The 56734-nt window shown below is 61.9% G+C and carries 56 protein-coding genes and 3 tRNA genes (2 of these 59 cut by a window edge); 45 read left to right on the top strand and 14 right to left on the bottom strand.

Translation table 11 applies throughout. The features are described 5' to 3' along the window. Together U5822_RS16610 and U5822_RS16605 are read right to left on the bottom strand one after the other, a co-directional pair. Positions 1-113 carry the beginning of an ABC transporter permease gene (locus tag U5822_RS16610; protein ID WP_322856722.1) on the bottom strand. It extends 1576 nt beyond the left edge of the window, so 113 of the gene's 1689 nt are visible here — the first part of the coding sequence; its start codon is at positions 111-113; the stop codon falls past the left edge of the window. Between the two features lie 156 nt (positions 114-269). Continuing rightward, entirely contained in the window at positions 270-1286 is a 1017-nt protein-coding gene (locus U5822_RS16605) for a Fe(3+) ABC transporter substrate-binding protein (RefSeq protein WP_322856721.1), read from the bottom strand. A 189-nt stretch (positions 1287-1475) separates the two neighbouring features. Here U5822_RS16605 and U5822_RS16600 point away from each other — a divergent pair, with 189 nt between their 5' ends. The 3 genes from U5822_RS16600 (at position 1476) to U5822_RS16590 (ending at position 3813) form a co-directional block, all read left to right on the top strand. Further along, positions 1476-1754: a PilZ domain-containing protein gene (locus U5822_RS16600; protein ID WP_322856720.1), complete on the top strand. Its 279-nt coding sequence runs from the start codon at positions 1476-1478 to the stop codon at positions 1752-1754. Positions 1755-1756: 2 nt separating this feature from the next. Beyond that, positions 1757-2329, top strand: coding sequence for a hypothetical protein (locus tag U5822_RS16595; protein WP_322856719.1), 573 nt, complete (start codon positions 1757-1759; stop codon positions 2327-2329). Between the two features lie 176 nt (positions 2330-2505). Continuing rightward, entirely contained in the window at positions 2506-3813 is a 1308-nt protein-coding gene (locus U5822_RS16590) for an HD-GYP domain-containing protein (RefSeq protein WP_322856718.1), read from the top strand. Here the strand turns inward: U5822_RS16590 and U5822_RS16585 are convergent. Next, entirely contained in the window at positions 3803-4921 is a 1119-nt protein-coding gene (locus U5822_RS16585; protein ID WP_322856717.1) for an organic solvent ABC transporter permease, read from the bottom strand. The genes U5822_RS16590 and U5822_RS16585 overlap by 11 nt on opposite strands. Positions 4922-5183: 262 nt before the next feature. Here U5822_RS16585 and U5822_RS16580 point away from each other — a divergent pair, with 262 nt between their 5' ends. The 3 genes from U5822_RS16580 to queF are packed head-to-tail and all read left to right on the top strand — an operon-like array spanning position 5184 to position 7738. Beyond that, a complete protein-coding gene (locus U5822_RS16580; protein WP_322856716.1) occupies positions 5184-6134 on the top strand; it encodes an ABC transporter ATP-binding protein in 951 nt (316 codons plus the stop codon). Then, positions 6131-6904 (top strand): ABC transporter permease, encoded by a 774-nt coding sequence (locus U5822_RS16575; protein ID WP_322856715.1) that lies wholly within the window; start codon positions 6131-6133, stop codon positions 6902-6904. Before U5822_RS16580 ends, U5822_RS16575 begins: the two co-directional genes overlap by 4 nt. A gap of 15 nt (positions 6905-6919) precedes the next feature. Then, positions 6920-7738, top strand: a complete 819-nt coding sequence (queF, locus tag U5822_RS16570; protein ID WP_322856714.1) for an NADPH-dependent 7-cyano-7-deazaguanine reductase QueF — start codon at positions 6920-6922, stop codon at positions 7736-7738. 38 nt (positions 7739-7776) lie between these two features. Here queF and U5822_RS16565 read toward each other — a convergent pair whose 3' ends face one another. Together U5822_RS16565 and U5822_RS16560 are read right to left on the bottom strand one after the other, a co-directional pair. Continuing rightward, a complete protein-coding gene (locus tag U5822_RS16565; protein ID WP_322856713.1) occupies positions 7777-9216 on the bottom strand; it encodes an adenylate/guanylate cyclase domain-containing protein in 1440 nt (479 codons plus the stop codon). A 1-nt stretch (position 9217) separates the two neighbouring features. After that, positions 9218-9529: an Mpo1-like protein gene (locus tag U5822_RS16560; RefSeq protein ID WP_322856712.1), complete on the bottom strand. Its 312-nt coding sequence runs from the start codon at positions 9527-9529 to the stop codon at positions 9218-9220. Between the two features lie 142 nt (positions 9530-9671). Between U5822_RS16560 and U5822_RS16555 the strand changes: the two genes are divergently transcribed. From U5822_RS16555 to secF, 18 genes are all read left to right on the top strand, one after another. Next, complete coding sequence (locus U5822_RS16555; RefSeq protein ID WP_322856711.1) at positions 9672-10226, top strand: nitroreductase family protein; 555 nt, start codon at positions 9672-9674, stop codon at positions 10224-10226. A 230-nt stretch (positions 10227-10456) separates the two neighbouring features. Continuing rightward, positions 10457-10855, top strand: coding sequence for a flagellar basal body rod protein FlgB (flgB, locus tag U5822_RS16550; RefSeq protein WP_322856710.1), 399 nt, complete (start codon positions 10457-10459; stop codon positions 10853-10855). Positions 10856-10879: 24 nt separating this feature from the next. Continuing rightward, a complete protein-coding gene (flgC, locus tag U5822_RS16545; RefSeq protein WP_322856709.1) occupies positions 10880-11329 on the top strand; it encodes a flagellar basal body rod protein FlgC in 450 nt (149 codons plus the stop codon). Positions 11330-11347: 18 nt separating this feature from the next. Beyond that, positions 11348-12022 (top strand): flagellar hook assembly protein FlgD, encoded by a 675-nt coding sequence (locus tag U5822_RS16540; RefSeq protein WP_322856708.1) that lies wholly within the window; start codon positions 11348-11350, stop codon positions 12020-12022. A 27-nt stretch (positions 12023-12049) separates the two neighbouring features. After that, entirely contained in the window at positions 12050-13975 is a 1926-nt protein-coding gene (locus U5822_RS16535) for a flagellar hook protein FlgE (RefSeq protein ID WP_322856707.1), read from the top strand. A gap of 75 nt (positions 13976-14050) precedes the next feature. After that, positions 14051-14803 carry a flagellar basal body rod protein FlgF gene (locus U5822_RS16530; RefSeq protein ID WP_322856706.1) on the top strand — a complete coding sequence of 251 codons (753 nt, stop codon included), beginning with the start codon at positions 14051-14053 and terminating at the stop codon, positions 14801-14803. Positions 14804-14882: 79 nt separating this feature from the next. Beyond that, positions 14883-15671: a flagellar basal-body rod protein FlgG gene (gene flgG / locus U5822_RS16525; RefSeq protein ID WP_322856705.1), complete on the top strand. Its 789-nt coding sequence runs from the start codon at positions 14883-14885 to the stop codon at positions 15669-15671. 3 nt (positions 15672-15674) lie between these two features. Continuing rightward, entirely contained in the window at positions 15675-16376 is a 702-nt protein-coding gene (flgH, locus tag U5822_RS16520; protein WP_322856704.1) for a flagellar basal body L-ring protein FlgH, read from the top strand. Then, the gene (locus tag U5822_RS16515; RefSeq protein WP_322856703.1) at positions 16373-17470 is read left to right on the top strand and encodes a flagellar basal body P-ring protein FlgI; all 1098 of its coding nucleotides are present in this window, start codon (positions 16373-16375) and stop codon (positions 17468-17470) included. The genes flgH and U5822_RS16515 overlap by 4 nt, the downstream gene beginning before the upstream one ends. Positions 17471-17478: 8 nt before the next feature. Further along, the gene (gene flgJ / locus U5822_RS16510; RefSeq protein ID WP_322856702.1) at positions 17479-18471 is read left to right on the top strand and encodes a flagellar assembly peptidoglycan hydrolase FlgJ; all 993 of its coding nucleotides are present in this window, start codon (positions 17479-17481) and stop codon (positions 18469-18471) included. A gap of 5 nt (positions 18472-18476) precedes the next feature. Beyond that, positions 18477-20525, top strand: coding sequence for a flagellar hook-associated protein FlgK (gene flgK, locus U5822_RS16505; RefSeq protein ID WP_322856701.1), 2049 nt, complete (start codon positions 18477-18479; stop codon positions 20523-20525). A gap of 43 nt (positions 20526-20568) precedes the next feature. Continuing rightward, positions 20569-21801, top strand: coding sequence for a flagellar hook-associated protein FlgL (gene flgL / locus U5822_RS16500; RefSeq protein ID WP_322856700.1), 1233 nt, complete (start codon positions 20569-20571; stop codon positions 21799-21801). 81 nt (positions 21802-21882) lie between these two features. Beyond that, positions 21883-21969 (top strand) — tRNA-Leu (locus U5822_RS16495). Positions 21970-22103: 134 nt separating this feature from the next. Next, positions 22104-23189, top strand: a complete 1086-nt coding sequence (gene queA, locus U5822_RS16490; RefSeq protein ID WP_322856699.1) for a tRNA preQ1(34) S-adenosylmethionine ribosyltransferase-isomerase QueA — start codon at positions 22104-22106, stop codon at positions 23187-23189. 20 nt (positions 23190-23209) lie between these two features. Continuing rightward, complete coding sequence (gene tgt, locus U5822_RS16485; RefSeq protein WP_322856951.1) at positions 23210-24331, top strand: tRNA guanosine(34) transglycosylase Tgt; 1122 nt, start codon at positions 23210-23212, stop codon at positions 24329-24331. 31 nt (positions 24332-24362) lie between these two features. Then, a complete protein-coding gene (gene yajC, locus U5822_RS16480; RefSeq protein WP_322856698.1) occupies positions 24363-24725 on the top strand; it encodes a preprotein translocase subunit YajC in 363 nt (120 codons plus the stop codon). A gap of 82 nt (positions 24726-24807) precedes the next feature. Then, complete coding sequence (gene secD / locus U5822_RS16475) at positions 24808-26682, top strand: protein translocase subunit SecD (protein WP_322856697.1); 1875 nt, start codon at positions 24808-24810, stop codon at positions 26680-26682. Continuing rightward, positions 26675-27628: a protein translocase subunit SecF gene (gene secF, locus U5822_RS16470; protein ID WP_322856696.1), complete on the top strand. Its 954-nt coding sequence runs from the start codon at positions 26675-26677 to the stop codon at positions 27626-27628. The genes secD and secF overlap by 8 nt, the downstream gene beginning before the upstream one ends. Before the next feature lie 73 nt (positions 27629-27701). Here secF and U5822_RS16465 read toward each other — a convergent pair whose 3' ends face one another. After that, positions 27702-28502, bottom strand: coding sequence for an inositol monophosphatase family protein (locus U5822_RS16465; RefSeq protein ID WP_322856695.1), 801 nt, complete (start codon positions 28500-28502; stop codon positions 27702-27704). A 184-nt stretch (positions 28503-28686) separates the two neighbouring features. Between U5822_RS16465 and trmJ the strand changes: the two genes are divergently transcribed. The 13 genes from trmJ (at position 28687) to der (ending at position 41415) form a co-directional block, all read left to right on the top strand. Next, positions 28687-29550: a tRNA (cytosine(32)/uridine(32)-2'-O)-methyltransferase TrmJ gene (gene trmJ, locus U5822_RS16460; protein WP_322856694.1), complete on the top strand. Its 864-nt coding sequence runs from the start codon at positions 28687-28689 to the stop codon at positions 29548-29550. Continuing rightward, positions 29543-30319 (top strand): serine O-acetyltransferase, encoded by a 777-nt coding sequence (gene cysE, locus U5822_RS16455; RefSeq protein ID WP_322856693.1) that lies wholly within the window; start codon positions 29543-29545, stop codon positions 30317-30319. The genes trmJ and cysE overlap by 8 nt, the downstream gene beginning before the upstream one ends. 77 nt (positions 30320-30396) lie before the next feature. After that, positions 30397-30894, top strand: a complete 498-nt coding sequence (gene iscR / locus U5822_RS16450) for a Fe-S cluster assembly transcriptional regulator IscR (protein ID WP_322856692.1) — start codon at positions 30397-30399, stop codon at positions 30892-30894. Positions 30895-30912: 18 nt separating this feature from the next. Beyond that, positions 30913-32061, top strand: coding sequence for an IscS subfamily cysteine desulfurase (locus U5822_RS16445; protein ID WP_322856691.1), 1149 nt, complete (start codon positions 30913-30915; stop codon positions 32059-32061). Between the two features lie 70 nt (positions 32062-32131). Then, positions 32132-32560: a nucleoside-diphosphate kinase gene (gene ndk, locus U5822_RS16440; protein ID WP_036129335.1), complete on the top strand. Its 429-nt coding sequence runs from the start codon at positions 32132-32134 to the stop codon at positions 32558-32560. A gap of 60 nt (positions 32561-32620) precedes the next feature. Beyond that, the gene (rlmN, locus tag U5822_RS16435; RefSeq protein ID WP_322856690.1) at positions 32621-33733 is read left to right on the top strand and encodes a dual-specificity RNA methyltransferase RlmN; all 1113 of its coding nucleotides are present in this window, start codon (positions 32621-32623) and stop codon (positions 33731-33733) included. A 39-nt stretch (positions 33734-33772) separates the two neighbouring features. Next, the gene (gene pilW / locus U5822_RS16430; protein WP_322856689.1) at positions 33773-34579 is read left to right on the top strand and encodes a type IV pilus biogenesis/stability protein PilW; all 807 of its coding nucleotides are present in this window, start codon (positions 33773-33775) and stop codon (positions 34577-34579) included. Next, entirely contained in the window at positions 34569-35579 is a 1011-nt protein-coding gene (locus tag U5822_RS16425; protein WP_322856688.1) for a RodZ domain-containing protein, read from the top strand. Before pilW ends, U5822_RS16425 begins: the two co-directional genes overlap by 11 nt. A 35-nt stretch (positions 35580-35614) precedes the next feature. Further along, positions 35615-36733: a flavodoxin-dependent (E)-4-hydroxy-3-methylbut-2-enyl-diphosphate synthase gene (ispG, locus tag U5822_RS16420; protein WP_322856687.1), complete on the top strand. Its 1119-nt coding sequence runs from the start codon at positions 35615-35617 to the stop codon at positions 36731-36733. Positions 36734-36784: 51 nt separating this feature from the next. Continuing rightward, positions 36785-38065 carry a histidine--tRNA ligase gene (gene hisS, locus U5822_RS16415; protein ID WP_322856686.1) on the top strand — a complete coding sequence of 427 codons (1281 nt, stop codon included), beginning with the start codon at positions 36785-36787 and terminating at the stop codon, positions 38063-38065. Positions 38066-38109: 44 nt separating this feature from the next. Beyond that, entirely contained in the window at positions 38110-38763 is a 654-nt protein-coding gene (locus tag U5822_RS16410; RefSeq protein ID WP_322856685.1) for a YfgM family protein, read from the top strand. A 23-nt stretch (positions 38764-38786) separates the two neighbouring features. Next, complete coding sequence (bamB, locus tag U5822_RS16405) at positions 38787-39935, top strand: outer membrane protein assembly factor BamB (protein WP_322856950.1); 1149 nt, start codon at positions 38787-38789, stop codon at positions 39933-39935. Between the two features lie 58 nt (positions 39936-39993). Further along, entirely contained in the window at positions 39994-41415 is a 1422-nt protein-coding gene (der, locus tag U5822_RS16400) for a ribosome biogenesis GTPase Der (RefSeq protein WP_322856684.1), read from the top strand. Between the two features lie 27 nt (positions 41416-41442). Here the strand turns inward: der and pta are convergent, their stop codons facing one another. From pta to U5822_RS16385, 3 genes are read right to left on the bottom strand one after another with little or no spacing between them, the layout of a single operon-like run. After that, positions 41443-43596 carry a phosphate acetyltransferase gene (gene pta / locus U5822_RS16395; RefSeq protein ID WP_322856683.1) on the bottom strand — a complete coding sequence of 718 codons (2154 nt, stop codon included), beginning with the start codon at positions 43594-43596 and terminating at the stop codon, positions 41443-41445. 15 nt (positions 43597-43611) lie between these two features. Then, positions 43612-44817 carry an acetate/propionate family kinase gene (locus tag U5822_RS16390; RefSeq protein ID WP_322856682.1) on the bottom strand — a complete coding sequence of 402 codons (1206 nt, stop codon included), beginning with the start codon at positions 44815-44817 and terminating at the stop codon, positions 43612-43614. Between the two features lie 21 nt (positions 44818-44838). Further along, a complete protein-coding gene (locus U5822_RS16385) occupies positions 44839-47256 on the bottom strand; it encodes a bifunctional diguanylate cyclase/phosphodiesterase (RefSeq protein WP_322856681.1) in 2418 nt (805 codons plus the stop codon). Positions 47257-47517: 261 nt separating this feature from the next. Here U5822_RS16385 and ccoM point away from each other — a divergent pair, with 261 nt between their 5' ends. After that, complete coding sequence (gene ccoM, locus U5822_RS16380) at positions 47518-47676, top strand: cytochrome c oxidase subunit CcoM (protein ID WP_322856680.1); 159 nt, start codon at positions 47518-47520, stop codon at positions 47674-47676. A 26-nt stretch (positions 47677-47702) separates the two neighbouring features. Here ccoM and U5822_RS16375 read toward each other — a convergent pair. From U5822_RS16375 to U5822_RS16365, 3 genes are all read right to left on the bottom strand, one after another. Beyond that, positions 47703-47778, bottom strand: a tRNA-Glu gene (locus U5822_RS16375). Positions 47779-47910: 132 nt separating this feature from the next. Next, the gene (locus U5822_RS16370; RefSeq protein ID WP_322856679.1) at positions 47911-48813 is read right to left on the bottom strand and encodes a TIGR01777 family oxidoreductase; all 903 of its coding nucleotides are present in this window, start codon (positions 48811-48813) and stop codon (positions 47911-47913) included. A gap of 79 nt (positions 48814-48892) precedes the next feature. Next, a complete protein-coding gene (locus U5822_RS16365; protein WP_322856678.1) occupies positions 48893-49261 on the bottom strand; it encodes a sirohydrochlorin chelatase in 369 nt (122 codons plus the stop codon). Positions 49262-49365: 104 nt separating this feature from the next. Between U5822_RS16365 and U5822_RS16360 the strand changes: the two genes are divergently transcribed. From U5822_RS16360 to U5822_RS16335, 6 genes are all read left to right on the top strand, one after another. Beyond that, positions 49366-49968 (top strand): DUF924 family protein, encoded by a 603-nt coding sequence (locus tag U5822_RS16360; protein ID WP_322856677.1) that lies wholly within the window; start codon positions 49366-49368, stop codon positions 49966-49968. A gap of 150 nt (positions 49969-50118) precedes the next feature. After that, the gene (locus U5822_RS16355; RefSeq protein WP_322856676.1) at positions 50119-50838 is read left to right on the top strand and encodes a murein L,D-transpeptidase catalytic domain family protein; all 720 of its coding nucleotides are present in this window, start codon (positions 50119-50121) and stop codon (positions 50836-50838) included. 72 nt (positions 50839-50910) lie between these two features. Then, positions 50911-50986 (top strand) — tRNA-Gly (locus tag U5822_RS16350). 134 nt (positions 50987-51120) lie between these two features. After that, the gene (locus U5822_RS16345; RefSeq protein ID WP_322856675.1) at positions 51121-51915 is read left to right on the top strand and encodes an MOSC domain-containing protein; all 795 of its coding nucleotides are present in this window, start codon (positions 51121-51123) and stop codon (positions 51913-51915) included. 8 nt (positions 51916-51923) lie between these two features. Beyond that, a complete protein-coding gene (locus U5822_RS16340) occupies positions 51924-53861 on the top strand; it encodes an ATP-binding cassette domain-containing protein (RefSeq protein WP_322856674.1) in 1938 nt (645 codons plus the stop codon). Continuing rightward, entirely contained in the window at positions 53858-54523 is a 666-nt protein-coding gene (locus tag U5822_RS16335) for a DUF6901 family protein (protein ID WP_322856673.1), read from the top strand. The genes U5822_RS16340 and U5822_RS16335 overlap by 4 nt, the downstream gene beginning before the upstream one ends. A 55-nt stretch (positions 54524-54578) precedes the next feature. Here U5822_RS16335 and U5822_RS16330 read toward each other — a convergent pair whose 3' ends face one another. Together U5822_RS16330 and U5822_RS16325 are read right to left on the bottom strand one after the other, a co-directional pair. Then, complete coding sequence (locus tag U5822_RS16330; RefSeq protein ID WP_322856672.1) at positions 54579-55010, bottom strand: universal stress protein; 432 nt, start codon at positions 55008-55010, stop codon at positions 54579-54581. 145 nt (positions 55011-55155) lie between these two features. Continuing rightward, positions 55156-55974, bottom strand: a complete 819-nt coding sequence (locus tag U5822_RS16325; protein ID WP_322856671.1) for a hypothetical protein — start codon at positions 55972-55974, stop codon at positions 55156-55158. Positions 55975-56416: 442 nt separating this feature from the next. Between U5822_RS16325 and fadB the strand changes: the two genes are divergently transcribed. After that, positions 56417-56734: the 5' portion of a fatty acid oxidation complex subunit alpha FadB gene (gene fadB / locus U5822_RS16320; protein ID WP_322856670.1), read on the top strand. It continues 1830 nt past the right edge of the window; the window shows 318 of its 2148 coding nt (coding positions 1-318); the start codon lies at positions 56417-56419; its stop codon lies beyond the right edge, outside the window.

Genomic DNA, 56734 nt, shown 5'->3' with positions numbered 1-56734 from the left:
AAGGCCACGATGGCGGTGGTCAGCACGGCGGAGATCAGCCAGCGGCGTGAGGTGCGTTTCGCCATCAGGGGCTGGGACAGCCCTGGTTCAACCCTGGTGACGGCCTCGGTCATAGTGTTCCTGTTGTTGAATCGAAATGAGAAAGGGTGTCGATTGTAGACAGCTGATGTGCTGCCTGCAACGCCGCTTTGTCGACAACAGGCAAGGGGCAGGTAGGAGAAAAAAGGAAGGGACCGGAAACCGCGGCGGCGGTTTCCGGTCGTCTGGCATCACTCGCCGTCGTAGTCGACGCGGTCAACCAGTTTCACCGCGGCGTTGCGGTTTTCGGCGATTTCCTGCAGCGACAGCTGGTCCGGGTTGATCGCACCCCACTCGGCGACCAGGCCGGACGGCGTGACGTCCGGATTCGCCGGGTATTCGGTGTTGGCCTCGGCGTAGATCCGCTGTGCCTCGGCGGAGGACAGGAATTCCATCAACCGGATGGCGTTCTCGCGATTCGGCGCACTCTTGGTCAGCGAAATGCCACTGATGTTCACGTGCGTGCCCCGGCCTTCCGCGTTCGGGAACACCAGGCGTACCTGCTCGGCGATGGCACGTTGGTTGTCGTCCCGCAGCATGTTGCCGTAGTAGTAGCTGTTGCCGATGGAAATGTCGCACACGCCCTCGGCGATGGCCTTGATCTGATCGCGGTCGCCGCCCTGGGGTTTGCGAGCCAGGTTGTCCTTGACGCCTTCAAGCCAGGCCTGGGTGTCGGCCTCACCGTGATGGGCAATCATGGAAGAGAACAGGGCGATGTTGTACGGGTGTTTGCCGCTGCGGGTACAGATGCGGTCATTCCACTTGTCGTCCGCCAACTGCTCGTAGGTGGTGATCTCGCCTTCTTCGACGCGCTCGCGTGAGGTGAAGATCAGGCGCCCGCGGGTGGTCAGGGCGAACCATTTACCCTCGGGGTGCCGGAGGTTCTCCGGGATGTTCTGGTTGAGTGTCTGGTTCTCGACGCCCTGGACCAGGTCGCGTTCGACCAGTTCGTTGATCCGGGAAATGTCCACGGTCATGACCACGTCGGCCGGGCTGTTCCGACCTTCCCGCTCAAGGCGCTCAGCCAGCCCTTTCTTGGCGAAGACCACGTTGGTGTCGATGCCGGTTTCCTTTTCGAAGGCATTCAGCAGCGGCTCCAGCAGATAGGCCTGGCGGTAGGAATAGATGTTGACCTCGCCGTCGGCGGAGGCGCTGAGCGGAAGCGCGGACAGCGCCATGGCTGCGGTTGCTGCCAGTTTCATACGCATGGATGTACCCTCTAAATTGCAATCTGAAATGGTGTTTTCCTGGGATGATAGCCGCAGGCATTTAAAAACGCCAACCATTCTTATTTGCGTTCATCAAAGAGTCAACAATGTCAGTGGCATATTTCAACAAAAATGATGGTATGCTTCGGAAGACTATAAAAACTATGTAAAAAGTAGTGGTAAAAGCGCATGACAGGGATAGATCGACGAGAGCACATCCGTACCGCCATGAGCGCCAAGGTCAAGGTGGTGCACCCGGAGTTGGGGGAGTTCCTGTTTTCAACCCGGGACATTTCGGACGGTGGTGTGTTCATCATTGTTGACGGGCAGGCGTTCGAACCGAACATTGGCGACAAAGTCACGGTTCAGGTCCAGGGCCTGCCGGTGCCGGCGCCCGTGCTCGATATGCTGATCGTCCGCAAGACCAACGACGGCCTAGGGCTGCAGTTCGAACTCCGGGGCGCGTGATCGTGAAGCGTTTCCTGCTGGTGTTGCTGGCCGCGTCCTCGGCTGGTTGCGCCTCCTATTCCTCCCATTACGCGGTCTTCCCCGCGGAGAATTCGGCCGGTGAGCCGCGCCAGGTCCGCGTGTCCTGGCAGACCGCCGATTACCCCAACTGGTGGTTTGCCGCCGACAAGGCCACCCCGGTCAAGGTTGAGACCCAGTGCAGTGACCGGGTCTGGCGTATTCGTGACGACGCCGATCCCGACGCGGGAAGCTGCGCGCCGGGCGTCCGAGCCTGCGGTGATTCGCGGCTCGATGTTTATGCCCCCGCTGGTCGGGCCGCCGGTGCCGACGACCCCTGTCTGGTGATCAACCCGTCCGAACCCGGCGCCCGCATTCCCCAGCTGGGGGACAAACTTGAACTTCTGGTGTCCTGCCGTCCGTCCGTCACCCGGGTCGGCCAGGGTGACGAAATGCGTAACCTGGATTACCTGCGCGCGTCGTCGGTGCCTTACACGGTGTATGTCCGAAACGCGCCCCGCGGCTCACTTCGAGCCAAGATGCCGGAGCTGGACGATTCGGTATGTGACGCTGAGTGACACATATTGCCCTTGTGGTGTGAACGGCATCACATTGCTACATTTTGTTGCCTCCTGATCCCAAGCGTTACCTTTTGTCGCCCGCACGTTACCTTGCGCTACCAAACTGTTATGGACTCTGTTGGCCGTCGGCTCAAAATGGTGGCATCGAAAAGTTTCCATCCCAGAGGTGACCTGTGGGCGTCCAACAGAAGAAAATTGCCGTGCACGACCTGGAAGTGGGCATGTTTGTGTCTGACTTGGACCGGCCGTGGCACCAGACTCCGTTTCCAATCCAGGGCTTTCATATCCGATCCCAGGACGACGTGCGGGCTCTCGCCTCCCATTGCAAATGGGTGATGGTCGACGTCGCCGAAGTTCGGGCGACGGAGGAGTCCACCGTCAAGAGCCAGCTGGTCTTCGGCCGCAACGGCAAGCGTCGTGGCCAGGGCCGGGAAGTACTGCAGTTGCCACCGCTGAGCATCCGTGAGCCGGTTCACTACGAGAACGAAACCCCGTTCAAGAAGGAAGTTAAAACGTCCAGGCGTTTGCTTGCGGATGCGGAAATTGCGCTGCATCGGCTGTTCGAAACCGTGCAGCGGGGTGAGGCGGTGGAACTCAAGCCCATTGCGGAGCTGACCAGCAAGATGGTCAGCAGCGTGGTGCGCCAGCCGGACGCCTTGCTCTGGCTGAGCCGTACCCGGCAACACGACGACTACCTGTACCGGCACGCACTCAATGCCTCGGTCTGGGCGCTGGTGTGCGGTCGCCACCTGGGTTTGAACGAGGGGCTGCTGAATCACCTGGGGCTCGGTTGCCTGCTGTCCCAGGTTGGTAAGAGTGCACTGCCTCGGGATCTGCTGCGCCGGGAAGGCCAGCTGAACGCCGAAGAGTTCGCCCAGTACCGGGAATACGTGGCCAAGGGCTCGGCCATGCTCGCCGACAGTGGCCTGTCCCGTGCGGTCTTAAGCGTCGTTCAGGGGCACCGGGAGCGGCACAACGGGTCCGGCTTTCCCGAGGGTATTCGTGGTGACCGGATTCCACTGCTGGCCAAGGTGGCTGGTATCGCCGAATTTTTCGAGTCCCTGATTGGCCCCAGGGAGTCGGCGTTGCCGATGACGCCGGACAAAGCGGTGTCCTTGCTGTATGAGATGCGCAACATAGAGTTTCAGGAAGATCTGGTGGAGAGCTTCATCCAGGCCATCGGAATCTATCCCACCGGCAGCCTGGTCGAGCTCACCGATGGCCAGCGCGGCGTGGTGGTCTCCCATTCGCCGGAACGGCGGCTGTGGCCGCGGGTGATGGTCATGACGGACAGCAACCAGCTGCCGATGAAGACCGCCAAAATCGTCGATCTGGCGAAGTTCAACGAAAGCCGGGACGCCTCGGAGTCGGTGGCGATCCGCGAATGCCTTCCCCACGGCGCCGAAGGCCTGGATCCGTCCCAATACGATGTGACCGGCGCGGAATCCCGCTGGTCCCTGGGCCGGCTGGTCAGCGGATGAGCACCCGGAGCTGCTTGCGCACCCAGCGATAGGTGTCATCCGGCCGGAAGCTGACCACCAGTTCCGACTCCCCGCCGGCGTCTCCGGCCACGAAGTACTCCACGTCGGCCTCCTGCCAACTGGTGGCATTGACCACAACCTCGACCGGTCGGGTGCTGATCGCCTCGACTTCGGCCAGGTTGGCGGCCCCCCCGATGCGCCGAATGGACACCGACTTGAGGTCGGTATCCTCGGCCGGGTGACTGATGACATCCTCGTTCAGGTAATAGCGATTGGCAATGACGGTGGAGATGGCCTTTAGCTCCCGCGTGAGGTAGGTCCGGGCATCCTCTGCATCAATGTCCTCCAGGCTGCGTTTGGCGTCGAGTATGCGCTCCCGTTTCGCTTCCAGGTCCTCCCGGTAGTCGATCTCCGGATCCCGATCCTCGTCGTTCTCAGGGCGGGGCGGCGCCGCGTCAATGTCGGCCAGGGTCGGTGGCAGGGTGCAGCGCTCGTCGTCCGCCGGATAGAAGCAAATTTCAGCCAATAGCTGGTTCGCCGGTGATGGGTTCTCTTCCTGCGCCGCGAAGGCCTGCTCACTGACGGTAAAATCGATGGGCCCACTCAGGCCGGGCAGCGCGGCGTTCAGCTGTTGGATCACCCGCTCCCGGATTTCGATGCCCTCGCCCTCGCGCACGTTTTCGGTCCAGTTCAGGGCCATCAGGAAGCGGGTGAGGTTTCTGAGCGTCGGGTCGCTCAGCAGCTGTTGCTCGGTCAGGGTGTGGGTGCTCAAGCCCTCGTCGTCGAACGCGGGATTGGCCAGCGCGGCGCGCACATCGGCGTAGAACTCCAGGGGCGTGACGAACTCCTGGGCCGGCACGCCGTCGACAAGGGCCAGGTCGCCCACCCGAAAGCTCAGGGTTTCGCCCGGGTAGTAGCGAAATTCACCTTCGATATTGGTGGTGCCGCTCTGGCTGGCGGTCTGGTAACTCAGGCCTTCGAAGCCGTTATAATTCAGGCGGCCGACGCTGGCGTCATCGCTTCCGGAGCTGCCGTCATCGAGGCAGCCGGACAGGGCCGCCGCCGCAACGAGGGTGAGTAACAGTCGGGTCAGGTGAACGGATCTCATGGTGTATCGTACATTCCCGTCGCGTCAGCCGGTCCGCAGCGAGGGCGCGGCTGATCGTTTGTAAATTGTTGTAACCGCATTATAGGGATGGCGCCTGACCGGTATCGGGAAACCCGTCGCACTTTCAGCCTTTCAGCGGGGCCGGGAACCGGTGCTCCCGCCCTTGAAATACCGACAGTTGCCACAATCACTAGCAATCTACATATCAGCCCTGTCCAGTCTTGGATTGGGGTGGCCATCCGTCAGAACCGCAGGATCGACTATGACCCACGCGCTGGACATTGAAGGTTTGACCAAAACCTACGGTGATGGATTTGAAGCCCTCAAGGGCATCGATCTCCATGTCGCCGAGGGTGACTTTTTCGCATTGCTGGGCCCGAACGGAGCCGGCAAGTCGACCACTCTGGGCATTGTCTCCTCGCTGGTGAACAAGTCCGCGGGCAAGGTCCGGGTGTTTGGCAACGACATCGACACCCACTTGTCGGACGCCAAGCTCAACCTCGGCGTGGTACCGCAGGAGTTCAATTTCAATCAGTTTGAAAAGGTGTTCGACATCGTGACCACCCAGGCCGGCTACTACGGTATCCCGCTGAAGCGGGCGTCGGTGTCGGCGGAAAAATACCTGAAGAAGCTGGGGCTGTGGGAGAAGCGGGATACGCCGGCGCGGATGCTCTCGGGCGGGATGAAACGCCGCTTGATGATCGCCCGGGCGCTGGTGCACGAACCCCGTCTGCTGATTCTCGATGAGCCGACCGCCGGGGTGGACATCGAACTGCGCCGGTCCATGTGGACGTTTCTGGAGGAAATGAACCGCCAGGGCACCACCATCATCCTGACCACGCATTACCTGGAGGAAGCCGAGGCGCTGTGCCGCAACATCGCCATCATCGACCACGGCAAGATCCTGAAAAACACCAGCAAGCGGGACCTGCTGCAGGAACTGAGCGTGGAAACCTTCGTGCTCGATACCGCATCCCTGCTGGAGGCCGCGCCCGCTCTGGACGGATTTGTCACCCGCCTGGACGGCGAGGGCGCCCTGGAAGTGGACGTCGAGAAGGGGCAGGGCCTGAACGAGGTCTTTGTCCAGCTCGACCGCCTGGGGATCAAGGTGGTGAGCATGAGGACCAAGGCCAACCGCCTGGAGGAGCTGTTTATCCGGATGGTTCAGGAAAACGCCGCGGAGTCGCGTAAGGGCCTGGAGGGCGTGGCATGAAGATTCAGGCGCTGATGACGGCTTTCAACACTATTGTGGTTCGGGAGATCCGCCGGTTCACGCGCATCTGGGCCCAGACCCTGTTGCCGCCGGCGGTCACCATGACCCTGTACTTCATCATCTTCGGCAACCTGATCGGCTCCCGCATCGGCCAGATGGGCGGTTTCGACTACATGGCCTTCATCGTGCCCGGCCTGATCATGATGGCGGTGATCACCAATTCCTACGCGAACGTGGTGTCGTCCTTCTTTTCCATGAAGTTCCAGCGCAGCATCGAAGAGCTGCTGGTGTCACCGGTGCCAAACTGGGTGATCCTGGCCGGCTACGTGTGTGGTGGCATGGCCCGCGGTCTGGGCATTGGCCTGATCGTGACCCTGCTGTCCCTGGCGTTCACCAACCTGACCATCCACAGTCTGCCAATGATGGTGGCGACGGTGTTCCTGACCTCGGCGCTGTTTGCCCTGGGTGGCTTCATCAATGCCATGCTGGCGACCAAGTTCGACGACATTTCCATTGTGCCCACCTTCGTGCTCACGCCGCTGACTTACCTGGGCGGGGTGTTCTACAGCATCGATCTGCTGCCGGAGTTCTGGCAGGGCGTGTCCATGGCCAACCCGATTCTGTACATGGTGAACGGGTTCCGCTACGGCATTCTTGGGGTCTCGGACGTTAATCCGTTCGTCTCTCTTGGTATGATTCTGGTCTTTATCGTTGTGCTTGCGGCCATCTCGCTTCGGATGCTGGCTCGCGGCAAGGGCATTCGTCACTGATTTCTGGAAAGCTTTATGGCGCTCAATGATGCACCGCTGGGAAAGGCCAGCGATTACCCGGATCGCTACGATCCATCCCTGCTGTTCCCCGTGGCCCGGGAGGAAAACCGTCGGCGCCTGGGTCTGGAGGATGGCCGTTGGCCCTGGTTCGGTGAGGATATGTGGCAAGCCTGGGAAGTGTCCTGGCTGAAACCCTCCGGCGTACCGGCGGTGGCCTGGGCCGAGATCCGCTTTCCCGCGGCATCACCGGCAATTGTAGAATCCAAGTCGCTCAAGCTGTACCTGAACTCGTTCAACCAGACCCGCTTCTCGTCGCCGGAGCAGGTGGCGGACACCCTGGTCAGCGATCTGTCCAGCGCCTGTGGTGCCGCGGTCCAGGTATCGATGAAAAGCGTCGACGAGGCAGGCGCGGCGCCGGGCCGCCCGACCGGCTTCGAGTTGATCGACGACGAAACGGTGAGTGATCCGGTGTACGAATACGCGCCCGACTCCCTGACCGCTGGCACCGAGGTGGTGACCGAGCAACTCTGTTCGCACCTGCTCAAGAGCAACTGTCCGGTCACCGGTCAGCCCGACTGGGCCACTCTGATGATCAGCTACACCGGGCCGAAACTGGATCGGGCCGGGCTGCTCCGCTACGTGGTCAGTTTTCGTCAGAAGCAGGACTTTCACGAGCATTGCGTGGAAACGGTGTTTACCGATCTGATGGCGCGGTGCCGGCCGGAGCGGCTGATGGTTTGTGCCCGTTACACCCGGCGCGGCGGGCTCGACATCAACCCCTGGCGGGCGACGGAACCCGGCCACGAGCCCGGCGATCGGCTGGTTCGCCAGTAACGGAGTGCCGGCTGGTCGGTCGGGCAGGGATGGGGGCGTCAGGACGCGTCCTCTTCCTGACGCAATCGGTCGGCGGCGTCTTCCAGGGCGGCAAGAATGGACTCGCGCTCCTTCTCGGTGATCTTGTCGGAGTCCAGGTACATGGCGAAACCGCTGTGCTCGTGTTCGAGGAAGCTCCGGTTCGGCCCCATGTCGCGGCGGAAATCCACCACCTCGTAGATCGGCACCGGTTTGCCGAAGCCCTTCACGGTGATCTCGCCCTTGTCCCGGCACATGATCTTGTCCTTGATGAGCGAGAAGGTCTCGTAGGAAATCAGGATTTCGCCGGGCTCGGCCAGCGACTCCAGCCGGCTGGCCAGATTCACTTCCTTGCCGATGATGGTGTAGTCCATGCGGTTTTCGGCACCGAAATTCCCGACCGTGGTGTAGCCGGTGCTGATGCCCATGCGGATTTCCAGGGGGGTCTTGATCCCCTGGCTGCGCCATTTCTGGCGCATGATCTTCATGTGCTTGCGCATTTCGATCGCCATGGAGACACAGGCAAAGGCGTCTTCGCGCTGGCCCCGGCTGGTGGGGTCGCCGAAAAATACCATGATGGAGTCACCGACAAACTTGTCGATGGTGCCACCGTACTTCAGTGCCAGCTCGGACATCTCGTTGAAGTAGTGGTTCAGCAGTTCGGTCAGCGCTTCCGGCTCCATTTCCTCCGACAGCTCGGTAAACCCCTTGATGTCGGAAAAGAAGACCGCCAGTTTCTTGCGCTGGGTTTCCAGGCGAACGTCCCGCTCGCCGGTAAAAATGGACTGCCAGACCTGGGGTGACAGGTATTTCGACAGTTTGTGGGACAGCGCGATGGACTGCTCGCGCTGGTTCTGGATCTGGGTCTTGGCGAGCATCAGGGCGCGAGCCTGCTGGTGAGAATAGTACGCGGTGACGCAGATGTACAGCCCGGTGGCGAAGATGGCCAGGATGCTGGTCAGCAGCGGCGCCTGAAGGTTGTCCGCGGGACCGATGAGGGCCACCGCGGCGGCCGCGGCGGCCGCAAGAAAGCCGCTGCCGAGCAGCCACTGGCGAATGCCGCCGACGATCAGGCAGCTGAACATCAGCATCAGTACCACAGACACCGAGGGTATGGCGACCAGGCCGATGCAGCCAATGAAGCCGCCGCCCACCACGCAATCGAAGATCAGCATTTTCTGACGGATGCGCGGCGATTGCCGCAGGAAGGTGCGCCGGGTCAGCAGGTGCGCCAGATGCGGCCAGGTCAGGGCGCCGGCCACCAGCCAGAGCAGCCATTCCGGAAAAGCGCCCTGGACCACGCCGGTAACGATGATCACCGCCGTGGCGGTATAGGCCAGGATCCGGCCGTTGTAATCGGGCATCGGCGGGATCGCCACCGGATTGTACGGGTGATCCGCGGACAATGCTTTGCCGGCGCAGCTACTGGCGCTGCGCAGGTCTGCCGGCGCATTCATCATGTCAGAAACGGATCCGGCCGATGATCATGTCCTTGAACATGACCCAATCGCCCATCAGGCTGTAAAGCGGGTGCTTGAAGGTGGCGGGTCGGTTCTTTTCAAAGGCAAAATGGCCGACCCAGGCGAAGCCGTAACCGATAACCGGCACCAGCAGCAACCAGGCCAGTTTGCCGGAGGTGATGGCCCATGCGGTGACCAGGAGCACCAGCAGGCTGCCAGCGAAATGCAATCGGCGACAGGTTACGTCGCTGTGCTCTTCAAGGTAGAAAGGATAGAATTCTGCGAAGTTGCTAAAGGTTTGTTGGTCACTCATGGTGCTGCTACCAAGCCATTTATAATTTTTGGGTCGACCGGACTACGACTAAAGGTTAACAGTATTGCCTATTGGTCACAATTCACCAAGCCCCCAGGGCGCAGCCCGAAATTCCGTTTCCATTTTCCGACAGTGAGACGATATGACTGCAGTCAGTGAATTCCTGCTCAACCGTTCCTCCGAGCCCCGGCTGGAAGCGCCGGCTCCGGATTCCGCCACGCTGGAACGTGCCTTTGCCTGCGCAGCCCGCGCCCCGGACCACGCCCTGTTGCGCCCCTGGCGATACCTGGTCATCGAAGGCGAGGGCCTGGCCGCGCTCGGGGACCTGTTTGCCTCCACCTGTGCCAATAACAGCGACGAACAGGAGATCGAGAAATTGCGCAGGGCCCCGCTCCGGGCACCGATGATCATCGTCGGGATTGCCTCACCGACCGCGCACCCCAAGGTGCCCGAGGTGGAACAGATCATGTCCGCGGCGGCGGGGATGAGTTTTCTTGAGCTTGCCCTGCAGGAGTCCGGTTACGGCGTCATGTGGCGGACCGGCAAGCCCGCCTACAACGCCAAGGTGCACGAAGGCCTTGGACTCGGGGAAGGAGAGTCCATCATCGGCTTCCTGTACACCGGTTCGGTGACCTCCGCCAAGCCGTCGGTGCCGCGCCCGACCACCGACGAATTCGTCCAGCGCTGGCCGCGCTGACCTTCACGCCGTGGCTCCCCCGTCCGAGCAGTCGGGGGAAACACCTTGCCGCTTTGCCCTCCCTGGCGGCCTCCCCAGGCATGCATTGCCCCCTCGCTATGTCCTCCAATACCGCGCCAGGCCGCGCCCTGAAACGGTTTCCAAAATCTGGCATCTGCCTTGCTTTGTATCTCTGCAAGAGCAAAAGCCGGCAAAAATCACCGGCAGGCTGACGCAGGTTTGGAGGCAGTATGGCGATTTCATTTGACCAGGCACTGGGGGTTCACGAGCAAGCCCTGCAAGCCCGGGTAAAACGGGCTGAGGTGTTGGCGAACAACCTGGCCAACGCGGACACGCCCGGTTACAAGGCCCGCGATGTCGATTTCCAGGCAATGATGCAGCAGGCGCACGAAAAGGTGTCCGGTCTGCAAATGAGCCGGACCGACGACGCCCACATGGACACCTCCGCCGGGGGCAGCGACAGCGAGTTGCTGTATCGCACGCCTCATCAGCCGTCGGTCGATGGCAATACCGTAGACGCCCAGCAGGAACAGAGCCGCTTCATGCGCAACGCCATGGATTACCAGGCCAGCTTCCAGTTTCTGAGCAGTAAATTTTCCGGTCTGACCAAGGCCCTCAAGGGCGAGTAAGCCGCACAGTAAAGGAGAGACACCATGTCATTGGGCAGCATTTTTGACATCGCCGGATCCGGCATGACTGCGCAGTCACTGCGGCTTAACACCACCGCCTCGAACATCGCCAACGCCGAAACGGCCAGCTCCAGCACCGAGACCACCTACCGGGCCCGGAAGCCGGTGTTTGCCGCTATCCAGCAATCCATGCTGAACCCCGACCAGCAGGGCCTGAGCCTGATGAGTGAGCAGGGCCAGGGCGCCGGTGTCCGGGTCGAGGGGATTGTCGAGAGCCAGGCCGATCTGCAGATGCGGTACGAGCCGGAACACCCGGCCGCCAACGAAGACGGGTACGTGTTCTATCCGAACGTGAATGTGGTGGAGGAAATGGCGGACATGATGTCGTCGTCCCGCAGCTACCAGATGAACGTGGATATCATGAACACGGCCAAATCCATGATGCAGCGCATTCTGACCCTGGGTCAGCAGTAATTTGGTGAGGAGCACGCAATGAGCGCAATCAACGCAACCGACGCGTCCGATGTTCTGAGCCAATACCAGCTCAAGCAGCAGGGAGCGAGCGGCAACAGCGAACTCGGCAAGAACGAGTTCATGGAACTGATGCTGGCGCAGCTGAAGAACCAGAACCCGCTGGAGCCCCAGGACAACGGTGAGTTCATCTCCCAGCTGGCGCAATTCAGCTCGCTGGAGGAAATGCAGAAGCTGTCCGGTACCGTCGATGACGTGGTCGGGCAGTTCCGATCAACCCAGGCGCTGCAGGCCTCGGCCATGGTCGGCAAGACCGTGCTGGCGCCCTCGAGCGTGGGCATTCTGGGCTCCGAAGGCGAGATCCGGGGCACCATCGAAGTTCCGGCCAGTACCGGTGGCCTGCGGCTGTCGGTTCAGAACCAGAGCGGCGAGCTGGTGCGCCAGATCGATCTGGGCAGCAGCCCGGCGGGTGTCAAGTCGTTCAGCTGGGACGGTCAGGATGGCAACGGCAACCCGTTGCCGCCAGGACCCTACCGGGTGGTCGCCGAGGCCTCCTACCCGCAGGGCAGTCAGCAGCTCTCGACCATGGTCAGCGCCAACGTCGACAGTGTCTCGCTGGGCCAGAACGGCGCCATCACTTTGAATCTGGCGGGCATGGGCTCCATCGCTCTGTCCGACGTCAAACAAATCAATTAAAACCGGTGTCAGACCAAGGGGTGAATCATGGCATTTAACACAGGGCTCAGCGGCCTTCGGGCAGCATCGGTGGATCTGGACGTAACCGGCAACAACATTGCCAACGCCAGTACAGTCGGCTTCAAGGGCAGCAAGGCGCAATTTGGCGACCTGTACGCCAGTGGCTTCCTCAGCGCCGGCTCCAACCCCATTGGGGACGGGGTCCGGGTGCAGGACGTCAAGCAGTCGTTCAGCCAGGGCAATATCAGCTTCACCGACAGCGGCCTGGATATGGCGATCAGCGGTGACGGCTTCTTCATCCTCAACAACGGCGGCGAGACGCGCTATTCCCGGGCCGGTCAGTTCGGCATCGACAAGAATGGCTTCGTCACCAACAACCAGGGCATGCGGGTCCAGGGCTTCACCGCTGATGGTGATGGCAACCTGTCGGGTATTCGTGGCGACCTCCAGGTGTCCACCGACAACCTGGCGCCGCGCCGTACCACCAATCTGACCTCCGACCTGAACCTCGACTCCCGGCAGCCGGTGCTTGAAACCCGGGTCCGGGACATCGGCCCATTGACCCTGTCGGATGTCACTGGTGAAACCTTCAACGTCCAGTACACCGATGGCTCGCCGGATTATTCCGTGGACCTGTCCGGCGCCACCAGTGCCCGGGGTGCCGCGGCGCTGATCAATGACGCGCCGGGGCTGAGCGCGTCCGCCACCACCACCGCGACCTTCGACGGCTCCGCCGCCGGTTCGGGTCCACTGGATGACGCCTACATCACCGCTGCAGGTCCGGCCAACTTTGCCTTCAGCCTGAGCATCAACGGCGCGCCCCTGGCGCTGGATACCAGCAACATCACCTCGTTGCAGGATCTGGTGGATTCCATCAATAACTCCAGCGAGACCGCCATCTCGGCCTCGGTGGTGGACGACGGTTCCGGCAACAACGTGCTACGGGTCATCCATAACCAGGGCGAGACGCTGGACTATGCCTTCGATAACGACGGTGATCTGAACAACGGCGGCGAAAACACCGCGACCGTTGAGGGTGACATCAATGCCACCGCCGACCGGCTGGTCGCTGGCATCGACGACCCGGCGGACGGTGACTTTGAAACCGCCTTCAACACCTCGCCGATCCGGATCACCAACGAGTTCAATCCGCAGGACCAGCGCACCTATAACCACGCTACCTCAACCACTATCTACGACAGCCTGGGCAACTCCCACGAGCTCACCCAGTTTTTCGTGAAGGAGCCGTCACCGGGGGCCGGGGTCGGGGTCAGCGAGTGGTCGGTGTACGTTGAGATTGATGGCGAGTTGGTGGCCGGCACCGACACCACGCCGTTTACCGCACGGTTTGATCAGAACGGCAGCCTGCAGTCGATCAACGGTGACCCGTCCGGAGAATTGGTGGTCGACGACTGGATTCCCAAGGACAGCAACGGCCAGCCCAACGGTGCCGATGGCCCGCCGCCGGCAGGCGCGGCGATCGTGACCCCGATTCCGGAGCCGCCAACGTCCTCGGCGTTTGTGGTCAACCTGTCGGACACCACCCAGTACGGGGCCGCCTTCGGTGTCAACGACCAGCAACAGAACGGCTACACCACGGGCCGGCTGTCCGGGCTGGACGTGTCTGACACCGGGGTGATCTTCGCCCGCTACACCAACGGTCAGTCCCAGTCCCTGGGGCAGGTGGCACTGGCGTCCTTCAACAATACCGAGGGCCTGTCACCGGTGGGTGACACGTCCTGGGTGGAGACCTTTGAATCCGGGCAGCCCATTGTCGGGGCGCCGGACACCGGTACGCTCGGCTCCATTGCCGCCAGCTCGGTGGAAGAGTCCAACGTCGACCTGTCGGCGGAGCTGGTCAATCTGATCATTGCCCAGCGCAATTACCAGGCGAACGCCAAGACCATCGAGACTTCCGATGCGGTCACCCAGACCATCATCAACCTTCGCTAACCCCTGACCTGATGAACATGGCATGACTCCTGCAGGAAGACTGGAAACAGTCAAAATTCCGGCAGGAGTTTTCCCATGGACAAAGCCCTCTACATCGGTATGTCCGGCGCCAAGCAGAACATGCTGGCCCAGCGTGCCCATGCCAATAACCTGGCCAACGTCAGTACCACCGGGTTCAAGAAAGACTTCGCGCAGGCGCGAAGCATGCCGGTGTTCGGAGAGCATCACCCCACGCGCGCCTACGCGCTAACCGAGCGGCCCGGTACGGACCTGTCCGCTGGTGCCCTGATGGAAACCGGCCGGAAACTCGACGTCGCCCTCGACGGCGACGGTTGGCTGGCGATCCAGAATGATCGCGGCCAGGAAGTCTTCACCCGCACCGGCAGCCTGCAAGTCGACGTCAACGGACTCATGCGCCTGGCCAACGGCGAGTTGGTGCTGGGCAATGGGGGCCCGGTTGCTCTGCCGCCCTACGACAACGTTCAGATCGGTGCCGACGGCACCGTGTCCATCGTGCCGGTCGGCGGTGCCCCCGATGAGCTGGTGGAAGTGGACCGGCTGAAGCTGGTGAACCCGCCGCTGGATGCCCTGGAGAAAGGCGAGGACGGATTCATGCGGCGCCGGCCAGACCAGGCCATCGACGGCGCTGAGCCGCCCGATGCCAACCTGCGGGTCGCCACCGGGTTCCTGGAGAGCTCGAACGTGAACGCCGTCGAGGAAATGATTGCCAACCTGCAGTTGTCCCGTCAGTACGAGATGCAGGTGAAGGTCATGACCACGGCGAACGAGAATTCCGAAGCGGCGGCACGACTGTTGCAAAACCTCTGATAACGACGAATAACGACGCCCCGGGGGCGAAAAGCGGCAAATTCTGGCCGCCTTCAACCCCTGGCAAGGAGTAAGAACCATGCATCCAGCACTTTGGGTCAGCAAAACCGGGTTGAGCGCGCAGGACACCAACATGTCCACCATCTCCAACAACCTGGCGAACGTGAATACCACCGGCTTCAAGCGCGACCGTGCGGTGTTCCAGGATCTCCTGTACCAGATCAACCGTCAGCCGGGCGGGCTCAGCACCCAGAATTCGGAACTGCCGTCGGGGCTGCAGCTGGGTACCGGTGTGCGGGTCGTGGGCACTGCCAAGCAGTTTTCCCAGGGCAACCTCCAGGTCACCGAGCAGCCCCTGGACATGGCGGTGAATGGGCGGGGCTTCCTGCAGGTCCAGCTGCCGGATGGCCAGATTGCCTACACCCGGGACGGTCAGTTCCAGCTCAATGCCAACGGTGACGTGGTCAACCCCGACGGCTACGCCCTGGAACCGGCGATCAACGTGCCGGAGAACGCCACCACCATCACCATCGGCAAGGACGGCACGGTGACCGCGATCACCGACGACCAGGCGGCGCCGGTGAACCTGGGGCAGATCACCCTGGTGGACTTCGCCAACCCGCAGGGGTTGCAGGCCATCGGTAACAACCTGTTCAAGGAAACCAACGCCAGCGGTGACCCGGCTCAGGGCGAACCAGGGCTGGACGGCCTGGGCACCCTGGAGCAGGGCACCATTGAGGCCTCCAACGTGGAAGTGGTGGAAGAGCTGGTCAACATGATCACCACCCAGCGGGCCTATGAAATGAACTCGAAGGTGGTCTCCACCACCGACCAGATGCTGCAGTTCATCACCAACAATATTGGTTAAGCCATGAAACGCATCATTCAAGTCAGCGCTATCAAGCGCGCGTCGAGCCTGACGCTCATTGGAGCTCTGATCGTACTGCAGGGATGCACTGCCATGAGCCGGCCCCGTGCAGTACCGGACGATCCCCAGTTCGCGCCGGTCCGGGCCCAGGCAATGATGCAGCGGGACCCGGACTCCGGGGCCATCTTCCAGAGCTCGCGTAACTACAATTTCTACGGTGACACCACGGCGCTGAACGTGGGGGATGTCCTGACCATCACCCTGCAGGAGTCGACCCGCGCCAGCAAGAACGCCGAGACCAGCATCACCAAGGACAACGAGGTGTCACTGCCGGAGCCGACCATCCTGGGCAAGAGCAATTTCGGCATTAACACGTCCCTGAACCACGAGCGTGATTTCGAAGGCTCGGCGGAGGCCGACCAGAGCAACAGCCTGGCCGGCAACATCACCGTGACCGTGACCGAAGTGCTGCCCAACGGCGTGCTGCGGATTCGCGGCGAGAAGTGGCTGTCGCTCACCAACGGCGACGAGTACATCCGTTTGACCGGGCTGGTTCGGCCCCAGGACATCCAGCCGGACAATACCGTGGCCTCGACCCGCATCGCCGATGCCCGCATTGCCTATGGCGGTACCGGTGACTTTGACCAGGCCAACCAGATGGGCTGGCTGGCGCGCTTCTTCAACAGTGAATGGTGGCCACTATGAGCCTCAAGAAAATCCTGGCTGCCTGCCTGATGCTGGCGGTGTGTTCGGCGCCCGTGCTGGCGGACCGGCTCAAGGACCTTTCCCGAATCAAGGGCGTACGCAACAACCAGCTCGTGGGCTATGGCCTGGTCGTGGGGCTGGATGGCACCGGGGACAAGGCGCCGTTCACCAACCAGACCTTCCGCAACATGATGAACCAGTTTGGCGTGACCTTGCCGGAAGGGGTGAATCCGAACCTGGCCAACGTGGCCGCGGTTACCGTCAGCGCCAACCTGCCGCCGTTCGCCAAGCCTGGTCAGGAAATCGACATCACCGTGTCGTCCATCGGCAACGCCGACAGCCTGCGCGGCGGCACCCTGCTGATGACTCCGCTGAAAGGGGCCGACAACAACATCTACGCCATGGCCCAGGGTAGCCTGGTGGTTGGCGGCTTTGGGGCCCAGGGGCAGGACGGGTCGCGGATTACCGTCAACATCCCCAGTGTCGGCCGGATTCCGAACGGCGCGACCATCGAGCGTGAGGTGGTGTCGCCGTTCACCAAGGGCGACACCATCACCTTCAATTTGCTTCGGCCGGACTTCACCACCGCCCGTCGGGTGGTCGAGGCCATCAACGGCCAGTTGGGTCCCGATATGGCGTACGCCCACGATGCCACCTCCATCTCCGTGCGCGCGCCGCGGGATCCGTCCCAGCGCGTCAGCTTCCTGTCGATCCTGGAGAACATCGAGGTCAACCCGGCCCAGGACGCCGCCAAGGTGGTCATCAACAGCCGCACCGGCACCATCGTGGTGGGCCAGAATGTCCAGGTCAGCCCAGCTGCGGTCACCCACGGCAACCTGACCGTCACCATCCAGGAAAACCCGAACGTGGTGCAGCCCAATCCGTTTGGCCAGGGCGAAACGGCCCTGGAGCAGGATTCCCAGATCGCCATCACCGAAGAACCGGCCCGCATGTTCAAGTTCGGTCCCGCCGTCACCCTCAATGAGATCGTGCAGGCGGTGAACCAGGTGGGCGCTGCTCCGGGCGACGTTATGGCGGTGCTGGAAGCCCTGAAACAGGCCGGCGCCCTGCGCGCCGAGCTGATCGTGATCTAGGGGTGGCCATGCAGGATTATCAGGTTCAACAGGCGCAGGTTTACACCGATTTCAGCGGCCTGAACGCGCTCAAGTCCCAGGCCCGCAACGACAAGCAGGCGGCCCTGGAAGAGGTGGCGCGTCAGTTCGAGAGCCTGTTCCTGTCGGAAATGCTGAAATCCATGCGTAAGGCCGGCGATGTGTTCGCCGAGGGCAACTACCTGAACAGCAGTCAGTCCGAGTTCTACCGGGACATGTTCGACAGCCAGCTGAGCCTGACCATGGCCAAGGGGCAGGGCACCGGGCTGGCGGAAGCCCTGGTGCGCCAGCTCGGCCAGCAGGTACCGGGCCTGGACAGTGAGGGCGGGAAACTGGCGGGCCACAAGGCCAGTCTTGCCGATTACGATCGCAGCCTGCCGCCGCTGTCGAGCCGGCTGCCGGCCCAGTTGGAACAGGTGAACGAGGTCGCCGACGTGACCAGTGCTACGGTGACCGCGCCGGAAAGCGATCAGGCGTTGCCCGAGCGTTTTGACTCCCCAGCGCAGTTCGTCCGCGAACTGCTGCCGGTGGCGGAGCGGATTGCCGGTGACTCGGGGATCGACCCGAAACTGATGGTGGCCCAGGCCGCCCTGGAAACCGGGTGGGGCCGGCACATGATTACCGGGGACGACCAGCGCCCGAGTTTCAACCTGTTCGGGATCAAGGCCGACCGTCGCTGGTCCGGGGACTCGGTGACCATCACCACCACCGAATTCCGGGAAGGCGTGCCGATGAAAGAGCGCGCGGATTTCCGGGCCTACCCGAATTACGAGGCAAGCTTCCGGGATTACGTCGCCTTCCTGGAGTCGAACCCGCGTTACCGCGAGGTGCTGTCAGTGGCCGACCAGCCTGAGGTCTTTGCCGACAAGCTGCAGGAGGCCGGCTACGCCACCGATCCAAACTACGGTGCCAAGATCCGTCAGATCATGAACCGCGACTCACTGATGACATTGTCCCTCGGCAATGAAGGGATAAAGGAGTAACCGTTATGGCAGGACTGATTGGTATCGGCCTCACCGGCATCCTGAGTCATCAGTCGGCTCTGAACACCACCGGTAACAACATCACCAACGCCAATACCCCGGGTTACAGTCGGCAAGAGGTGCAGTTCGAGACCCAGACCGGTCAGCGGACCGGCGCCGGCACCATTGGCAGCGGGGTCAATGTCGCCAACATCCGGCGGCTGGCCAACGAATACCTGGTTCAGCAGGTGCGTGAGGACAGCACCCTGTTCGGTGAGCAGCAGGCGCTCAACTCCGAGCTGACCCGGCTGGACAACCTGCTGGGCGGTGAATCCACCGGCCTGAGCAACGCCCTGAACAACTTCTTCGCGTCGCTGCAGAACGCCGCTGAGGATCCGACCTCCCTGCCGCAACGTCAGCTGGTGCTGAGCGAGGCGCAGCAGGTGGTGAACCGGTTCCAGGCCCTGAACCAGGAATTCGTGCAACAGCGGGAATCGGTCAAGACCCAGATGCAGCAGGGCGTGAAAGACGCCAACACGCTGCTGAAAAGCATCGCCGAACTGAATCTGGCCATTTCCGAATCGCCGGGCCTGGCCCAGGGCCAGATGCCCAACGACCTGCTGGACAAGCGTGATGAAAAGCTGCGCCAGTTGTCGGAGCTGATCAACATCAAGGTGACGCCGACCGACGGCAGCCAGGTCAACGTGGCGCTCGGCAACGGTCTGTCGCTGGTGGTGGGCAGCAACGCGGCACAGCTGGGCACCGAGGAAAGCGCCGAGGATCCGACCCGCCTGTCGTTCACCCTGTCCAACGGCGGCCGGACCCTGAACATCGACGAGCAGGTCACCGGCGGCAAGCTCGGCGGGCTGAAGCGATTTGATGACGAGGCCCTGAAGCCGGCGTTTGATGAGCTCGGCCGGATCGCCATCGCGCTGTCTGCGACCATGAACCACCAGCATGAAATCGGCATGGATCTGGAGGGCGACCTGGGTGGCCTGTTCTTCAATGACATCAACGCCCTGGAAGCGCAACGCAGCCGCGTGATTGCCAATGGTAACAACCAGCAGCCCCAGACCGGCCAGCTAGCGGTCGAGATCACCGACAGTGCCGCGCTGGCGGCCGGCAGTTACACCCTGCAGTTCAGTGGCGACGGCCGCAGCTACGAGCTGATCGACAAGGCCAGTGGCGAGACCGTGAATCAGGGCCGGCTGCCAAGCCCGGTCCAGTCCGAGATTTCCATGCCCGGCTTCAACATCCGCATTGAGGGCGGGGCCTTCAATGCCGGAGACAAGTACCTGATCCAGCCGAGCCGGAACGCAGCCGAGAGCATCGGCCTGCAGGTCAGCCGGGAAGAGGATCTGGCCTTCGCCAGCCCGATTCGTGCCTCGACCGGCGACCAGAACATCGGGACCGGGGAGATCAGTCAGGGCACCATGCTCAACGTCCGCAATCCGTTTACCAATTCGACCCTGCCGGCGTTTGCCCAGCAGGGTCAGTTGTCGCCGCCGCTCGAAGTCCGGTTCCGCGATGACGGTGGCACCCTGGTTTACGACCTTTACAACGCCAACAGCGGTGCGCTGATTGAGGCGGGCGATGCCAGCGCCGTGCCGCCCCTGAATACGTTTACGTCTGGTGTTGCCAACAAGCTGTTCCCGGAGGATCCGTCCGATCCCCGTTACCGCGGCTTCCAGTTTGAGGTGACCGGGGCGCCGGCGCCCGGCGACAGCTTCGTGATCGACTACAACGCCAACGGCGTGTCCGATAACCGCAACGCCGAACTGTTGGCCGCGCTGGGCACCGCCAACACCCTCAATAACGGCAGTCAGAGCTTTACCGAAGGCTATGCCGGGTTGGTCGAGGACATCGGGGTCAAGACCCGGCAGAGCCAGCTCGACATGGACGCCGGCAAAACCCTGCTGGAGCAGTCCACCAATCAGCGGGAGGGGGTGTCCGGCGTCAACCTCGATGAGGAGGCCGGCAAACTGATTCAGTACCAGGCCGCTTACAACGCATCCGCGCAGGTGATGTCGGTGGCACAGGACTTGTTCAATACGCTGTTACAGAGTTTCCGGTAATGGAACTGGTAACGGTCGCAATGGCAGCGTGAGGTAATCTGAGATGATCCGCATTTCATCGCAACAGATCTTTTCCGGTGGCATCAATCGGCTGCAGGAGCTGAACACCACCCTGAACAACACCCAGCAGCAGATCTCCACCGGTAAGCGGGTGAACACGCCGTCGGACGATCCGGTGGCCGCGGCCCGGATTCTGAAACTGGATCAGGAGCTGTCCCGGGTTGAGACTTACCAGCGCAACGTCAATCTGGCCAACAACCGGCTGAGCCAGGAAGAGAGTGCCCTGGAGAGCGCCACCGACATCATTCAGCGGGTCCGGGAGCTGACGGTTCAGGCCGGTAACGGCTCCCTGTCGGCCAACGACCGCCGTTCCATCTCGTCCGAGTTGAGAGAGCGTCTGGGTCAGCTGGCCAGCGTTGCGAACACCCGCGATGCATCCGGTGAATTTATCTTCAGTGGCTTTCAGGGATCGGTGAAGGCCTTCCAGCAAGACCCATCGGGCAGCTGGGTGTATCAGGGGGATGAGGGGCAACGGAACCTGGAAATCGACGATGGCGTGACGGTACCCATCAGCGATCACGGTAAAGGCATATTCGTGACAATTCCTGCCGCACCAACGGGTGAAGTGACTTCGGCAGCGCCCGCAAACGAGCGGATAAGTGGGGTGAAGGTTTCAAATCAGGCTGCGCTTGAGGGACTCTCAATCGGGGACTTCGAAATAACGGTGAGCTCCATCGCACCGAACGAGGTAACCATCACCGGGCCGGGTGGGGCTCCTGTTACTGATTCTCAAGGTAATAGCCTCCCGGCCACGTTCGCATTCGCGGATGGCGAGCCCATTCAGGCATTTGGATTAGAGTTCACGATCTCGAACGCAGGCATTGGTGATTCCTTCGCGATCGATACGAACCAAAAGCAATCGGTATTCAAGACTATTGAGAATCTTGTCGCCGGTCTCGAATCAATCGACAAGAGCACCGCGCAGGGAGCCGCAGAGTTCGATGATTTGATCGCAAACTCACTCATCAATCTGGACAACGCCCAAGAGAGCATTGTGCTGAAGCAAACGGAATTGGGTGGGCGCATGAATGCGGTGGAGTCTACCCAGCAATTCCTGGAAGATTCCTCGGTATACACCAATCAAATCCGTTCCGAACTGCAGGATGTCGATTATGCCGAGGCGATCAGCAACCTGAGTTTCCAGAGCTTCGTGCTGCAGGCTGCCCAGCAGTCGTTCGCCCAGGTCTCCCAGTTGTCCCTGTTTGATCGGCTCTGATGTCCGGCCCGCTGAACCGGTCTGCGGAGGGAACTTGTTGATTTCGGGGGCGAGCTCAGTATAATCGCCCCTCTCTCCCATGGCGGCGTGGTGAAATTGGTAGACACGACGGATTCAAAATCCGTTGGGGTAAAACCCGTGGCGGTTCGAGTCCGCCCGCCGCTACCATCTTGCAGTGTCTCGACTACCCGGCAATCACTCTTACTGACAGAATACCGGTCCTTGCGGTTCAGGCGAGGCGGATTCCGTGGTAAATTCCGCATTCTTTTAAACATTGCCCTAGTGCCTCGTCGATCCTTTCTATGAACGTCTCAGACTTTTACTTCGATCTGCCGGACGAGCTGATTGCCCGTTATCCGCTCAGCGAGCGTACCGCCTCGCGTTTGTTGTGCCTGGACGGTATGTCCGGCCAGACCCATCATCGGCAGTTTTCCGACCTTCCGGATCTGCTTCAGCCGGGCGACCTGCTGGTTTTCAATGATACCCGCGTGATTCCGGCCCGCTTGTTCGGCAAGAAGGAAACCGGTGGCCAGGTCGAGGTTCTGGTGGAGCGGGTAACCGGTGAGCACGAGTTTCTGGCGCACGTGCGCGCCTCCAAGGCCTTGAAAGAAGGGCAGAGGGTGTACCTGGAAGATGGCACCGCAGTGCGCATGCTGGGCCGCAACGATGCGCTGTTCCGCCTCGCCTGTGAGTCGGACGAGCCGGTGCTGGAAGTGTTGGAGCGGATCGGTCACATGCCGCTACCGCCCTACGTTGACCGGCCTGATGAGAGTGCCGACCGCGAGCGCTATCAGACCGTTTACGCCCGTGAGGCCGGCGCCGTGGCAGCCCCGACCGCCGGGCTGCATTTTGACGAGGCGTTGCTGGAACAGGTGCGGGCCATGGGGGTCGAAACCAGTTTCGTCACCCTGCACGTCGGCGCCGGGACCTTCCAGCCGGTGCGGGTAGACCGCATTGAAGACCACGTCATGCACAGCGAGGTGGTGCAGGTGCGCCAGGACACGGTGGACGCCGTCGAGCGGACCCGTGCCCGGGGCGGCCGGGTCATTGCGGTCGGGACCACCTCGGTGCGTTCGCTGGAATCGGCCAGCCGTGGCGGCCGGCTTCGGGCCTTCCAGGGCGAGACCGACATTTTTATCAGCCCGGGGTACCGGTTTGAGACCGTCGATGTCCTGATCACCAACTTCCATCTGCCGGAATCCACGCTGATCATGCTGGTGAGTGCCTTCGCCGGCTACGACAATGTGATGCAAGCCTACAAAGAGGCGGTCGCCGAGCGCTATCGATTCTTCAGCTATGGCGATGCCATGTTCATCTCGTGCCAGGAACCGAGCCGGGGCATGCTGCTCGGTCCGGCTGGCGCGTCCGCCGATACCTCCGGAGAGTAATCTTGAGTCAGTCCTGTTTCATGTCGTTCGAAAAACTCGGGGAAGACGGCCGGGCCCGTCGCGGTCGACTGACCTTCCCGCGCGGCACCGTCGAAACCCCGGCGTTCATGCCGGTGGGTACCTACGGCACCGTCAAGGGGATGCTGCCCCGGGACATTCACGAAATCGGCGCCGAGATCATCCTGGGCAACACCTTCCACCTGATGCTGCGGCCGGGTACGGAAGTGATCAAGGCCCATGGCGACCTGCACGATTTTACCCAGTGGAAAGGGCCGATCCTGACCGATTCCGGCGGCTTCCAGGTGTTCAGCCTGGGCGATATGCGCAAGATCACCGAGCAGGGCGTCACCTTCCGGTCGCCGGTGGACGGATCGCCGGTGGAGCTGTCGCCGGAAATCGCCATTCAGGTCCAGCGGGATCTCGGCTCCGACATTGTCATGATCTTCGACGAGTGCACGCCATACCCGGCCACCGAGCGTCAGGCCAAGGATTCCATGGAGCTCTCCCTGCGCTGGGCGGAGCGAAGCAAGGCCGCCCACGAGGGCAATCCGGCCGCGCTGTTCGGGATTGTCCAGGGTGGTATGTACGAGGAGCTGCGCGACCAGTCGCTCAAGGGGCTGACCGATATCGGTTTTGATGGTTACGCCATCGGCGGCTTGTCGGTGGGTGAGCCGAAAGAGGACATGATCCGCATTCTGGATCACCTGCCTCCGAAAATGCCGGAGGATAAACCCCGGTATCTGATGGGCGTGGGGCGGCCGGAGGATCTGGTCGAGGCTGTCCGTCGCGGCGTGGATATGTTCGACTGCGTCATGCCGACCCGCAACGCCCGCAATGGCTACCTGTTCACGTCCACCGGCATCGTTAAAATCCGCAACGCCAAGCACCGGCACGACACCGCGCCGCTGGATGAGCGCTGCGATTGTTACACCTGCCAGAATTTTTCGAGGAGTTACCTCTATCATTTGGATAAATGTGGAGAAATGCTCGGGTCGCAATTGAACACCATTCACAATCTCCGGTTCTATCAGAACCTGATGGCCGGATTGCGTGGCGCTATTGAAGCAGGTACATTGTCCGACTTTGTAGCCGACTTCTACGCGCTCCGCGGCGAAACGGTTCCGCCGCTGGACACCCCCTGATTTAATTGAAAAAAACCAACGGAGATACTCGATGAAATCTATGAAACTGCTCGTAGCCGCACTGATGGCGATGGTGCCTGCCGTAGCCATGGCGCAGGACCCTGCTGCCCAGGGCATGGGCGTGATGGGTCAGGTGATCTTCTTCGCCGGCTTCATCCTGATTTTCTACTTCCTGATCTGGCGCCCCCAGAGCAAGCGTGCCAAGGAGCACAAGGCGCTGATGTCTGGTCTGAACAAAGGCGATGAGGTCGTTACGTCCGGCGGTGTGGCCGGCAAGATCACCAAGGTCACTGACGATTTCATCGTGGTGGAAATCGCCGACAACGTTGAAATCAAGGTGCAGAAGGTGGCCGTCGCAGCCGCTCTGCCGAAGGGCACTCTGAAGGAAATCTGAGCCGGAGTCCGTCAGCCGACGGGCTGATTCAACCTGGCTGAAACACCAAGGCCGGCCTTTTGGGCCGGCTAAAAGGGATCCCATGCTGAACAAGTATCCGCTTTGGAAAAACCTGGTTATCCTGGTCGCGCTCGTGATCGGGTTCATCTACGCCTTACCCAACCTGTTTCCCGACGACCACGCCATCCAGATCACCGGCGCGCGCAGCAGCACTGAGGTCAATAACACGATTCTCGATCGCGCGGTCAAGGCCCTCGAATCAGAGGGGATTGAGGTAAAAAGCAGCTCGTTACAGGATCGGGATGCCCTTATCCGGCTGACCAATGGCGACGACCAGTTACAGGCTCGTCCGATCGTGCAGTCGGCCCTGAGCAATGATTACCTGGTGGCGCTCAACATGGCGCCGTCCACGCCCGACTGGCTGAAGAGCCTGGGCGCCGGCCCGATGAAGCTGGGTCTGGATCTGCGCGGCGGTGTGCACTTCCTGCTGGAGGTGGACATGGAGACCGCGCTCAATACCCGGCTCGAAGCCCTGGCCAGCCAGATCAAGAGTGAGTTGCGGGAAGAGCGCATCCGCTATCGCGGTGGCGACGTTGAGGGCGATCGCGAAATCGTGCTCAGTTTCCGCGATGAAGAGGCGCGGGCGGAAGCCTTTGACCTGATTCGGCGTCAGTACAACCAATTCCTGCTGGACGAGCGCACCGTTGAGGGCGAGCGCCAGATCGTGCTGTCCCTGTCCGAGGCCGAGGTGAAGGCAATCCAGGAGTACGCCCTGGAGCAGAACCTGACGACCATCCGCAACCGGGTCAACGAATTGGGGGTAGCTGAGCCACTGGTGCAGCGCCAGGGTGCGGACCGCATCATCGTCGAATTGCCCGGGGTGCAGGACACCGCTCAGGCCAAGCGGGTCCTGGGTGCCACCGCGAACCTGGAGTTCCGCCTGGAGGCGCGCCAGGATGCGTCCGCAGGCGAGGTTGAGGAATTCGATTTCCGTGACAACCCCCGGCGCAGTGCCCGCTTGGAGCGGGACATCATCACTACCGGTAACAACGTCGCCAACGCCCAGCAGGCGTTCGACGAGAACGGCCAGCCTCAGGTCAACATCACCATGGATTCCGTGGGTGGTGACCAGATGAACCGGGCCACCCGCAACGCCATCGGACGTCGCATGGCGGTACTGTTCATCGAGTTCCGGACCGAAACCGAAAACCGCATGGTCGATGGCGAGATGACGTCGGTCGACAAGCGGGTGGTGGAGAAGGGCATCATCAGCCTGGCGACCATCCAGTCGGCCCTGGGCAGCAGTTTCCGGATCACCGGACTCGATTCCATTCCGGAAGCGGCTGAGCTGGCGCTGCTGCTGCGTGCCGGTGCCCTGGCGGCGCCCATGTATTTCGTCCAGGAACGGACCATCGGGCCGAGCCTGGGCCAGAAAAACATCGACGCCGGTGTCATGTCGATCACCCTGGGCTTTGCCCTGGTCCTGGCCTACATGCTGGTGTACTACCGCGGCTTTGGCCTGATCGCCAATGTGTCGCTGACGCTGAACCTGATGCTGCTCATTGCCTGCATGTCGATCCTGTCGGCGACCCTGACGCTGCCGGGCATTGCCGGTATCGTTCTGACCGTGGGTATGGCGGTTGACGCCAACGTCCTGATCTTTGAGCGAATACGGGAAGAGCTGAAAGCCGGGGTTCCGCCCCAGTCGGCCATCAACTCCGGCTATTCCCGGGCCTTCGTGTCCATTTTTGACGCCAACATCACCACGTTGCTGGTAGCGGTCATCCTGTTCGCCATGGGCTCCGGTCCGGTGAAAGGCTTCGCCGTCACCCTGTGCCTGGGCATCCTGACGTCCATGTTCTCCGGACTGATGGTCAGTCGCAGCATCGTGAACCTTGTTTATGGCGGTCGAAAGATCGAGAAGTTGTCGATCGGAGGAAAGCTGGCAAATGTCTGAGCACGAAAAGAAACCGTTTGATTTCATGGGGTTCCGGAAGCTCGCTTCCGTGCTCTCGATCACGCTGCTGGTGGCCTCCGTGGTCCTGCTGGCGGTGCGTGGCCTGAATCTGGGCATGGACTTCACCGGGGGCACCTCGGTGGAGTTGGAATACGCCGAAGCCCCGGCGCTGGAAGACGTCCGGAACACCCTGGATGCCGCTGGCTACGATCAGTTCGTGGTCCAGAATTTTGGCGCGGACACCACCGTGTTGGTGCGTCTGGCTGAGGCCGGCAACGACAAGCTGGCCCTGGAAGTCACCGGGGCGCTGGAGGCCAGCGGGGCTGACCTGGAGCTGGTGAGCACCGAGTTTATCGGCTCCCAGGTGGGTGAGGAACTGAAGGAAGACAGTGGTCTTGGTCTGCTGTTGGCCCTGGCGGTGGTGCTGATCTACGTCGGAATGCGCTTCCAGTTCAAGTTCGGCATCGCGTCGGTGTTGCCGTTGGCCCACGACGTCATCATCGTCCTCGGGGTGTTCGCCCTGTTCCAGTGGACCTTCGACCTGACCGTGCTGGCGGCCCTGCTGGCGGTGATCGGTTACTCCCTGAACGACACCATCGTGGTGGCGGACCGGATCCGGGAAAACTTCCGGAAGATGCGGGTCGGGGACTCCTGGCACATCATCAACACCTCCATTCACCAGACCATCAGCCGAACCTTGAACACGTCCGGGACCACGCTGGTGGTGCTGTTCGCGCTCTATCTGTTTGGCGGCGAGGCCATCAACAACTTTGCCCTGGCACTGATCATCGGGGTGGTTGTGGGTACCTATTCGTCCATCTACGTGTCCGCCAACCTGTTGCTGGCGTTCGGCGTGTCGCGGGAGGACCTGATGGTGCCTGCGAAGGAGGGAGCGGGTGACGCCGAGGAAGAGGAGCAGCCGCCCGAATGGCTGAACCGGATGTAAGCTGACCTGAGTCCAGGGTAAAAAAAACCGCCATCCCGAGGGAGGCGGTTTTTTTGTGGCGGCTCCGCGGTGCTCAGCGCGGCAGCCGACCCCGGAACGGATGCAGGCTTTTCAGCACTTCCCGGAACAGCTTCGGGTTGGCGACCACCAGCTGGCGTGCACTGCCGGTGGACGGGTTGCCGGAGAAGTCGCCGGTCAGCGCGCCGGATTCCATGGCCAGGGTCACGCCCAGGTCCAGATCCACGGTTTCGGGGCGGAAGATCACGGCGGCGTCCAGGTGGCCGGCAGAGACCCGGGCAATGTCCAGCACCACGCAACCAGACGTCCGGAACATGGCGGAATCCCGCGCCAGAACGCTGGCCAGCTCACCCCAGAGCTGGGCATCTTCGCTTTTGCGCGCCTGGTCCAGCAGGTTGGTGGCCACGGCGGCCTGGTTCGCCTGCTTGATTTCCGAGGCACGTACGCGCCGGCTGTTCAGGGCGGCACCGTGGCCGCGGCTGGCGGAATACTCTTCGCCGGTCACCGGGTTGATCACCAGCAGGTTTTCCGTGCGGTTGTTTTTCTTCTGCGCCAGCGCCAGGGCAAATTCCGGGATGCCTCGCAGGAAGTTCTCACGGCCGAGGACCGGGAACACGTGCCAGCTTTTTTCGCTGGTGCCCGCGTTCGCCTCGTTCAGCGGCGCAATGCTGTGGTCCTTGTAAGCCTTTTCCAGCTGCTCGGCGAAATTGTCGTAAATCGATTGCTCGACCCGGTCCAGCTGGCGGCGACGCTCGTCGTCGTCCCGGCCGGCAGGTTCCTGGCGTTCGAAATGGGCTTTCAGATAGTCAGACCCCTGACGCGCCACGCGCAGGGCCATTTTGATTGCTGGTTGCATCTGAGTATTCGTTATCCGGGTGTATGGAGGGCGGGTATCATAGCAAAAGATCCGTCCGCTTGTATGTTTTTTGGCTTAGCAATACCACGGATACCAATGGATTAGGGCCTGTTCGAAGGGGCGTGAGCGCCTCGGTTTCTGGTATCATTTATTACTTTACTCAGCGAAAGTGGACACGCTTGCGATGCATAAATCGGCCATGCCCCAGGAATCAACCGACACGTTTCAGGATCAAATCCGGATCATCCTCGTTGAAACCTCCCACTCCGGTAACATCGGTGCCGTGGCCCGGGCGATGAAAAACATGGGGCTGGCCAATCTGTGGCTGGTGAACCCGAATTCGTTTCCGGACGAGGCCTCCTACGCCCGTTCCGCCGGGGCCTCCGACATTCTCGATCGGGCCCACGTGGTGTCAACCCTGGACCAGGCGTTGGCCGATTGCGTGCTGGTGATGGGCACCAGTGCCCGCGGGCGCAAGGTGCCCTGGCCGGTCATCGCCCCGCCCGAGGCGGCGGTGGCGGCTGCCGAAAACGCGGCCCAGGGGCCGGTCGCCCTGGTGTTCGGCCGGGAGAATCACGGCCTGAGCAACGACGAGTTGCAGCGTTGCCACTATCACATCCACATTCCTTCCAATCCGGATTACAGTTCCCTGAATCTGGCCATGGCGGTCCAGGTCATGTGCTACGAGTTGCGCATGCATTTTCTGCGGGGCATTGAAGGTGGCGAGGGGAGCCCCTATCTAAAGCCCATGACCGCGCCGGGGGATCCGGGATGGGACGTGCCGCCGGCACCGGTCAATGACGTGGAGGGCTTTTTCGGCCACCTGGAGCAGGTGTTGATCGATGTCGACTTCCATCGCCGGGACAACCCCCGTCAGCTGATGACCCGCTTGCGGCGGCTGTTTCAGCGCGCGAGACTGGATCAAATGGAAATCAATATTCTTCGAGGTGTGTTGACGTCGGTGCAGAAAGCCGTCGGCCGCGGCGACAGCACCCCATCTACACAGGCCAAGCCACAGGCAACGGGACAGGACAATGGCGATGTTTGAGCGTTTGAGGGAAGACATAAACAGCGTTTTTCACCGCGACCCGGCGGCCCGGAATACCTTTGAGGTCCTGACCAACTACCCGGGGCTGCACGCGCTCCTGTTTCACCGCTTTTCCCACTGGCTGTGGGGGCTCGGGCTGAAATGGATTGCCCGAACCATCTCCACCATCGCGCGCTGGCTGACTGGCATCGAGATCCACCCGGGCGCCACCATCGGCCGTCGCTTCTTCATTGACCACGGTATGGGTGTGGTGATTGGCGAAACCACGGTGATCGGCGACGACGTCACGCTGTATCAGGGTGTCACCCTGGGCGGTACCAGTTGGAACAAGGGCAAGCGCCACCCGACCATCGGTAATGGTGTGGTGGTTGGCGCCGGCGCCAAGATCCTGGGTCCGTTTGAAGTGGGCGAGGGCGCCAAGATCGGCTCCAATTCGGTGGTAACCAAGGCGGTGCCGGACGGCGCCACCGTGGTGGGCATTCCGGGGCGGGTTATCGTCAAGAGAAAGGGCGAGGACGACCAGCGGCGCAAGGAAATGGAGGAGCGGATGGGCTTCGATGCCTACGGCGTGACCGAAGAGATGCCGGACCCGGTGGCGCGGGCCATGCGCTCGCTGCTGGACCACATGCACGCGGTTGATGACCGGATCGAGACCATGTGCAAGGCACTGCGCAAGGTCAACAGCGAGTATCAGAACGGGGCATTGCCGCCGCTGCAGGAAGAAGACTTCGATTGCGTTCGGGACGACAGCGAGGAGACCCGGGGGTGAATACTTGACTGCTTTACTTGGTCAATCCATACTCGCTGCTGTATTTCGAGATTCAATCCCATCATGGGGCTGATTGTATGAAGCTGACCACCAAAGGCCGCTACGCCGTGACGGCGATGCTGGATCTGGCTCTGCACGGAGATCAGGGGCCGGTCAGTCTCGCAGACATTTCAGCCCGGCAGCAAATCTCGCTGTCCTACCTGGAGCAGCTGTTTTCCCGCCTACGGCGCCAGCAACTGGTGATCAGCGTGCGCGGTCCGGGTGGTGGTTATCGCCTGAGCCGGGACGCGGACGAGGTCTATGTGGCCGAGGTGGTGGACGCGGTCAGCGAATCGCTGGACACCACCCGCTGCGGTAACAAAGGCGATTGCCAGCATGGCGAAAAATGCCTGACCCATCACCTCTGGTCTGATCTGAGTGATCAGATTCATCAGTTCCTGAGCGAGATCAGTCTCGGTGACCTGATGAAAAAGCACGAAATCCGCCAGGTTGCGGACCGGCAGAACCGCCGTCAGTCTGACAACGGCTCTGAAACGATCAACACCGAACGCCTGTCCGACCAGGCGCCGGCCTGAACATAACTCCCTGAGACCATGAAGAAACCCGTATACCTGGACTATGCGGCGACGACGCCTGTTGATCCCGCTGTCGCCGAAGACATGATCAAATACCTGACCCCGGACGGGGTTTACGGCAACCCCGCGTCCCGATCCCACGCCCTGGGCTGGCAGGCGGAAGCGGCGGTTGAGTCCGCGCGCCAGCAGGTCGCCCGCCTGATCCACGCCGATCCCCGGGAGATTGTCTGGACCTCCGGTGCCACCGAGTCGGATAACCTGGCGATCAAGGGCGCGGTCGAGGGTCGCGACAATGCCCACATCATCACTTCGGTGATTGAGCACAAGGCGGTGATCGATACCTGCAAGCACCTGGAGCAAAACGGTGTGGAGGTCACTTGGCTGACGCCGGGGCTGGACGGTCGGATCGGGGTCGAACAGGTGGCTGACGCGCTGCGGGACAACACGGTGTTGGTCAGTCTGATGCTGGTCAATAACGAGCTGGGCTGCATTACCGATATTGCCCCCATCGGCCGGCTGCTGCGGGACCGGAAGGTGCTGTTGCACGTGGACGCCGCCCAGGCCGCCGGCAAGATGCCGGTCGACGTGTCGGCTCTGAATGTCGACCTGATGTCCCTGTCCGGACACAAGGTATACGGGCCCAAAGGTGTCGGCGCGCTCTACGTTCGCCGGTCTCCGGACGTGAGGATTCAGGCTCAGATTCACGGTGGCGGCCACGAGCGCGGCATGCGTTCCGGGACCTTGCCGACGCACCAGATTGTCGGCATGGGCAAGGCCTTTACGCTGGCTGAGGCTGGTCTGGAGGCCGAAATGGATGACTTGGAGCGATTGCGGTCGGCGTTTCTCGACGGCCTTGAGGGGCTGGACGGTGTCACGCTCAATGGCAGTCAGGAGTCCCGGGTACCGGGTATCGTCAATCTCGCGTTCGAGGGGGTCGAGGCCGAATCGCTGATGCTGGGCCTGCGGGATCTGGCGGTGTCGTCCGGATCGGCCTGCGCCTCGGCCACCATCGAGCCGTCGTTTGTGCTGCGAGGCATTGGCCTGAGTGATGAGCTCGCCCACCGTGCACTCCGGTTCTCCCTGGGCCGTTTTACCACCTCCGAGGAGGTCGCGTTCGCCAGCTCGCAAATTGTTGATGTTGTTACCCGCCTGCGAGCAGTGCGGTAGGCAGTTGGCCTCCGACTGCGTATAATCGCAGGCCGGAATTTCAACCTGAACCCAAGTATGGAGAAAGACCATGGCAAATGAGCGTACGCTCTCTATTATCAAGCCCGACGCGGTTGCTAAGAACGTGATCGGTGAAATCTACAGCCGTTTTGAGAAGGCTGGCCTGAACATCGTTGCGGCCAAGATGATGCACCTGACCCAGGAGCAGGCCGAGGGCTTCTACGCCGAGCACAAAGAGCGTCCGTTCTTTAACGATCTGGTGGCATTCATGACGTCCGGTCCGGTTGTTGTCCAGGTTCTGGAAGGCGAAGGCGCCATCCTGAAGAACCGCGACCTGATGGGCGCTACCAACCCGAAAGAAGCCGACGCCGGCACCATCCGCGCCGATTTCGCGTCCTCCATCGACGCCAACGCCGTGCACGGTTCCGACTCTGCGGCGTCTGCCGAGCGTGAGATTGCGTATTTCTTCAATGACAACGAGATCTGCCCGCGCGGCTGATAGCGTTGCTCGGGGGCGGATCAACCGCCCCCGAATTGGTTATTTGATCGAGGTTATGAGATGACAGCGGCCGCTGAAAAAACGAATCTTCTGGGGATGCCGAAAGCCAAGCTCGAAGCTTTCTTCGAATCCCTGGGCGAAAAACGTTTTCGTGCCACCCAGGTGTTGCAGTGGATTCACCAACGCGGTGCCGATGACTTCGACCAAATGACCAATATGAGCAAGGCCCTGCGCGAGAAACTCAAGCAGGTGGCCGAGATTCGCGGGCCGGAGGTGGTGTACGACGAGACCTCGAAAGACGGCACCCGCAAATGGGTCATGCGCATGGACAACGGCAACAGCGTCGAGACCGTGCTGATTCCCGACGGTGAGCGGGGCACCCTGTGTGTGTCATCCCAGATCGGCTGCAGCCTGGACTGCACGTTCTGCTCCACCGGCAAGCGCGGCTTCAACCGGAATCTGACTGCGGCCGAGGTGATCGGTCAGGTCTGGGTTGCGCGCAAAGCGTTTATGCCATTCGAGCCGGGTCCGGATCGGCCCATCACCAATGTGGTGATGATGGGCATGGGGGAGCCCCTGCTCAACTTCGACAACGTGGTCGACGCCATGAACCTGATGATGGAGGACCTGGCCTACGGCATTTCCAAACGCCGGGTAACCCTGAGCACCTCCGGCGTAGTGCCTGCCCTGGATCGTCTGGCGGAAGTCACCGACGTGTCCCTGGCCATTTCGCTGCACGCGCCCAACGACGAGCTGCGCAACAAGCTGGTCCCGCTGAACAAGAAGTACCCCATTGCCGAGTTGCTGGCCGCGACCAAGCGCTACTTCGCCAAACTGCCAGACAAGCGCAAGGCCACCATCGAATACACGGTCATTGAGGGCATGAACGATCAGCCCGAGCATGCCCGGCAACTGGCCAAGCTGTTGCGCGATTTACCATGCAAAATCAACCTGATACCTTTTAACCCGTTCCCCGAAAGCGATTTTCGTCGGCCGAGCATGAACGCCACCCGGCGGTTCCAGGCGGTGCTGAACGAAGCCGGGTACATTACCACCATCCGGACCACCCGGGGCGACGATATCGACGCCGCCTGTGGTCAGTTGGTAGGTCGGGTAGAGGATCGTACCCGTCGCAGCCAACGGTATATCCAGGTTCAACAGGTCAATCCCTGACACGGCACTGACATCGAAGCAAGCGAGGAAGGCAGCACTGTGACGTACAAATCGACGAACTGGCGTTTTTCCGTCCTGGGGCTGGCTTTGGTCGCGGTATTCGTCACGGGCTGTGTGACCACGACGGACAGTCGGTTTTCCCGGGAAGCCGACCGGCAGGAAGCCATCGAGGACTACGTGCAACTGGCCACCGCTTACATCGGCCAGGGAAATCTGGATCGGGCCCGCCACCACCTGGATCGGGCCCTGGATCTCGACGGCGACAGTGCCGGCGCCAGGGCCGCGATGGGTCTGATCTACAACGCCGAGGGCGAGGCCGAGCTGGCCGAGTCGAGCTTCCGCCGGGCCATCTCGGCCGACCCGGATTACACCCGGGCCCGGGTCTACTACGGCGCGTTCCTGTTCGGCCAGGGCCGGATGCAGGATGCCGCCAGTCAGTTCCGGGCGGCCTCGCGGGACACCGAATACAAGGACCGGGGCTCGGTCTTCTTCAATCTGGGTATGACCCAGGAGCGTCTGGGTGCGCTGGATGGCGCCGCTGCCTCGTACCGTCGGGCGGTGGAGCTCAAGCGGGGCGATGCCCGCGCACTGCTGGCGCTGTCGCGGGTGCTGGCAGAGCAGGGCGATTTCAACGCCGCCGCCCTTTATTATTCCCGCCTGTCGTCCATGATGCAGCGCAATCAGCGTCTGCGGCATTCACCGGAAAGCCTGCTGACCGGGATCCGTATTGCCCGCTATCAGAATGATCGCGATCAGGAAGCCAGCCTGGCCCTGCAACTGAAAAACAATTTCCCTGAGTCCGTTGAATACGAACAATACAAGGTGCTGATCTCCAATGGCCAGTGAAGACAATGCCCAGACGGTATCGGGTGAGCCAGTTGGCCAGCAGCTGCAGCGCGCCCGTGAGCAAAAAGGTCTGAGCGCCGCTGATGTTGCCAAGGCTCAACATTTACGCCCGGCCGTGATCGAGGCGATTGAAGCGGGTAAATACGAACAGATCGATAGCGAGCTCTTCCTGAAAGGCTACGTGCGCGCCTATGCCAGTCACGTCGGCCTGGACACCAATGCCCTGATGGCCGAGCTGGATCGGGAATTGGAACCGCTGCGGCAGAAGCGCGAGCAGGAGGTGGAAGCCAATCCTTTGGTGGACATCGAACGCCGCCGCCGTCGCAAGCGTCGCGCGGCCAAGTTCACGCTGATCGTGGGTATGCTGGCCCTGGCGGCCTACCTGGTCTTTGCCTTCGTGCTGCCAGGTACCGATTCGGTCCTGCCGGAAGATCTGGTCGAGGAACCGGCCAGCGACGCGCAGCCGGACCTGGACCCAGACAACGAGACCAACCTGGAGGCGGAAGCCGCTTCGGCGCCGGTGGACAGCGGCACGGAACCCGCAGCGGGGGTCGAGCCGGAGACCAGTGAGCCGGTCGAGGCATCGATCCAGCCGGAGCCGACTGAACAGCCGGCGGCGTCCGAACCCGAGGTAGAGAGTCCGGAGCCGGCTATCGTTGAGGCCCCCGAGGAACAGCCTGAGACCGCCGTGGTACCTGCCCAGACTCTGGAGCCGGCTTTGGCGAGTCCGGTGGCGCCGGCAGAAATCACTGACACCGGCCGTCTGCAGATCACCTTCACCGGGGACTGCTGGGTCCAGATCAGCGATGCCACCGGGAACCGCCTGGTGAACTCATTGCAGCGCGGTGGTGATCAGGTCGATGTGTCCGGGGAAGCGCCCCTGCGGGTGGTGATCGGCGCCGTTGATGCGGTAGGCAGCATCCGGTTCCAGGGTGAACCGGTCGATATGAGCGGCTACCGGGTGGTGAACAATCGGTCGGAATTTACTCTGACGATCTGAAACTTGTTGAATTTATTGGTATCGGTCGGTAACTCATGAAGCACGAATCTCCAATCGTTAGACGCAAATCCCGCCAGATCATGGTGGGTAATGTCCCTGTGGGTGGTGATGCGCCGATCGCGGTCCAAAGCATGACCAATACCAACACCTGCGATGTCGAGGCCACCGTCGCGCAGATTCGCGCTCTGGAAGAGGCCGGTGCCGACATCGTGCGGGTTTCGGTCCCGAGCATGGAGGCGGCGGAGGCCTTCGGCAAGATCCGCGCCCAGGTGTCAGTGCCGCTGGTGTCCGACATCCACTTCGATCACAAGATTGCGCTCCGGGTTGCCGAGCTGGGCGTTGACTGCCTGCGCATCAACCCCGGCAACATTGGCCGGGACGATCGGGTCAGCGCAGTGATCAGTGCCGCCAAGGACCGCAACATCCCGATCCGGATTGGCGTCAATGCCGGTTCCCTGGAAAAGGCCCTGCAGCGCAAATACGGTGAGCCGACGCCGGAGGCGCTGGTGGAATCGGCCATGCGCCACATCGATATCCTCGACCGTTACGACTTCCAGGACTTCAAGGTCAGCCTGAAAGCCTCGGACGTGTTCATGACGGTGGCCGCCTACCGCGCCATTGCCAACCAGATCGAACAACCGCTGCACCTTGGGATCACCGAGGCCGGGGGCTTCCGGTCGGGCACCGTGAAGTCGTCCATTGGTCTCGGCATGCTGCTGATGGACGGCATTGGCGACACCATTCGCGTGTCCCTGGCGGCCGATCCGGTGCAGGAAATCAAAGTGGGCTTCGACATCCTCAAGAGCCTGCGCCTGCGCAGCCGCGGTATCAATTTCATCGCTTGCCCGAGCTGCTCGCGCCAGAACTTCGACGTCATCCAGACCATGAACGACCTGGAGGCGCGGCTGGAGGACGTCAACACGCCGCTGGACGTGGCCATCATCGGCTGCATCGTGAATGGTCCCGGGGAGGCGAAAGAGGCTGACCTGGGGCTGACCGGCGGCACCCCCAAGAACCTGTTCTACATGGCGGGCAAGCCGAACCAGAAGCTGGGCCAGGACACCTTGACCGACGATCTCGAGCGATTGATCCGCGAAGAGGTGGCGCGGCGCAAGGAAAAAGAAGATGCGATCATCGCCCGGTCCGACAGCTGAGCAACAGGGCCTGTCCGGCGACTAATACAGAAAGACGTGTAAGGGTTTAACTTGGCAAAGATTCAGGCAATTCGCGGGATGAACGACATCCTGCCGGAGCAGACGCCCGTTTGGCAGTTTGTGGAAGCAACGGTGCGCAAGGTGCTGGGGCAGTACGGATACCAGGAGATCCGAATGCCCATCGTTGAACAGACCGACCTGTTCAAACGATCCATTGGCGAGGTCACCGACATCGTCGAGAAGGAAATGTACACCTTCGACGACCGGAACGGTGACAGCCTGACCCTCCGGCCTGAAGGCACCGCCGGCTGCGTCCGTGCCGCTGAGGAGCACGGCCTGCTGTTCAATCAGACCCGCCGACTCTGGTACACCGGCCCCATGTTCCGGCACGAACGGCCCCAGAAAGGCCGTTATCGTCAGTTCCACCAGATCGGGGTGGAGTGCTTCGGCATGGCCGGTCCGGACATCGATGCGGAGTTGCTGATGCTGACCGCTCGACTCTGGAAGGAGCTGGGCCTGGCCGAGCATACCCGTCTCGAACTTAACTCCATTGGTACCTCCGAAGCCCGCCGGGTCTACCGGGACGCGCTGGTGGAGTATCTGAGCCAGTTCAAATCGGAGCTGGATGCGGACAGTCAGCGCCGCCTCGACACCAACCCTCTGCGGATTCTCGACAGCAAGGACCCGTCCACGCGGAAAATCCTGGAAAACGCGCCGGTGCTGGACGCATACCTGGACGATGAGTCCCGGGAGCACTTCGACCGGCTGCGGGCGCTGCTGGACGCGGCCGGTATCGACTACACCGTCAATCCGGCCCTGGTGCGCGGACTGGACTACTACGGCAAGACCGTGTTCGAGTGGATCACCGACAGCCTCGGCGCCCAGGGCACAGTGTGTGCGGGCGGCCGCTACGACGGTCTGGTCGAGCAACTGGGTGGCAAGCCCACCCGGGCCGTGGGTTTTGCCATGGGCGTGGAGCGCCTGATCCTGCTACTGGAAACGCTGGATCTGATTCCGCCCCACGTCAACAACCACGCCGATGTGTACGTCACCGCCATGGGTGAGGGAGCCGTCGCCTCGGCCCTGGCCCTGGCCGACGAGTTGCGTGCCGCCTTGCCCGAGGCCACCGTGGTGTCCCATTGCGGCGGCGGCAGTTTCAAGAGCCAGATGAAGAAGGCCGACAAGAGTGGCGCCCAGTACGCGGTGATCCTCGGTGACAACGAAGTGGCCAATGGCACGGCCGGACTCAAGCCCCTGCGCTCGGACGAGCAGCAGCGTGAGCTGGCCCGCGGTGACCTGGCTTCGGCACTGGCCAGCGCCCTGAATAACTGAACCCCGATTTAACAAAAGCAACGAATTCGACTACAGGAGTCACCATGGCTGAAATGCGCACCGAAGAAGAACAGGTCCAGGCGATCAAGGACTGGTGGAAAAAGAACGGCAGTTCGCTGTTGATCGGTATCGGTGCCGCCCTGGCCATCGTCTTTGGCTGGCAGGCCTGGCAAAACCACCAGGCGCAGCAGCGTACCGAGGCCGCTAACCAGTTTGCCAACCTGCTCAATGCCTTCAGTGCCCAGGGTGATGAGACTAGCGCTGAGACCGTGGCCTTCGTCGCCGAAACCCTGCGCGAAGACTACAGCGACAGCGCCTACGCGGTTTATGGCAACCTGATTCTGGCGCGGCAGCAGCTGATGGACGGTGATGCCAAGGGCGCCATCGAATCCCTGCAATGGGCGCTGGATAAGAGCGGCGATCAACAGGCTCTGAAGCTGGTGGTGCGAAGCCGTCTGGCCCGGGCCCAGTTTGACGCCGGCCGGCACGACGATGCCCTGGCCACCCTTGACGGCGCGGCCGATGCCGATGCGTTCGCCGCGATCTTCTCCGAGCTGCGTGGCGATATCCTGCTGGCCAAGGGCGATGAAGCCGGCGCGCGCGAGGCGTACCTCGCAGCGCGGGCGCAAAGCCAGCAGGGCCGCAGCGGCATCCTGGAGCTGAAGCTGTCTGACCTCGGTGTCGGGGAGGACGCCTGATGCGATGGTCTCGCAACGGGTTGATGCGCGGCGTCCTGGGCGCCGGCATGGTGACCATGCTGGCGCTGGCCGGTTGCAGCACAACCGATACCTTTGAACAGCCGGCGCCGGTGCCCGAAATCGAGAGTTCGGTGGAGTTCGAGCAGGTCTGGAGCATGTCGGTCGGTGACGGCCACGACGAGGACTTCCTCTATCTGGCGCCTCTGAACACCGGTGAAGTGCTGTACGCGGCCTCCGCCGACGGCGTGCTCTACGCCGTTCGGGCGGAAAACGGCAAGGTGGTGTGGCGTGCCAAGCTGGACGACCGGATCTTTGCCGGTGTTGGCGGTGACGCCGAGCGCCTGTACCTGACTACCCGGGACGCTGATCTTCTGGCCTTGTCCCGCGAAGATGGCCGTGAGCTCTGGCGCGCGCCACTGCCGACGGAAGTGCTGGCAACGCCGCAGTCCAATGGCCAACTGGTGGTGGCCCAGACTACCGACGGCCGGGTCCTGTCATTCAACGCCAATACCGGTGAAAAGCTCTGGCAGTACGACAGTGTGGTGCCGGTGTTGTCGATTCGGGCCGCCGCGGCCCCGCTGGTGGGCGGCGACATCGTTATCGCGTCCTTCGCCAATGGCAAGCTCATTGCCCTGAGCGCCGACGCGGGTCAGCCGCTGTGGCAGTACGAGGTGGGCGAGCCCCAGGGCCGCACCGAACTGGAGCGCCTGGTGGACATTACCGGCCAGCCGCTGGTGCTGGATTCCGCCATTCTGGTGGTGGGCTATCAGGGCAAACTGGCCCTGGTCGATATCCGCACCGGTCAGGAAATCTGGAGCCGCAAGGCGTCCAGTCTGCACGCGCCGATGGTGGGCGGTGGCGACATCTACCTGGCGTCCGCCAATGGTGATCTGCTGGCATTGCGCGGCTCCGACCGGCGGGAACTCTGGGTCCAGGATCGCCTGGCCTGGCGACAGCTGACCCAGCCTATGGTGGTCGATGATTACCTGGTGACCTCGGATTTCGAGGGCTACCTGCACATCCTGTCCCGGGAGGACGGCAGCCTGCAGGGCCAGCTCGAGTTCGATGATGAGGGTATACGCGTACCGGCACAGCGCCTGAGCGATGGTAACCTGCTGGTTTATGGCAACAGCGGCGACATGGCGGTGCTTAAAATCCGACCGGTCGACTGAACCATTCCCAGCCCGGTGCACGCACTGGGCTGTTTTCCTTTTTGCGTAGCGATTTATTATGACCCCAGTTATTGCCTTGGTCGGCAGGCCGAACGTCGGCAAGTCCACCCTGTTCAACCAGATGACCCGGTCCCGGGATGCCCTGGTTGCCGATTTCCCTGGCCTGACCCGCGACCGTAAGTACGGTGAGGGCAACTACGAAGGCCAGCGTTTCATCGTCATCGACACCGGCGGGCTCACCGGCGACGAGCAGGGCCTGGACGCCGAAATGGCGCGGCAGTCGCTGCAGGCCGTGGAGGAAGCGGACATCGTCCTGTTCCTGGTGGATGGTCGCGCGGGCCTGACCGCCGGCGACGAAACCATCGCCAACCACCTGCGGCGTTCCGGCAAGCAGGCGCATCTGGTCGTCAACAAGACCGATGGCCAGGACCCTGACATCGCCGCCGCCGACTTCTACAGCCTGGGATTTGAATCCACCTTCCTGATTGCCGCCTCCCACAACCGCGGCATCCGCTCCATGCTCGAATTGCTGCTGCCGTCTGCCGAGGAGCTGGACGAGGCGGACCGGGCCGATCGCTACCCCGGTATCCGGATTGGTGTGGTCGGCCGGCCCAATGTGGGCAAGTCGACCCTGGTGAACCGGATGCTGGGTGAGGACCGGGTGGTGGTCTACGACATGCCCGGCACCACCCGCGACAGTGTCTACATTCCTTACGAGCGTCAGGGCCACGAGTACACCCTGATCGACACCGCCGGGGTGCGGCGCCGGAAAAACGTCCGGGAGACGGTCGAGAAGTTTTCCATCATCAAGACCCTGCAGGCGATCGATGACGCCCACGTGGTTATTCTGGTCATCGACGCCCGGGAAGGGCTGGTGGACCAGGATCTGCACCTGATCGGCTTCGTTCTGGACGCCGGACGGTCATTGGTGATCGCGGTCAACAAATGGGACGGCATGGACCCGGACGACCGAGCGCGGGTCAAGGAACAGGTCCAGCGCCGCCTGGACTTCCTGGACTATGCGGACAAACACTACATTTCTGCCCTGCACGGATCCGGCGTTGGTGTGATGTACGATTCGGTCCAGGACTGCTATGAGTCGGCCATGGCCAAGTGGCCCACCAACCGGTTGACCGCGATTCTTCAGGATGCCGTGGCCCAGCACCAACCGCCGATGGTTCATGGCCGCCGGATCAAGCTGCGCTTTGCCCACCAGGGCGGCTCAAACCCGCCGGTCATCGTGGTGCACGGTAACCAGGTCGACGCCTTGCCCGGGGCCTACAAGCGTTACCTGGAAAATACCTTCCGCAAGGTCCTGAAGGTGACGGGCTCGCCCATCCGGTTCGAGTTCAAGTCCGGGGAAAACCCGTTTGCCGGCAAGGTCGACCGACTGACGCCGCGCCAGAAGGTGAAAAAGGACAACGACCTGAAGAAGGGTCGGCGCATCAAGAAACCCCGCCAGAAAAGCGTCAAGCGCTGATTCCGGCGCCTCGGACACGGTGCCGGATTACTCCGGTGCCGTGCCTTCCGCCTGCCTGGCCTGGACCGCGGTCAGGGCAATGGTGAAGACAATGTCCTCCACCAACGCCCCCCGGGACAGGTCGTTTACCGGCTTTCGCAACCCCTGCAGCATGGGTCCGATACTGACCACGTTGGCGCTGCGCTGGACTGCCTTGTAGGTGGTATTGCCGGTGTTCAGATCCGGGAACACGAAAACCGTGGCCCGGCCTGCCACCTTGCTGTCCGGGGCTTTGCTCTTGCCCACGCTCTCAATCGCCGCGGCGTCGTACTGCAGCGGGCCATCGATCAGCAGGTCCGGGCGACGCTCCCGGGCGATCCGGGTCGCCTCCCGAACCTTGTCGACATCCTGGCCGCTCCCGGACTCACCGGTGCTGTAACTGATCATGGCGACGACCGGCTCAATGCCGAATGCCTCCGCGGACTGTGCGCTCTGGATGGCGATGTCCGCCAGGGCCTCGGCATCGGGGTCGGGGTTGATGGCGCAGTCGCCGTAAACCACCACCTGTTCCGGCAGCAGCATGAAAAAGACCGACGACACCACCCGGGCATGATCGTGGGTCTTGATCAGCTGCAGCGCCGGCCGCACGGTGTTGGCGGTGGTGTGTATCGCGCCAGACACCAAACCGTCGGCCTCGCCCTGAGCCACCATCATGGTGCCCAGGACCACGTTGTCCTCGAGCATGGCTTCGGCCATGTCCGGGGCCAGGCCCTTGTGCTTGCGCAGCGCCACCATGGGGGCGATGTAGTCCTGACGGACCCGGCCAGGTTCGATCACCTCGATGTCTTCGGGCAGGGGCATGCCCTGGGATTCCGCGACCCGGCGGATTTCCGCGGGCTCGCCAATCAACACGCAACGAGCCAGACCCCGCTCATGGCAGATGATCGCGGCCTGCACGGTGCGTGGTTCGCTGCCCTCCGGCAAAACAATCCGCTTGTTTGCGGCCCGGGCACGCTCTGACAACTGGTATCGAAACGCCGGCGGGGAGAGCCGCCTCTGCCGGGACACCTTCAGATGCGCCTGCAGCCAGTCCGTGTCGATGCGGGTGGCGACGGCTTCCATGGCCTTGTCGATGCGCTCGGGGTCGTCCGCCGGGATCGCCGACGACAGGTTGGCCAAACGGTGGGCGGTTTCGTAGGTATTGGCGTGGGAGCCAAGAACCGGCAGCCCCGTGTCCAGGGCCCGTCGGCACAGCTTGATCACTCGGTCATCCGGCAACAGCCCGCCGGTCAGCATGAGACCCGCCAGGGGCACGCCGTTCAACGCCGCGACCGCGGTGGTGACAACGATGTCCTCGCGATCACCGGGGGTTACCAGCAGGGTGCCCGGCTTCAGGGAGTCGACCATGTTGGGGATGGTCCGGGCGCACACCGACAGGTGCTGGATCCGGCGGCTGTGCATCTGGCCCTCGTTGAGCACGTCGATGTCCAGTTCCCGGGCGATGTCCGAGACCCGGGGCGCCAACAGTCCCGGTTGCCAGGGAATCTGCGCCAGCAAGTGGAAGCGGTGCTCGCTGAAGACCCGGCACCGACTGCGGTAATCCAGTGGAGACTGGCTCGGTGCGTCGGCCCGTTGCAGGGACAGCCCGGCTTGCGCGGGCTCGCCGACCTTGTTGAGGATCACGGCGATGACGTCCGGGTCGGACGGGTCGGCGAACAGGCGTGCCGAAAAGTCGAGTTCTTCGTCCAGTTCGGGGGCGTCCCGATGCTCCGGCGCGCTGACCAGAATCACTTCCGAACCCAGGTTGCGGGCGACTTCGACGTTCAGGCGCGCGATGTAGGCCTCGCTGCGGTCCGGGACCAGGCCCTCGATCACCACGACATCCACCGTCTGGGCCACTTTCTGAAACTCGCCCACGATGTTCTCCATGAGCAGATCGGACTGGCCTCGATTCAGCAGTCGTTGGGCCTGCTTGAGGGAGATCGGGTCGGGCGGCTGAAGGTGACTGCGGGCGCGCACGAACTCCACCGAGGTATCCTTGCCCTCGTTGTGTCGGGCCTCGCCCTGGTGCACCGCCTGGTGGAAGGGCTTGTAGAAGCCGACGCTGACTCCGACCCGCTCCAGGGCTCGGAGCAGCCCCAGGCAAACCGAGGTCAGGCCTGAGTCCATGGACGTGGGAGCGATGTACAGACTTTTTGCCATGTCGGGGTCCTGAAACTAGTCGGTTGAGGGGGATTGGGTCGAACGCGCCAGTCGCAGGGCTTCCTCGGCAATCACCCGTTCTTCGTTGGTAGGAATGACCAGAACCGGGTAGCGGGACTCGGCCGCGTTGATCCGCCCCTCTGTGTCGGCGCCGTTGCGGGCGTTGGCCACAGAATCCAGGGTGATGCCCAGCAGCGACAGGTGTTCAACCGTTTGCTGGCGCACGCGGGCGCTGTTTTCGCCAATGCCGCCGGTAAACACCAGGGCATCCAGTGCCGTCAGCGACGCCGTCATGGCGCCAAGGTAGCGGGCGAGCCGGAAGCAGAAGACATCAATGGCCAGGGCGGCCCCGCTGTGACCCTGTTCCGCGAGATCGCACAGGGTGCGCATGTCGTTGGACTCGCCGGACAGCCCCAGCAAGCCGCTCTGCTTGTTGAGGGTCTTGTGCACCTCCGCTGCCGACAGGCCCTTGCCGGCCAGGTAGTCGAACAGGCTGGGGTCGACATCGCCGCTCCGGGTGCCCATGACCAGGCCTTCCAGGGGCGTCAGGCCCATGCTGGTATCGACGCTGCGCCCGTTTCGGATGGCGGCAACGCTGCAGCCATTACCCAGGTGGGCGGAAATAATGGAGGTGGTGTCGTGCGTGCGCGCCAGCAGCCTGGCGGCCTCCTGGGCCATGAAGTAATGGCTGGTGCCGTGAAACCCGTAGCGTCGAACTGCCCAGTCCCGGTAGTAAGTCTCGGGCAGGGCATAGCGGAACGCCTTGGGCGGCAGGGTCTGATGAAACGCGGTGTCGAACACCGCGACCTGGGGCACCTCCGGGTAGAGCGCCCGGGTCGCGGCAATGCCGGCCAGATTCACCGGGTTGTGCAGGGGGGCCAGGCTGGCGCAATGGTCTATGGCCGCCACCACCTGATCGTCGATCAAGGCCGCGCCGCGGAAGGTCTCGCCCCCGTGCACCACGCGATGCCCGATAGCCACCGGGTCCCGGCACAGGATGCCGCGGGTTTTCAGTGCCTCCACCAGGGCAGCGAGAACGCGCTCGTAACTGCCGTTGTCGGGCAGCGGTATGGTCTCGGCGGTACCACTGATGCGCGCGCTGGCCTCGTCGGTGTTCAGCCGTTCAGCAAGCACCGATACCAGTTTGCGCCGACCCTGGTCGAACACGGCCAGTTTCAGGGATGAGCTGCCGCAATTCACGACAAGTAGCTGGTCTTCCATGATGTGCAATGATCCTGCTGTTTAGATCTGTACGCGCTGGTTAGTGCTGAGCCAGTCCTCGAACTCCAGGCCGGGCAGGGGGCGACTGTAGAAGTAGCCCTGGCAGAAGTCGCAGCCTTCCTCCTTGAGGAAGTGGGTTTGCGGCTCGTCTTCCACCCCCTCGGCAATGACCCGGAGGCCCAGGCTGTGGGCCATGTTGATGATCGCACGCACCAATGAGGCGTCTTCGGGTTCCTTCATGACGTCCTGAACGAAGGATTTGTCGATCTTCAGGGTGTCGAACGGGTAGCTCTTGAGGTAGCTGAGGGCGGAGTAGCCGGTACCGAAATCGTCCACCGACAGTCGGATGCCGGCCTGATCGAGCTGGCGCAGTATCTCCGCGGTTTCGATGGAGTTGTCCAGCAGCAGCCGCTCGGTGATCTCCAATTCCAGTTGCTCCGCCGCCAGACCGCTGTTGGCCAGGGCCCGCATGACCGCGTCGGTGAAATTGGGGTCCCGGAACTGCCGGGGTGACACGTTGACCGAGATGCCAATGTCCCGTCCGGCAATCCGTTTCCAGGTCATCGCGGCTTTGCAGGCTTCCTCAAGCACCCACTCGCCGATCGGAATGATCAGGCCGGTCTCTTCCGCCAGGGGGATGAAGCGGTCCGGCATGACCATGCCCATGGTGGGGTTGTTCCAGCGCAGCAGCGCCTCCACGGAGCACAGGTTGCCGGAATCGGTGTAGACAATGGGCTGGAAGTCCAGCTGGAATTCCTTGAGCTCCAGGGCCCGCCGCATCCGCGACTCCATCTGCAACCGCTCGTGGGAGACGTCGGTCATCTCCGGTGCGAACAGCGCGTAGGCGCTCTTGCCCTTGTGCTTGGCCTGGTACATGGCGGCATCGGCATGCTGCAACAGAGTACCGCTGTTGTCGGAGTCGGTCGGGAAGACCGCAATACCGATACTGGTGGTGACGAACACTTCCTGGCCGTTCAGGAGATAGGGCGGGGAGAAGGTTTGCAGGATCCGCTCGGCCACCTGGACCGAGGCTTCCGCGTCCGTCAGCCCGGGCAGGATAACGAGGAACTCGTCGCCGCCAAGGCGTGCCACGGTGCTGGTGCCACGCAGGCAGCTGGAAATTCGCCGGGCCGCTTCCACCAACAGGTTATCGCCGGCGTCGTGGCCCAGGGTGTCGTTGATGTGCTTGAAGTTGTCCAGGTCCAGGAACATGACCCCGACCAGGCTGTTCTCCCGCCGGGCCTGGGCCAGGGCGAGCTTCAGGCGATCGAGAGCAAGCATGCGGTTGGGCAGGCCGGTCAGGATGTCGTAGTTGGCCTGCCGCAGCAGCTGCTGTTCATAGCGTTTGCGGATGCTGATGTCTTCACCGAGGATCAGGTAACCGGTGGCTTCGCCGGTGCCGTCCTTGATCGGTGTGACGATCAACTGCTCCCAGAATCGCTCGCCGTTCTTGCGAACGCTGTTGACCTCGCCTTGCCAGACGCCCACGCGCTGAACCTGGAGCCGGATGGACTGCCACAGGTGTCGGCTCTCGCGATTCTCCACGTCGTTGTCACTCAGGGCGCCGGGGTGTTTGCCAAGGATGGCATCGGCGCTGTGTCCGGTGAGCTGGGTGAACTTGTGGTTGGCAAATTCCACCCGCCACTGGCGGTCGCAGATCAGCACCGAGGACGGGCTTTGCTCGATGGCCTTGGAGAACTTGCGGATTTCGGCGGCGTCCCGCTCCTGTCGGGCCAGGTCGTCGTTCAGGCGCTGCCGCATCTGGTTGATGGCGTCGGACACCCGCCCGAGTTCGTCACTCCGATTGGTCGGGGTGTCCGGTCGGTCCAGGGCCAGCGGTCGGGATAGGTTGGCGAGCGAAAAGTCCCGGGCATAATCCGCCATGGTGGAGAGGTGGCGAGTCACGAAGTGCTGGAATATCCAGATGATCAGGATGGATACAAAGAAGGTTTTCAGGAACTGGGTGGCCAGGATGATGCCCACTTTGCGCTCCATTTCCTCGAACACCCGCTTCAGGTCCGCGGTGACCGTCAGTTCACCCAGTTTGAACATCTCATCGCCCTGGTGCACCAGGCTGAAGCTGTGGGAGCGGATCTGGGCCCCGCGCGGGATGTCGCCCATGACCAGTTCCGAGTCCGGCTCAATGCGCAGGCGCAGGTGAACAATGTCCGGCAGGCTCAGGATGCCTTCCATCTGGGTCTGCAGCAGTTTCTGGTCGAGGGCCCACAGGCTGCGGGCCAGGCTGGAGGAGTAGCCGGATTCCACCACCTTCATGCGATTGTCGATCTGGGACAGATCCTTGCGGTAGTCCGAATAGATCTGGATGCCCGAGGCAATCAGGGTAAACACCGAACTGAACAGCAGTATCCAGGCCAACAGCCGGAAGGACAGCGGCGAGCCTTTTCGAAAGCGTTGAAGTCGCGTCGACAATTTGGGCATGAGGTAAACGTCTGCCACCCGATCTGGTTTTGGAGAAAGGTCGAGCCGTTAACTTTCCGACTATAGCAGCAGTCTGTGGCAATTGCCCTGCAAATACAGGAAAAATAGAGAAAAATAATGACAGGAAAAAAGGGTGTGCTCAGTGGCCGGGCTCAAGCCCGTTGCGCCGAATGCCTTGCACTTGACGTGGGTCAATACCGGCCGGTGCGTCGCCACGTAGCCTTGTCTCCATCAATCGAATAAGGATGGGAGACCCGAACCATGTATATGGATGCGGTAGTGATCGCTGGAATTGTAACGGTACTGATGATCCTGGGCTTTTTCGTCGGCGTCGCGGTCTTCGTCGTGCGGGATCAGAGAGTCCACGACTTTCGGAGAGAGGACCAGAAAAAAGCAGGGAAGGGTGGTGCGCCGGGTTAAACGCGCTGAATTCAAGGAAGAAAAAATGGCGTCCCCTAGGGGGTTCGAACCCCTGTTGCCGCCGTGAAAGGGCGGAGTCCTAGGCCACTAGACGAAGGGGACGCATCGGTTTCAAAACCTTGCCTCGTCGAGGTGGCGCGTATATTAAGTAAGCCTCCCTGAGGTGTCAACGCCTTTCTCGAAAAAAATTCACTCCCCCAGCAACGACTGCCTTACCCGTGCGTGCGTCTGATGTCAGCGGACTGCCTCTCGAAGTGCCGGCTCCAGTTCGGAAAAATTGAAGTTGTAGCCTTCGGCCAGGAGTTTGGCCGGCATAGCCCGTTGTCCGGTGAGCAGCAGGGTCGACATTTCCCCGAGCGCCAGCTTGAGCATGGGAGAGGGGGCCGGGAAGATCGTGGGCCGATGCAGGACCTTGCCCAGGCAGCGGGTAAACTCGGCGTTGGTTACCGGAGCCGGGCTCACTACATTATAGGCGCCTTGCGCCTGCGGGGTTTCCAGCATCCAGATCAGGGCGTCCAACACGTCCTGACGGTGAACCCAGGGCATGAATTGCTGTCCGTGGCCAAGGCGGCCTCCCAAGCCGAGCTTGAACGGCGGCAACATGCGAGCGAGGAAACCGCCGCCGGAGCCCGCCACCACCCCGGTCCGCGACAGGCAAACCCGAACTCCACCTTGGGCTGCCGCCAGGGCGGCCTGTTCCCAGTCACGACAGAGCCGATGGGTGAACTCGTCGTGGGGTGGCGTGGCTTCGGTGACCTCCCGGTCGCCCTGGTCGCCATAGAAGCCGACCGCGGAACCGGACACCAGTACCTCCGGCTGGGCCTGCCAGGATTGGATGACCTCGACCAGGGTCTCGGTCACGGCAATCCGGCTGTCCCGCAACGCCTGCTTGCGGTTTTCTGACCAACGTTTGTCCGCGATGCCTTCGCCGGCCAGGTTTATGACGGCGTCAAAACCGGGGTGGGAGCGCAGCTGGTGCAGATCCTGGGTCGCCTCCACGCGCCCGCAGACAGCCAGCACATCGGTGCTGGGTTGCCGGCTGTAGACCGTAAGGTCATAGCCTTTGTCCAGCAGTTCCCGGCACAGGATCTTGCCGATGAACCCTGTACCTCCAGTGATCAGAACCCGCTTGTTCATTCTCTTTCCCTCCATGCTGTCCCATGCTGTCAAAGCCGCCGGGCCGGTTGGCACACGCCTCCAGCCCCGATCCCCGGTTTCAGCCGCCGCTGGTTAACTGCTGCATGACCACGTCTTTGATGGCCAGGCCCAGTTGTGGGTTTTCGCCAATGGGCGGGGCCAGTTCGATCCGGACTTGATGCTGCTGCTCCATGGACGCAATCATCGCGGGTACGTCTTTGCGCAGGTGACGGCCGGCGGCAAGGAACAGCGGCACCACCGTGAACGACTCAATGCCTGCCTGGGCACCCTCCGCAACGACCTGGTCCAGGCTCGGTTCCGCCAGTTCCATGTAGGCGATGCGGGAGTCGGCGACGGCGGCCAGGGTTGGACTGGCCAGGTTTTCGAAGGTCTCACACCAGCGCTTGTCACTGCTGCCGTGGGCTAACAAAATAATGCGGCTGCTCATCGGTTCTCCCGAGTCATCATGTACGGATGGGCTTGCGTATACCTGCTGCAGTCGCGCGCCGGTTTCGGAGCGCCTATACAGTCAAGATAACAGGGTGTCGGTGTATGTTCGATTGGAAAGAGATTCTGGATTTCTGGTTCGGTGCGCTGGATGACCAGGGGTTGCCGGACCAAGAGCACCGGAGCAAGTGGTTCCGCTCGGACCGGAAGTTCGACCAGGAGATCCGGCGGCGGTTTCTGTCCATGGTGCTGTTTGCCTCGGAGCAGGGCCTGGATCACTGGCGCTCTGAGCCTGGCGGTGCCCTGGCGGAAATTCTCCTGCTCGATCAGTTCTCCAGGAATATCTTCCGCGGCGGTGCCCTGGCCTTCGACCAGGACGTTCAGGCCCGCAAGCTGTGTCGACAGGCCATGAACAAGGGCCAGGACATGGCCTTGCCCCCACTGCATCGGGCCTTTCTCTACATGCCGTTGCAGCATTCCGAGCGCCTGCAGGATCAAAAGGAGTCGGTGGAGTGCTATGAGCAATTGGCGGCCTCCGCCGGCGGCTTGCTGGGCGACTTTCTGCAAAGCTTTGCCCAGTCGGCCCGAGACCATCGGGATATCATCGCCCGCTTTTCCCGGTTCCCCCACCGCAACAAGGCCCTCGGACGGAAGTCGACCGAGGAGGAGGCGGAGTACCTGGCGGGCGGTCGGCGTTTCGGGCAGTAAGGGCCACGGGCGAAATCGCCACCTTTTATAATTTTTTGTATAGAAATCGTACGGTAGGGGCGGAATCCCGAACGGTCTTGCTAAAATGCGCCACACTGATTCGTGTGGGTAGATTCGTCAGTTACCCGTTCCAAGACTTCGAGGATAACCATGTTCCGTGCAGAACGATGTGTCTGCGCCTGGCTCGCCCTGGCGCTCAGCTCTGTGCTGTCTTTGCCCGCCGCGGCTTCGGCCTTGGATGAGGCCCTCATGCAGCGGCTTACCCAGGCCGCGCCCAAGCTCAATCCATCGGTGTTGAAGACGGCCTTTCGGGCGTCCCGGTGTGCGGTGTCCAACGGGGTTGAGATGCCTGAGCGCCTGGCAATCATTGATTTTTCCCTGCCATCGAGCGAAGAACGATTGTGGATTTTCGACCTCACCAGCGGGCAGCTGTTGCTGAGGGAACTGGTGGCCCATGGCAAGAACTCCGGTAACTTCGAATCCACGGCCTTCTCGAACATCGAGGGCAGTCACCAGTCGAGCCTGGGACTGTTCCGGGGCAGCGAGTCCTACTATGGCAGGCATGGCTACGCGCTGCGCCTGGATGGGCTCGAGCCTGGCGTCAACGACCGGGCGCGCGAGCGAGCCATCGTGATCCACGGGGCCGACTACGTCAACGAGTCCTGGGTCAGTCAGTACGGGCGTATCGGCCGCAGTCACGGCTGCCCGGCGGTGGATCGCGGAGTGGTCGATCAGGTGGTCAACAACCTGAAGAGCGGTCAGTTGATCTTCAAGTACTACCCGGACCAGCAGTGGCTGGAAAATTCCGGCCTGTTGAACTGTGGCCCGGGCAAGTTCGCCGCGCTGGCAAAAAAACATGAAAAAACTTGAGAAAAAGTGGTTGACGGCCAAGTCTCGATCCGTAGAATACGCCTCCGTTGTCGGCAACAACCGAACAGCACTGCGGGAATAGCTCAGTTGGTAGAGCACAACCTTGCCAAGGTTGGGGTCGCGAGTTCGAATCTCGTTTCCCGCTCCAGATTCCAAAAAACCCGGTTTCTTCTGAAGCCGGGTTTTTTCGTTTCTGGCCAGCCCAAACACGGCGTTCGCCGTTGCGGTCAGTTATAATCGCCCCCCTGAATGCAGCCAAGGCAGCGCGGGAGGCGCCACCACATGAAGGTTCATGCCCTCTGGATTTACCCGGTCAAATCCCTGGCCGGCATCCCGGTTGACGACTTTGTGCTGGATGAATTTGGTCCGGCGGGCGATCGGCGTTGGATGATCATCGATGACCAGCGCCGGTTCGTCACCCAGCGCAGCCACCCGGAACTTGCGACGATTGCCACGGCAATGGTCGATGGTAAGGTGGGCGTCGATATCCCCGGGCAAGGGCGGTTCCAGCTGACGCCCTCCAGCACGGAGCTGCGGGCGCTGGTCTGGAACGACTGGGTGCCGGCGCTGGAAGCCGCGGAGGACGCCAATGCCGCGCTGAGCCAGTTCTGCGGCGCCAGTTTGCGGTTCGTGTACATGCCCGATGAGTCGTTTCGGCGGGTGGATACGGCCCGGGTGCTGGACCGTCGGCGGGTTAGTTTTGCCGACGGTTTTCCGCTTCTGGTGACCACCACGGCGTCCCTGGCCGAGCTGAACGAGCGGCTGGCAGCCCCCGTGGAGATGCGCCGATTCCGGCCGAACCTGGTGGTGGCGGGCAGTGCGCCCTGGGCCGAAGATGGCTGGCGGGAATTGACCGTCGGCGACATCCGCTTCAGTCTGGTCAAACCCTGTTCCCGCTGCGTGATGACCACGGTTGATCCCGACGCCGGGACCAAGGATCCGGAGGTCCAGCCCCTTCGGACCCTGTCCAGCTATCGGCGGACGGCGGAAGGCGTCCTCTTTGGAATGAATGCGATCCACGAATCGACCGGGCGGATCCGCGTCGGCGATCCGATTACCGTCAACCCTACGGAGTAAAGTTCAACGTGCCACTGCTTACCCTGGATGCCATATCCCTGGCTTACGGAATGCACCCGCTGCTCGACCAGGCGTCCCTGGTCATTGAGGCCGGCGAACGCGTGTGCCTGATCGGACGCAACGGTGAGGGCAAGTCCACCCTGTTGAAAATCGTCAGCGGTGAGGTGGTCCCGGATGGTGGGCATGTGCGCCTGGAGGACGGCGCGGTGCTGGCGGTCCTGCCCCAGAACCTGCCTTCGGACGATGCCCGAACCGCTTACGAGGTGGTCGCCAGCGCGTTTCCAGAGACCGGTGAGTTGCTGTCCGAATTTCACCGGCTCTCGCAGCAGGCGGACGAGGCCAGCCTGGATCAGATGATGAAGGTGCAGGAGCGGTTGGAAGCGCTCGACGGCTGGCTCCTGGACCAGAAGGTGACGACCATCCTGGCCCAATACGGCATCGATCCGGACCGGTGCCTGAACACCCTGTCCGGGGGCTGGCAGCGACGGGTCCTGCTGGCCCGGGCGCTGGTGGCGGAGCCGGACATCCTGTTGCTGGACGAACCCACCAACCATCTGGATGTGCCGGCTATCGCGTGGCTCGAAGACGCGCTGGCTCAGTTCCGGGGCGCCATGCTGTTCGTCAGCCACGACCGGGCCTTCATCCGCCGGATGGCGACCCGCGTGGTCGAGCTGGATCGGGGCCAGCTGGTGAGCTTCGCGGCCAGCTACGACAAGTACCTGGAATTGAAGGCGAAAGCGCTGGAGGAAGAAGAGCGCCAGAATGCCCTGTTCGACAAGCGGCTGAAACAGGAAGAAGCCTGGATTCGGCAGGGCATCAAGGCCCGGCGGACCCGGAACATGGGGCGCGTGCGGGCGCTGAAGGCCATGCGCGAGGAGCATCGGCAGCGCCGGGTTCGCGGCGGCACCGCCAGTTTCGCGGTTGAGGATGCCGCACGCTCCGGCAAGCTGGTGGTCGAGACCCAGGGCGCCGGCTTCGGGTACGGCGACAGGGCCGACGTCATCCGCGACATGGACCTGACCGTGCTCCGGGGCGACAAGATTGGTCTGGTCGGGGAGAACGGTACCGGCAAGACCACCCTGGTGCGACTGTTGCTGGGGGACCTGAAACCGACTGAGGGTGGGGTGCGTCTCGGCACCAACCTGCAGGTCGCCTATTTTGACCAGCTTCGCGGTGAGCTGGATCTGTCCCGGAATGCCTTGGACAACCTGGCCGAAGGCCGCGAATTCATCGAGATCAACGGCCAGAACAAGCACGTCCTGGGCTATCTGCAGGAATTTCTCTTCACCCCGGAGCGGGCCCGATCGCCGGTGCGGGTTTTCTCCGGTGGTGAGCGGGCCCGGTTGCTGCTGGCCAAGCTGTTCAGCAAGCCGGCCAACGTCCTGGTACTGGATGAGCCCACCAACGACCTGGACGTCGAAACCCTGGAGCTGCTCGAGGAGCAGCTGGCGGATTTCCAGGGCACCGTGCTGGTGATCAGTCACGACCGGGAGTTTCTGGACAACGTGGTGACCGAAACCGTGTTCCTCGATGGCACCGGACGGGTTCGGGAATACGTTGGTGGCTACACCGATTGGCGTCGCCAGGGTGGTTGTTTCCCGTCCGAAGCCTCCGGCAGTCGACCGGACAAGCAGGACAAGCGCAGCAAGAAGGGCGAAGGCAATAATTCGTCGGCACCACAGCCCAAAGCTGTGGCCCAGTCGACACAATCCAAGCCCGCAAAGTTGAGCTACAAGCTTAAACTGGAGCTCGAGGCCTTGCCCGGCGAAATTGAGGCCCTGGAACAGGAAATTGCCGGGCTGCAGGCTACAATCGCAGACACGGAATTTTATTCAGGTCCACCGGACGAAGTCTCGGCCACTCTGGAGCAATTGGCGGAAAAGGAATCCCGTCTGGAGCAGGTGATGGAACGGTGGATGGAGCTGGAGGAAAAGGCAAGTCAATGAACGTCAATTACAGGTTCAGTTTCCAGGATGGGCGCACGGTGGCGTTCAAGGTCACCGATCAGCCCGCCCAAGCCGTCACCAGGCAGCCCTCGTGGGTCCGGTTGGAGCACTGCCAGTGTTCCAATTGCCCGCTCAAGGCCAGCGAAACTGAACACTGCCCGGCGGCCACGGAAATCCTGCCCGTGGTCGAGGCCTTCCAGGCCGATGATGCCTACCAGAAGGTGGAAGTCACGGTGACCGATGAGCGCCGTAGCTACGTCAAGCAGACGGCGCTGGAAGAATCGCTGCGTTCGCTGCTCGGGCTGAAAATGGCCACCAGCGGTTGCCCGGTGCTGGCGGAATTGAAACCCATGGCCATGCACCACCTGCCGTTCGCGACCACCGACGAATTCATCATGCGCAGCGTGTCCCACTACCTGCTGCAGCAGTACTTTGCCAAGCGCAATCACCAGCAGCCGGACTGGGAATTGAAGGGCCTGGTGGAGCGAAACCAGCGCCTGCAACTGGTCAATCAGGCGTTGTGGCAGCGCATCCACTCGGTCTGCCAGGGGGACAGCAATCTCAAGGCGCTGCTGAACTTTTTCTCGATGGCTTCGAGCGTGAGCTTTTCCTTGGAGAGTCAGCTCAGAAAGCTGGAAGCAAAAATGGCAGGGGAGGCCTGAGGTCTCAATCGCCGAGGCCGGCGCCCGACCGGCGCCGGCTCGGTTTGAATCCCGGTCAGTTGATGCGCACGGCCAGCACGTCGCATTCGGTGCCGTGCAGCACGCCATTCGCGGTCGAACCCAGGAGCAACTGAAAACCCTTGCGGCCGTGGCTGCCGACGATGATCAGGTCCACCCCGTGCTCCTTGGCAAGCCGATGGATTTCCGATTCCGGTCGGCCCACGGTAACGATCTGGGAATCGGTGTTTACCCCGTATTGTTCGCCGTAGCCGGCCAGTTGTTCGTGCGCGGCTTTGTCGAGCTGGTCCTGCAGTTCGGTCAGGTCCATGGGAATGTCCCCGCCATAGGCGTATCCGACCGGTTCCACCACGTGAATCAGCATCAACTCCGCACCATGGGCCTGGGACATGGCCTTGGCCTTGTTCAGCACCTGGGGCGCCTCTTCCGTCAGATCGATGGCAACAAGCATTTTCTTGTAATCAGACATCGCGTTGCTCCTTTGTACCGGGGGGTACATTGAGAATAGTACGTGGAGTCTGATCCGAAAAGCCGGGCAGGGCACTGATCCGGGTCAAGAAATCAGGGGAAAGTTGATGACTGGCGGACGATTACGCCCGCCAGTCGGGGAGGGATCAGGCGTTGTTCTGCAGCAGCTCAATGGTGGTCGCCAGACCCTGCAGAATGCCCTTGGAATAGCGGTCGATCACGAATCCTACGTTGCGTTCGTTGTAATTGATGTAGGAGCCGCGGATGAACTCCCACTTCGAGGAGATGTCTTCCATCACGTCTTTCAGGTCGGCGCCCGAGTCGCCGCGCATGACCGTGGCCAGCAGCTGGTCGAACTCTCGAGCCTGTTCGTCCAGCGCTTTTTCGGTCGCCGAACCCTGGAATGTCTGGGACACCGACGAATTGGTTCGGGCCGAATACTTCGCCATCATCTGGGCCATCTTGACCGCCGCCGATCGCGCCGCTTCCACCCGCGGCTTGGTTTCGGTCTGGCTGCTTTCCTGGGCCACCTGATACAGCTCGGTGGCCATATCGTTCATGGTCACGGCCTGGTTGGCCATGTCCGACGCCAGGCGCAGGTCCGGGTACCCGGTATTGCGGACGTCGTTGATGTTGCTGCGCATCAGGTTCTTGAAGCGGTCAAACTCCTGATTCAACCCTTCGATCTGCTCCGGGCTGAGGATGCCGGTGGTGCTGGCGATGATGGTGTTCATGGCGTCGTTGGCGGCATTGATGCCCACCACGATTTCATTCAGGGTGTCGGTGTCGCCATTGGCGCTGAAGCGGTAGTAAGCGTCCAGGGCCATGTAGTTGTTCACACGGAATTCGTGCAGGTCTGAGAGGAATTCCCCTGCGGTTTCCTGGGCGCGGACACCCAGCGATGTGATTGCGAGCAGAATAAGCGCGGCCACCAGGGAGCGGACCCGCAGGCAAGTGTCTTCCATCGGATGAGTCTCCGTAATGCTGTTTTATTATTGTGGACCAAAGTCGTAGGTCGAAGTTAAAGTAAGATCGACGGCCAAGCAAGCGGTTTTGGCCGGTCCCAGGGCGTAAACTGTAAACAAGTATCAAATTTGAGAGATACAGTTGCGGCTTTGTCTCAGTAGTCCCTTTTAACCTTCTGAAACGCTGTAAAAACGGCGACCAATTCCAGCCGCGCAACCGGGCCAGTCGTGACTTTTGCCCAGTTGTCGCCAGAAACAAATTGACAAACGTCCGTTTTTTTTTCATCGTGTGCCCTCACGATTCAAACGACTGTATGAATTTTGGATCGAATGATCGGGCAGTGACCGAAATCTCGCTGCACACGCAGTTCCCGGTATCACGGTTTGCTCCGTTGATCGGTGGGGCTGTCAGCAGTTCCAAACACAGACTGGAGATCAGTTGATGATTTACGAAGGTAAAGCCATCACGGTTAAAGAGATCGAAGGCGGGATCGCTCAGTTGAACTTTGACTTGCAGGGCGAGTCAGTGAACAAGTTCAACCGTCTCACTATCGAAGAGCTTGGCGCCGCGACTGACGCACTCAAAGCGCAGAAAAACCTGAAAGGCCTGGTGGTTACCAGTTCCAAGGACAGCTTCATTGTTGGTGCCGACATCACCGAGTTCACCGAGCTGTTTGCCGGCTCGGAAGAGGACCTGGTGGCCAACAACCTGAAGGCGAACGAAGTCTTCAACAACGTCGAGGATCTGCCGTTCCCGACC

This window comes from Marinobacter qingdaonensis (assembly GCF_034555935.1).
Taxonomy (GTDB): Bacteria; Pseudomonadota; Gammaproteobacteria; order Pseudomonadales; family Oleiphilaceae; genus Marinobacter; species Marinobacter qingdaonensis.
Note: the sequence above shows the minus strand (reverse complement) of the source record. Positions and strands in the feature narration are given on the sequence as shown.

Coding starts and splice junctions, on each gene's coding strand:
- U5822_RS16600 (WP_322856720.1), top strand. CDS start 1,476: ATGACAGGGATAGATCGACGAGAGCACATCCGTACCGCCATGAGCGCC.
- U5822_RS16335 (WP_322856673.1), top strand. CDS start 53,858: ATGAACGTCAATTACAGGTTCAGTTTCCAGGATGGGCGCACGGTGGCG.
- yajC (WP_322856698.1), top strand. CDS start 24,363: ATGAAATCTATGAAACTGCTCGTAGCCGCACTGATGGCGATGGTGCCT.
- U5822_RS16330 (WP_322856672.1), bottom strand. CDS start 55,010: ATGTCTGATTACAAGAAAATGCTTGTTGCCATCGATCTGACGGAAGAG.
- U5822_RS16605 (WP_322856721.1), bottom strand. CDS start 1,286: ATGCGTATGAAACTGGCAGCAACCGCAGCCATGGCGCTGTCCGCGCTT.
- rlmN (WP_322856690.1), top strand. CDS start 32,621: ATGACAGCGGCCGCTGAAAAAACGAATCTTCTGGGGATGCCGAAAGCC.
- U5822_RS16445 (WP_322856691.1), top strand. CDS start 30,913: ATGAAGAAACCCGTATACCTGGACTATGCGGCGACGACGCCTGTTGAT.
- U5822_RS16465 (WP_322856695.1), bottom strand. CDS start 28,502: ATGCAACCAGCAATCAAAATGGCCCTGCGCGTGGCGCGTCAGGGGTCT.
- U5822_RS16410 (WP_322856685.1), top strand. CDS start 38,110: ATGGCTGAAATGCGCACCGAAGAAGAACAGGTCCAGGCGATCAAGGAC.
- U5822_RS16540 (WP_322856708.1), top strand. CDS start 11,348: ATGAGCGCAATCAACGCAACCGACGCGTCCGATGTTCTGAGCCAATAC.
- flgH (WP_322856704.1), top strand. CDS start 15,675: ATGAAACGCATCATTCAAGTCAGCGCTATCAAGCGCGCGTCGAGCCTG.
- flgC (WP_322856709.1), top strand. CDS start 10,880: ATGTCATTGGGCAGCATTTTTGACATCGCCGGATCCGGCATGACTGCG.
- secF (WP_322856696.1), top strand. CDS start 26,675: ATGTCTGAGCACGAAAAGAAACCGTTTGATTTCATGGGGTTCCGGAAG.
- U5822_RS16365 (WP_322856678.1), bottom strand. CDS start 49,261: ATGAGCAGCCGCATTATTTTGTTAGCCCACGGCAGCAGTGACAAGCGC.
- U5822_RS16390 (WP_322856682.1), bottom strand. CDS start 44,817: ATGGAAGACCAGCTACTTGTCGTGAATTGCGGCAGCTCATCCCTGAAA.
- flgJ (WP_322856702.1), top strand. CDS start 17,479: ATGCAGGATTATCAGGTTCAACAGGCGCAGGTTTACACCGATTTCAGC.
- U5822_RS16345 (WP_322856675.1), top strand. CDS start 51,121: ATGAAGGTTCATGCCCTCTGGATTTACCCGGTCAAATCCCTGGCCGGC.
- secD (WP_322856697.1), top strand. CDS start 24,808: ATGCTGAACAAGTATCCGCTTTGGAAAAACCTGGTTATCCTGGTCGCG.
- U5822_RS16585 (WP_322856717.1), bottom strand. CDS start 4,921: ATGAGATCCGTTCACCTGACCCGACTGTTACTCACCCTCGTTGCGGCG.
- U5822_RS16355 (WP_322856676.1), top strand. CDS start 50,119: ATGTTCCGTGCAGAACGATGTGTCTGCGCCTGGCTCGCCCTGGCGCTC.
- queF (WP_322856714.1), top strand. CDS start 6,920: ATGGCGCTCAATGATGCACCGCTGGGAAAGGCCAGCGATTACCCGGAT.
- U5822_RS16325 (WP_322856671.1), bottom strand. CDS start 55,974: ATGGAAGACACTTGCCTGCGGGTCCGCTCCCTGGTGGCCGCGCTTATT.
- U5822_RS16515 (WP_322856703.1), top strand. CDS start 16,373: ATGAGCCTCAAGAAAATCCTGGCTGCCTGCCTGATGCTGGCGGTGTGT.
- queA (WP_322856699.1), top strand. CDS start 22,104: ATGAACGTCTCAGACTTTTACTTCGATCTGCCGGACGAGCTGATTGCC.
- U5822_RS16560 (WP_322856712.1), bottom strand. CDS start 9,529: ATGAGTGACCAACAAACCTTTAGCAACTTCGCAGAATTCTATCCTTTC.
- flgB (WP_322856710.1), top strand. CDS start 10,457: ATGGCGATTTCATTTGACCAGGCACTGGGGGTTCACGAGCAAGCCCTG.
- tgt (WP_322856951.1), top strand. CDS start 23,210: ATGTCGTTCGAAAAACTCGGGGAAGACGGCCGGGCCCGTCGCGGTCGA.
- der (WP_322856684.1), top strand. CDS start 39,994: ATGACCCCAGTTATTGCCTTGGTCGGCAGGCCGAACGTCGGCAAGTCC.
- U5822_RS16370 (WP_322856679.1), bottom strand. CDS start 48,813: ATGAACAAGCGGGTTCTGATCACTGGAGGTACAGGGTTCATCGGCAAG.
- U5822_RS16385 (WP_322856681.1), bottom strand. CDS start 47,256: ATGCCCAAATTGTCGACGCGACTTCAACGCTTTCGAAAAGGCTCGCCG.
- U5822_RS16580 (WP_322856716.1), top strand. CDS start 5,184: ATGACCCACGCGCTGGACATTGAAGGTTTGACCAAAACCTACGGTGAT.
- ccoM (WP_322856680.1), top strand. CDS start 47,518: ATGTATATGGATGCGGTAGTGATCGCTGGAATTGTAACGGTACTGATG.
- cysE (WP_322856693.1), top strand. CDS start 29,543: ATGTTTGAGCGTTTGAGGGAAGACATAAACAGCGTTTTTCACCGCGAC.
- U5822_RS16565 (WP_322856713.1), bottom strand. CDS start 9,216: ATGATGAATGCGCCGGCAGACCTGCGCAGCGCCAGTAGCTGCGCCGGC.
- iscR (WP_322856692.1), top strand. CDS start 30,397: ATGAAGCTGACCACCAAAGGCCGCTACGCCGTGACGGCGATGCTGGAT.
- flgL (WP_322856700.1), top strand. CDS start 20,569: ATGATCCGCATTTCATCGCAACAGATCTTTTCCGGTGGCATCAATCGG.
- U5822_RS16575 (WP_322856715.1), top strand. CDS start 6,131: ATGAAGATTCAGGCGCTGATGACGGCTTTCAACACTATTGTGGTTCGG.
- U5822_RS16425 (WP_322856688.1), top strand. CDS start 34,569: ATGGCCAGTGAAGACAATGCCCAGACGGTATCGGGTGAGCCAGTTGGC.
- trmJ (WP_322856694.1), top strand. CDS start 28,687: ATGCATAAATCGGCCATGCCCCAGGAATCAACCGACACGTTTCAGGAT.
- bamB (WP_322856950.1), top strand. CDS start 38,787: ATGCGCGGCGTCCTGGGCGCCGGCATGGTGACCATGCTGGCGCTGGCC.
- U5822_RS16535 (WP_322856707.1), top strand. CDS start 12,050: ATGGCATTTAACACAGGGCTCAGCGGCCTTCGGGCAGCATCGGTGGAT.
- ndk (WP_036129335.1), top strand. CDS start 32,132: ATGGCAAATGAGCGTACGCTCTCTATTATCAAGCCCGACGCGGTTGCT.
- U5822_RS16555 (WP_322856711.1), top strand. CDS start 9,672: ATGACTGCAGTCAGTGAATTCCTGCTCAACCGTTCCTCCGAGCCCCGG.
- flgK (WP_322856701.1), top strand. CDS start 18,477: ATGGCAGGACTGATTGGTATCGGCCTCACCGGCATCCTGAGTCATCAG.
- pta (WP_322856683.1), bottom strand. CDS start 43,596: ATGGCAAAAAGTCTGTACATCGCTCCCACGTCCATGGACTCAGGCCTG.
- flgG (WP_322856705.1), top strand. CDS start 14,883: ATGCATCCAGCACTTTGGGTCAGCAAAACCGGGTTGAGCGCGCAGGAC.
- ispG (WP_322856687.1), top strand. CDS start 35,615: ATGAAGCACGAATCTCCAATCGTTAGACGCAAATCCCGCCAGATCATG.
- U5822_RS16360 (WP_322856677.1), top strand. CDS start 49,366: ATGTTCGATTGGAAAGAGATTCTGGATTTCTGGTTCGGTGCGCTGGAT.
- U5822_RS16530 (WP_322856706.1), top strand. CDS start 14,051: ATGGACAAAGCCCTCTACATCGGTATGTCCGGCGCCAAGCAGAACATG.